This window comes from Mariniphaga sediminis (assembly GCF_003573545.1).
Classification (GTDB): Bacteria; Bacteroidota; Bacteroidia; order Bacteroidales; family Prolixibacteraceae; genus Mariniphaga; species Mariniphaga sediminis.
The window spans coordinates 1-40,621 of record NZ_QWET01000030.1; the positions used below are offsets into that span (position 1 = coordinate 1).

Here is a 40,621-nt window from a genome sequence, read left to right on the forward strand (position 1 = left end):
AAAACAACACGAATGCCAAAATCATAAAACACTCACAAACAAAACCTTAACACAAAGTCAATAATTGGAATGCGACCCAAATAGGGATAGAAATATTCAAAAAGGGACACTGCCCCGATTTTAGACAACATCTCTCAAAGATATACCCGGGTAAAAAATACCCGGGCAACACAAGCAAAAACAAAAAAAAGGAGCCTTGCAGCCCCTTTTTATACTTTAGTCTTAAGACCAAAACAACAAACTTACAGCTATATCAAAATCTTTTTGAAGTTCAAAATCATTAATTTAAAGTTGCCTGACCAGGCACCCAATCACAGGGAGTCAATTCGCCGGTCTGGAAAGCATCCAGCAAACGGAGTATTTCTTTTACATTTCTACCCACATCTAAACTATTAACCGAAACATGCTGTATGACTCCCTCGGGATCAATAATATAGGTTGCCCGGTAAGCTATCTTGTTGATTTTTTCCAAAATTCCTAATTCTTCTGATAGTGATTTGGAAGTATCGGCCACCATGGGAAACTTCAAGCCCTTCAACTCCGGATGACTATTCCTCCAGGCAAGGTGCACAAACTCCGAATCAATGGAGGCGCCCACCAGGTTGGCCCCACGCTTTTCAAACTCCTCAAAATAAGCATTAAATGATGAAATCTCAGTAGGACAAACAAAAGTAAAGTCAAGTGGCCACCAAAAAAATATGGTCCACTTTCCGTTTTTCAAATCGTCCAATTTCATTGTTTTAAACTCTTTCCCCGGTTCAAGTGAAACAACTGCTTTTTTTTCAAACTCCGGGAATTTATCTCCAACTGTCAACATAATTTTTGCTTTTTATTTAGTAAATAAATCTGATGTAAAACTTGCGGCAAAAATAAGCCGGATAATCCCCCAAATCAAATTGATTTTTTTTAACAAAAATAGAGCTGCCCTATGAGCGCACCCATTAAATCGCTGACTATAAACAAATTTAACTGAAAAACAGAATTGTTTTTGCCCCTTACACACCTATTCTTTTTTATTTGAGTCATCTTAAATCGGAAAACGATGTTTGAGGAAATCCTGAATATGGTTATATTTAACAGTTTTTTTGTAAAAAAAATAGGAATATAGTACCTATCCAATTAAAACTTTTATTTGTTATGGAAAAGAATTCAAACAAAAAGTCGGTAACAAGGAGAACATTCCTTGGAACGACAGCAGCAGCAGCAGCAGGTTTTACCATTGTACCACGGCACGTAGTTGCCGGGTTGGGACACAAAGCACCGAGCGACAAGCTTAATATTGTTGGCGTGGGTGTTGGCGGTATGGGTTTTGCTAACCTCAAAAACCTGGAATCTGAAAACATCATTGGCTTATGTGATGTAGACTGGAAATATACTGGCGGAAACGGCGTTTTCGATCGCTTTCCAAAAGCGAAAAAGTACAAAGACTGGCGTAAAATGTACGATGAAATGGGGAAAGACTTTGATGCAGTTGTTGTTGCTACTGCAGACCATACCCATGCTATTGTTGCCGCCCATGCCATTACAATGGGCAAGCATGTTTACGTACAAAAACCTTTAACTCACTCTGTTTACGAGTCAAGGTTATTGACCAAACTGGCAAAAGAATATAAAGTGGCCACTTCAATGGGGAACCAGGGATCATCTGGAGAAGGTGTAAACCTCACCACTGAATGGCTTGCCAACGGTGAAATCGGGGAAGTTACCAAAGTAGAAGCTTTCACTGACCGTCCAATCTGGCCCCAGGGGCTGAATACTCCCGAACAAGGACACTGGGTTCCGGATACTCTTGACTGGGATTTATTTATAGGACCTGCTAAAATGCGTCCCTTCAATCAGATTTACCACCCATGGAACTGGCGTGGATGGTGGGACTACGGAACAGGTGCACTGGGTGATATGGCCTGCCATATCCTTCATCCCGTATTCGTAGGTCTTGAGCTGGGATATCCAATTCATGCCCAGGGGAATTCAAGTCTGCTACTGCAGGATTGCGCACCCGTTTCCCAATCGGTAAAACTGACATTCCCTGAAAGGAAAGCAGCGAAAAAACTTAAAATGAAACTTCCGCAGGTTGATGTTCACTGGTACGACGGAGGAATCAAGCCGATGCTTCCTGATGCATGGCCTGATGGCAAAAACCCGAATGATCGTGGTGGTGGTGTTATTTTCCACGGAACAAAAGATAAACTTATTTGCGGATGCTACGGCGTGAATCCATGGTTGATTTCAGGACGAGTTCCGGATGCTCCGAAGTTCCGTCGCAGAATCGAAACCAGCCATGAAATGGACTGGGTACGTGCCTGTAAAGAAAGCGCTGAGAACCGCGTTCCAACCGCTTCAGACTTTAGTGAAGCAGGACCATTCAACGAAATGGTAGTTATGGGCGTACTGGCGGTTCGGTTGCAGTCGCTGAACAAAGTACTCGACTGGGACGGTGAAAATATGCAATTCACCAACCTAACCGGTGACGAAACCATCAAAACAGTTATTAAAGATGGTTTTGAAATTCATGACGGGCATCCAACATTCAAGAAAACCTGGACTGACCCGATTCCGGCCAAAGATTTCGCCAATGAACTGATTAAGCACACCTACCGCAAGCCATGGAGTTTGCCTGACATGCCTGCATAATCAGATTACAATATTTAAAAAAATGGGTGCTCGTTTAGGAGTGCCCATTTTTTATTCATTCGGATATACTTCTGTTTTACCTTCCTAAAAAAGGTTAATTTGACATTGCAAACCAAAAAAATAGGATGAAACAGTTATTTTTTTCTAATTTGCATCCATCAGTTCCCTGTTGTTAATGTTTGAAAACAATGAATAAAAAAATGAATACTGTTTCCCGGCGCACATTTATTGGAAACGCAGCAACTACTGTTGCAGGATTCACCATTTTGCCGTCAAATGTTATTGCCGGACTGGGGCATCAATCTCCGGGCGACAAACTGAACATTGCCGGTATCGGAGTGGGAGGCCATGGCTATGTTAACCTGAGAAACATGGAAACAGAAAACATTGTAGCTTTATGCGATGTGGACTGGGACTATGCCGACAACTCTTTTAAACGTTGGCACAGCGCCAAACAATACAAGGATTACCGGGTGATGCTTGAGGAACAGAAAGACATTGACGCTGTAGTGATTGCAACACCTGACCATTCCCATGCACTTCCGGCAATTTTGGCGATGCGAGAAGGAAAACATGTTTTTCTGCAAAGTCCGCTGACCCACTCAATTTACGAATCGAGGTTATTAAGCGAAACCGCCCAACGGTTTAATGTTGCTACCCAAATGGGCAACCAGGGAAACTCTGATGAAGGTATTCGCCGCATTTGCGAATGGATTTGGGCAGGTGTTATCGGGGAGATAACACATGTTGATGCCTGGACAAACCGCCCCACATGGCCGCAGTTTCTACAGCTTCCGGAAAGAGGAAAACGGGTTCCCCGAAACCTCGACTGGGATTTGTTTCTCGGACCTGCCAAACAACGGGAGTATAACCCGGTTTATCACCCATGGAGTTGGCGCGGATGGTGGGATTTTGGCACAGGGGCCCTGGGTAGTATGGGTACCCACATCCTCGACCCGGTTTTCAAAGCTTTAATGCTCCATTTCCCCCGTTCGGTGGAAGCGAGTTCATCCATGTTCAATACAGATTCTCCTCCAAATTCCGAATTCATCCGATACGAGTTTCCCCGGCGCGACAATTTGCCCAAAGTGGCCATGCCTGAAGTCTCTGTTCACTGGTACGACGGCGGATGGATGCCTCCCCGTCCCGACGAGCTAAATGATGGGGAACCAATGGGAGATGAAAACGGAGGCTGTATTTTTCATGGGACGCGCGGCAAAATAATGTGCGGTGCGTATGCTCAAAACCCCACACTTTTACCTGTAAGCAAAATGGAAAGCTTTCAGGAACCATCCAAATCTATCCGCCGAATTTTCAATGCTTTGGAAGGAGGGCATGAACAAGACTGGATTCGCGCCTGCAAAGAGCCTGCTGAAAGAAGGCTTGAAGCCTCCTCTAACTTTGGCTATGCCGGCCCGTTGAATGAAATGGTACTGCTGGGTGTGTTGGCTGTCAGGTTGCAAAGCCTCCGCCGCAAACTGGTATGGGATGGCCCCAACATGCGGTTCAATAACATCGGCTCAAACGACATATTACGCATTCTCTCCCAATACAAATTTGAGGTGGTAAACGGAAATCCCAGAACTAATAACGAATATGCCACTCTGCCTGCTTTACAAACTGCAGAAGAGTGGATTCGGCACACCTACCGGCAGGGCTGGGAACAGATATAAAAAAACCGGTTCTCCCGAACCGGCTTTTGTTCTGCTTTCATTTAGCAGTTCATTTGCTGTTTAATTGTTCCCTGACTGGTCGTTTTCGCCAGCTTTTTCGCGTATAATCGTAATTTTTTCACGTCCGTTGCTCAATGTTTTTCTTTCGAAAGAAATGATTCCGGGATCGTTCAGGTCAATCTCATTCCTGCCCATTTTCTTACTTATATGAATCGCATGGGGAAGGTGAGGAGGAGGCGGTGGAGGTGGAGAGTCGAAAGCAAATTCGCTGAAATCTTCCCCTTCCGGCCCAATTACGTGAAACCGAATATTTTTTCGGATAGAATCGGGTTTAAGCCCCCGCATCCCTATCCACTTCATTTCATCCCCGGAGCAAATGGTATCACCATGCCACACAAAAACGCTTTCTTCTTCGACAACAGTATCCAATACCGTTGTTTTTCCATCCTCCACCGTCATCATTGTAAGGTGCGTTTTATATTTTTCTCCTTTGGGTGGGTCCTGCAATTTTTTTCCCGGGGAGAAGGAAGAAAAAAGAATAAAAGAGGCGATTAAGAACCCGATAATAAACATAAGCTGCTTCATGACTTTCAGTTTTAAAATTATTTTATTCTGCAAACAAAGATAGACTACAACCAAGTAATCAACCAGTTAAGAACCGGTTAAAATGAGTTAAGGAAAAGTTAAAATTTGAATACGCCTCTTTGAAAAGTGTATATTTGAAACATGAACAGGAAAATTTTTGCCGGCTTGGTTGTATTGATGGGAATTTCCATTGCAGGAATTTTTGTCGTTCAACTGGTTTGGATGAACAATGCCATCCGGGTTAAAAATGAACTGTTCAGCCGCAGTGTAAACGACGCCCTGAACAACACCATCAAAAAGCTGGAAGACCAGCATCATCTTAGCGTTGTCAGCCGCATGGTACTTAACGATTCTTTAAAATGGGATAGTCAGGACCTTGATGTTAAATTCCATTTTGAAACCATGCCTCCACCGCCCCCTTTGCCTGATACTTTCTTAAAACCCCGTCGCCCTGTTCGTATCATTCAAAGGCAGAAGACAAAAGGAAAGAATGAACACATTGAAGTGATAGTAGAACCTGTTCCCGAAAACCGGGACAGCATGTTTCGTTTGCACTCCCGCCTGCAAAGCAAAAAAGTTGTCAGCAATGTTATTTCGGAAAGCAAAAAATCAGTCTCTTCCGATTCAATTATTTTTATTCAGGATACCATTATTTATAATGTAGATTCATTCTACACACGTGGCATGGAAAAAATCGATTCCTTGTTACACCGTCTTGATACCGCCGCCACCATTTTACCCGGTATTTCAAACCGGGTAAAACAAAAAGCCGGAAACATGAAGCGCGTGGCCAGCCAGGCAATGACCGAGATTATTTCGTGGGATACCGAAGATGTGGACAAAGAACTGGTAAGTACAATCCTGACAGAAGAACTAAGAAACAGGGACATTCCCATTCGTTTTGATTTTGGAATTCTGCACGACAGCATTCTCGATTCGGGTTTGCCGTCTGCCGATTTGATGCAATTGATTTCATCAGAATACAAGGCAGATCTGTATCCGAATGCCATTTTCGACCGTGGCCTAAAACTGGCTGTTGTTTTCCCGGGCCGTGAAGGCTTTATTTTACGCTCCCTTAACTGGCTGCTGGTAGCTTCCCTCATTTTTTCACTTAGCATCCTGACTGCGTTTGCTTTAAGCATTTTCTACATTCTGCGACAAAAGAAAATTTCGGAAATGAAATCGGATTTCATCAACAATATGACCCATGAATTTAAAACCCCTATTGCTACTATTTCTGTGGCAGCCGATTCCATTAACAATGAAAAAGTGATTGCCAAAGCCGAAAAGGTGCGCTATTTTACTGACATGATCAAAAAAGAAAATGCCCGGATGAACCGGCAAGTAGAAGATATCCTGACCATCGCACGACTCGACAGGAAAGACTTTGAATTTAAATGGGAAACCATCGATATACATGACTTACTGAAAGAGGCTATCCAGGGCATTGCCCTTCAGGTAGAAAAACGCGGCGGGAAAATAGGTACACGATTTGGGGCATCCAACCCCTCAATCACTACGGACAAAAACCACTGCACCAATGTATTTTACAATCTTCTCGACAATGCAATGAAATATTCAGCAGGGGCACCTCAAATTGCCATCACCACCGCCAACAAAAACAAAGGAGTATTGATTTCGGTAGAAGATAAGGGAATTGGTATGACCAAAAGCGTTCAGAGCAAAATATTTGAACGGTTTTACCGGCAGCAAAGCGGAAACATTCATAATGTGAAAGGATTTGGGCTGGGGCTGAGTTACGCAAAAGCAGTGGTGGTAGCAAACCGGGGCACTATTTCGGTACAAAGCGAACCAGGACGGGGAAGTAAGTTTATTGTATTTTTACCATTTGTAAGAGAATGAATGAAAAACAACACATATTTCTCGTAGAAGACGACCTCAGTTTTGGGGCGGTATTAAAATCCTACCTCGAGCTGAACGATTTTGAAGTAACGTGGGTTGACAATGGGGAATTTGCTTTCGACCATTTTAAAAAGGGTACCTTTCATATTTGCATCCTTGATGTGATGTTACCGCACACTGACGGTTTTACCATTGCCGGTCAAATCAGAAAAAGCGATCAACATATTCCGCTGGTTTTTCTTACGGCCAAAACGCTAAAAGAAGACATCCTGAAAGGTTATAACGCAGGGGCCGATGATTACATTACCAAGCCGTTTGATACAGAAGTGCTGCTCTGCAAAATAAAAGCCATTCTCAACCGGCAATCAACGAAAGCAACACTTGAAAAAGAAATATTTAAAATAGGCTCCTATTTGTTCGATCCGAAACGCAGAGTTATTTCACGCGGAAAAGAACAGCAAAAACTATCACCCAAAGAGACCGAACTTCTTCAGTTGCTCTGCCAGAATCAGGATGAGCTATTGTCTCGGGAAACGGCCCTGCAAAAAATCTGGGGTGAAGACGGCTACTTTACCACCCGGAGCATGGATGTGTTCATCACCAAATTGCGTAAATATCTTGTCCATGATCCTTCCATCGAAATCAAAAATATCCACGGAAGCGGCTTTATCCTGGAAGTAAAAAATTCTGACTCAGATACACCTTCCTAATCCTTTAGGTTAAAAAAACTACCGACAGTGTACTCACGTTGTGACCAGGGGCCATAGAGCTTGGGAGGCATAAGATAATAAGATATAGCATGACGTTACTCAACGGGCTCCGGATGTACCGTGGAAACAAATCCAAACTCTTTCATAATAATATTTTCTACCTTGGTACAGATTTCATGTGCTTCTTCAAGAGACATCTGCGGAGGTAACTTTATATGGCAACTCAATTCGGTGTGATCGCCATAATTATGAATATGAATGTGGTGCAGGTGCAGCGGGCGTTTAAATTCATTTTGGGTAGATTTTTGAATGGAAAGCAGAAGCTCTTCCGAAGGGCTTTCCCCGAGCAGTGATTTTATTTCCGAAGACAGAATCTGATAACTAGCCCAGCCAATCATTACAGCTACCACAAAACTCAACACAGCATCGGTCCACCAAAAATTATTCCCCAGGGCAATACCCACCAAAATAACTACCGACGAAAGTGAGTCGGTCCGGTGATGCCAGCCATCGGCTTTCAATATAGAAGAGCCTGTCTTTTTTGCCGCCCAGAACGCATATTGCGCCATAACCTCTTTACTGAGAATTGAAAAAATGGTTACTCCCCACGCAATGGCTCCAAAGTTGGTTTGTTCGTGCGCACTAAATTTTTGGACAGCTGACACCGCAAAATCAAAGGCAACAATGGCAAGCAGCACACCGATTATAACAGAAGCAATATGTTCGGCGCGTCCGTGCCCGAAAGGATGATCATCGTCAGCCGGTTTGCGTGAAATTTTACCACCAATCAGAACGATCACAGAAGAAACAGAGTCGGAAAGGGTATGCCAGGCATCTGCAATCAATGCCAGTGAGCCGGTCATAATTCCAGCCCAATATTTCAGTCCAAACAGGAGAATGTTCCCGAATATTGAAAGCCATCCCTCACGGGCAATATATTTGCTTTTTTCCGGCATCGCTACAAAAATAATATTTCCGGCAATTATACAGTGGGTTTTATCTCAATGACTATCACAATTTTACTACAAAGAACACCAAGCATTTAATTATTAATACTATGCGCATCTCTGTTGTTAAGAATGTGCAATTTACATGTTCCTGACCCGCCTGAATAAATACCCACTGTTCAAAATTTCCACAGCACGCAGAGTATTCTGGCACAACATCCTACAGAAACAGAACACCTCCTATTTCATTTTTTCAGACACCTTCCTCAAAATGTCTTTTAACACAGGTATGTTTTCCATTTTTGAAAAAAGGCTGTTTTTACCGTAATGCAATAAAATATTGCGGATGTAAATGAACAAACCAAGACTATGAGCGGCAAACAAAACAGGGTCGAGGCGGTAAATGGCATACGTAAAAATCATGAGCGACCCAACAGTGCTGATAATCCAAAACCCTAATGGCAGGAAGGAATCATTTCGCTTTTCCGAATAAATCCACTGGTAAACAAACCGGAAAGTAAAGATAATTTGTCCGGCAGAGCCCCAAATCATTAGCATTGCGGAAACATCCTTGTTTTTGAGGATGGAATTAAAATTATACGTGTTGCCAAACAGGAGCCAGCCAACATAAAATAGTGGGATTACAATGGCCAGAATACGTGTCGCCAGGTGCATTTTATGCCAGGCCTTTTTCAATTGCAGGTTGCGAATGTATATGCAATAAACAATAAACTGCCCCAGTACGATGGCAAAGTCATTACGAAGTATTCCATAGGTGAGCATCAGGATGGAGGCCGCCAGGCTGATTTGCCAGTAAACAACCGGAGAAATAACCGTCCCTTCTTTTTCAGACAAAAACCACTGGGCAATGTTCCGGGCAAAAAAAAGAACCTGCGATAAAAAGCCTAATGCATAGATAAGTAAATCACTCATTTGTTAACTTTCTAACTTCTTCAGCGTTTCCCTGGCAGCATTTTGCTGTGCTTCTTTTTTGGAAGTACCAACACCCTTGCCCATCTCCTTGTTATCTACCTGGACCTTTGCCACAAACCGGGGTTGTTTTGATTTGTCCTTTGCCGGTTCCTCGATTGTTTCAAACCGAATATCTTTTTTGTTTTTTTGACTCCATTCTATCAACTGACTTTTGAAATTAGTGTCTTTCTGTTCAATTTCACTTAGGTTTACAAACTGCGAAAGAATCTTTTTCGTGACAAAATATTTGGTTGTCTGGTAATCTGTATCCAAATAAATGGCACCTATCAGTGCTTCGAGCGCATCACCGTATATGTGGCTTTTGTCAATATTTTTAGTAGTGTTTGAATCGATAAAAACATTCAAACCCATATCAAAAGTCAGTCGGGTCAAAAAAGGACGATTCACCAGTTTTGAACGGTTCTTCGTAAGAAATCCTTCATCCTGCTGGGGAAAACGATTATAAAGGAACTCAGCAATTATGGCCCCCAGAATGGCATCGCCTAAAAATTCGAGCCGTTCGTTGTTTACAAGATTTCCCTGCGAATCGTAAACCGATGCTGATTTATGAATAAATGCCAGGTCGTACAATTTCAGGTTTGCAGGGTAAAAACCAAGTAAATCTTTCAAAAACAAATAAAACTCCTTTCGAGGCGACGAAAAGAGTTTTATTCGTTGTGCTATTCTTCTCACCACAAATCCTAAAGTTTTTTGAAAACCAGGGTTGCATTGTGCCCGCCAAAACCAAAAGTATTGCTGATTGCAATATTTACATTCTTCTGTTTGGCCACATTGAATGTAAAGTCGAGCCTGTTGTCAATTTCGGGATCGTCTGTGAAGTGGTTTATTGTAGGCGGAATTAAACTATTTTTAATTGCCAGAACACTGGCCAGTCCTTCCACTGCGCCTGCAGCCCCTAATAAATGGCCTGTCATTGATTTGGTTGAACTGATACTTAATTTATAAGCATGTTCTCCAAACATTTTAATGATAGCTTTGGGCTCTGCAATATCACCCAGTGGAGTGGAAGTTCCGTGAACGTTGATGTAATCTACATCCTCCGGCTTTAACCCAGCGTCTTCAATGGCCCATTTCATTACTAATTCGGCTCCCCTTCCTTCCGGGTCAGGCGCTGTCATATGAAATGCATCAGATGACATGCCCCCGCCTACTATTTCAGCATAAATATGGGCCCCTCTTTTTTTGGCGCTTTCATATTCTTCCAATATGAAGGCCGCTGATCCTTCACCAATGACAAAACCATCGCGGTCCTTATCAAAGGGCCTTGAGGCAGTTTTCGGATCATCGTTCCGCGTCGAAATAGCACGCATGGAGTTAAACCCGGCCACTCCGGCTTCGTTTACTGCAGCTTCAGATCCGCCTGTAATCATGAGTTCAGCTCTTCCAAGCCGAATCATATTGAAGGCTTCAATGATTGCATGTGAAGCGGAAGCACAAGCAGTAACTGTTGTAAAATTTGGTCCTCTAAACCGATACCTAATAGAGATAAGTCCACCCGCCATATTGGCGATCATCTTTGGGATAAAAAACGGTGAAAAGCGTGGATTATCTTCCCTGAAACTCCTGGTTTCCTCAAAAAAAGTTTGAAGTCCACCTATTCCGGCTCCCCAAATTACGCCAGCCCTGTCATGATCAATTCGCTCCATATCGAGTCCCGAATCAGTCATAGCCTGAGTTGCAGTTGCCAGCGCATAATGGGTATACAAGTCGTATTTCCGCGCTTCCTTGCGCTCCATGTATTGCTCCACATCAAAATTTTTGACTTCGCAGGCAAACTGAGTTTTATACTTCGAAGCATCAAACTTCGAAATGGGTGTGGCACCGCTAACCCCCTTTTGAAGGTTATCCCAATACTCGTTAACTGAATTCCCTAAAGGGTTAACGGTACCCACTCCGGTAATTACTACCCGTTTTAATTCCATAAATGAATTTTCTGGTTTACTTAACAGCCTCTTCGATGTGTGCAATAGCCTCACCCACTGTCGAAATTTTTTCAGCCTGATCGTCCGGTATTGCCAAATCGAATTCTTTTTCAAATTCCATAATCAGCTCTACTGTATCAAGTGAATCGGCTCCCAGGTCATTAGTGAATGATGCTTCGTTGGTAACTTCACTTTCGTCAACCCCCAATTTATCAACGATAATTGCTTTAACTTTTGCTGCAACGTCAGACATAATTCTAAAATTTTAGTTAATACTAATTTGAGTTTTTTAAATAATTCGCTGCAAAGTAATACATTTACCATTTATATTTCAAAGAAAAAATATAAAAAAGATGATTCATGCCAGATATCTTAATCAAGTAATAATCTAAATTTGAACTAATTATTCAAATGTTCCAATGCCTAAAATCAAAATAAAATGAATGTTAAGAAAATAGCAGTGTTTGCCTCCGGTTCAGGCACTAATGCTCAAAATATTATCCGTTATTTTTCTGGTAGCAGGGATATTAAAGTGGACTCGTTGTGGAGTAATAAACCTGATGCCTACGCGCTGACACGGGCAGCCGCACTGGGAATCGACACCTTTGTATTTAGCCGGAAACAGTTTTATGAAACAAGCGAAGTGATTGATAAACTGAATGAGCGGGGCATTGATCTGATTGTTTTGGCCGGATTCCTTTGGCTCGTTCCCGAAAATCTGATCGATACCTTCACCATTATCAATATCCATCCGGCGCTTCTTCCGAATTATGGTGGAAAAGGGATGTACGGAATGAAGGTACACCGGTCAGTAGTAGAAAACAAGGAGGCCGAAACGGGTATTTCCATTCATTTTGTGAACCGGGTTTACGATGACGGAGAGGTAATTTTTCAGGCAAAATGCCCGGTTTTATCCAACGATTCACCTGAAGATGTAGCTCAAAAAGTACATCAGCTGGAATATAAATATTTCCCGACGGTGATTGAGCAGCTACTTCTCGAAAAAATAAAATGATACAAAGCGTCATATTTTTTTATTTTTGAATAGGCAGTTGTAAGCTGCGTGAGTTTGGCCCATTCAGGAAATACACCTCACATCAGGGTTAATAATGATTACAATACAGGCTTCTGTGTTAAATAATGTTAAGGCGATTTTCGCCGGCTTTTCTTTAAAATTATCTTTGCCGTATGAGCAGAAAAATGTTGTTGACATTAATCGTTTTAATGGCATTGGTGCTTTCGGGTTTAATTCTGATCCAAACCAATCTTATCAAAACCGCATCCGACATCCGCGAAGAGCAATTCGATCAGATGGTAAAAGGTGCGCTGAAAAGAGTGGTGGATCAACTGGAACTTCATGAGCAGCGCATTGCCCGTGAAAGCGCCCGCATTGCCCGTGAAAGTGCCCGAATTGGCCGGTTAAAGGGATTGAACAATACCCCTGGAAACCCAAATGTTTTTCCGCGTCAGGGGTCCGGCCCCATATCCGGAAGCTTCCGTTTCCATTATTCAGAACGTAATATTTTTGGGAATTTTGAGGAAAACTTTCAAATAATTATTACCGACTCTACCCATTCAGAACAGGGACAGGAATTGCCAAACCAGCCCAATGATGCTACATCATTCGAGCAACTCCATGAATTCAACCTTGATCTTGAACGCCGGCGAGAAGAATGGCTGAAGGATATGAGCTGGCGGAATTACAAAATTTCACTGGAAGACAGGATATTGAACGAACGGATAGATTCAGTCTTCCTGACAGATGCCATTGCTTCTGTTTTCGGAGAATCTGGAATTGACCTTGAGTATAAATATGCCGTAAGGAGTTCCAACCAGGGCCAGGATCGCTTTATTATGGGAAGCCCCGGGTACAACCCTTCACGGAAAAAGGAATATCCCAGCCTGCTGTTCCCTTACGATTTTGACGGACAGCAACCCAATTACCTTTATGTCTATTTCCCAAAACGATCAGGTTATTTACTCCGTACTACCGGATTTACAATTATTCCGACCATTATCCTCACCGGTTTACTGATTGCAATATTCATTTATACTATTATGGTAATCTTCAGACAGAAGAAACTCTCCATGATTAAGAATGATTTTATAAACAATATGACCCATGAACTGAAAACACCGATTTCAACTATTTCTCTGGCCAGCCAAATGCTTGAAGACGGCAGTGTTTCCAATACCCCAAAAACATTGGAACACATTTCAAGAGTGATTAACGAGGAGAGCAAACGGCTTAGCTTCCAGGTAGAGAAAGTGCTACAAATGGCTGTTTTCAATGAAGGTCGACTTAAACTGAAATTCAAGGAATTTGATTTGGATAATACCTTGCAGAGTGTGTTAAATAATTTCGAACTACGGATAAAAAATAAAAATGGAGTATTGCATTCTGAATTGAATGCCGGCAAAACAATGATAAAAGGGGATGAAGTACATATAACGAATGTGGTATTTAACCTGCTTGACAACGCAGTAAAATACAGCAACGGGGCACCCGAAGTTACTGTTACAAGCGAAAACAAAGGAGGCGATGTTATTATTTCGGTTCGCGATAACGGCATCGGCATTTCCAAAGAACACCACACACAGATTTTCGACCGCTTTTACCGTGTCCCCACCGGCAATGTACACAATGTCAAAGGATTCGGATTAGGACTTAGCTATGTAAAAAAAATTGTGGAACTCCACAATGGAAAAATTAAAGTAGACAGCGCTGTAAATAAGGGCACAAAGTTTAGTATATTGTTACCCAAAATAAAAAAATAATCATGGAACAAAAAACAAAACTGCTTCTGGCAGAAGACGACGAAAATCTGGGATTGCTGCTTAAAGAATACCTGGTCGCCAAGGGTTTTGAAGCTGACCTTTATCCTGATGGTGAAGCTGCCTACAAAGGCTTCATGAAAGAACACTACGACATTTGCATTCTCGACATTATGATGCCGAAAAAAGACGGATTCTCCCTGGCAAAAGACATCAGGGTGGTTAATACCGATATTCCAATAATTTTCCTCACAGCCAAAAACCTGAAAGATGATGTAATTGAAGGGTTTAAAATGGGGGCGGATGACTACATCACAAAACCCTTTAGCATGGAGGAACTGATATTCAGAATTGAAGCCATTCTGCGGAGGACATCTCAGGAATCGCAAGCTGCCTCTGAACCTGTTTTTACACTGGGGAAATACACATTTGATACGCGAAAACAGACATTAACAGACTCGGAACAGACTGTAAAACTCACTACTAAAGAATCCGACCTGTTAAAGCTGCTGTGCCAAAATGCCAATAAAGTTTTAGAGCGAAATTATGCGCTGAAGTCGATCTGGATTGACGACAATTATTTTAACGCCAGAAGCATGGATGTTTACATCACCAAATTACGCAAACATTTAAAAGACGAACCTTCTGTTGAAATTATCAATGTTCACGGAAAGGGGTATAAACTGATTGTGTGAACCTGCAAATCATCGGAAGCCGGACCTTAAAAGTCCGGCATACTTAATCAAGCTTTAAAACGGCCAAAAAGGCTTTTTGAGGCACTTCCACATTACCCACCTGTTTCATACGCTTTTTCCCTTTTTTCTGCTTTTCCAGCAGTTTTCGTTTTCGGGTAATGTCACCGCCATAACATTTGGCTGTCACATCTTTTCGCACGGCTTTTACAGTTTCGCGGGCAATAATTTTCGATCCGATGGCCGCCTGAATGGCAATATCGAACTGTTGACGAGGGATCAGTTCTTTCAGTTTTTCACACATACGCCGCCCAAAAGGGTAAGCGTTATCGAAGTGGGTGAGCGTAGAAAGAGCATCCACCATCTCTCCATTCAGTAAAATGTCGAGCCGCACCAGTTTGGCCGGCTTGTACCCACTTACATGATAATCAAACGATGCATAACCCCGGGAAATACTTTTCAGTTTGTCGTAGAAATCGAACACTATTTCACCAAGCGGTAAGTTGAAAACCAGTTCCGCACGTTCGGCAGTCAGGTAACTTTGGTTAACCAGCGCTCCCCTCTTTTCGAGACAGAGGTTCATCACCGGGCCAATAAATTCTGCGGCTGTAATAATACTGGCCCTGATGTATGGCTCTTCAATTTCATTGACCAAGGTAGAATTAGGCATTCCGGAAGGGTTATATACCCGCTGGGTGCTTCCATCGGTCAAATGAGCAAGATACGAAACGTTTGGAACTGTGGTAATTACATTCATATCATATTCACGTTCCAGTCGTTCCTGGATAATTTCCATGTGCAATAATCCCAGGAAGCCACAACGAAAGCCGAATCCCAGAGCAGCAGATGATTCAGGTTCGAATGTCAGCGATGCATCATTCAACTGTAATTTGTCCATCGCATTACGCAAGTCTTCGTAATCATCAGCATCCACCGGATAAATTCCGGCAAAAACCATGGGTTTCACCTCCTCGAAACCTGAAATAGCCTTGTCGCATGGCCGGTCTACATGGGTTATTGTATCGCCCACTTTAACCTCTTTCGCGGTTTTAATCCCCGAGATAATGTAGCCTACATCTCCCGCCGACAAAACGTCGCGTGGTACCATCCCGAGTTTCAAAACACCAATTTCATCTGCATCATATTGTTTTCGGGTCGCAACAAACTTCACCAAATCCTTTTTCCTGATTTGACCATTTACAATTTTGAAGTAAGCAATTACCCCCCGGAAAGAATTAAATACCGAATCAAAAATAAGTGCCTGTAGCGGAGCTTCAGGGTCGCCTAAGGGAGACGGCACTTTTTCTACAATCCGCTCCAGAATGGTTTCTACACCCATTCCGGTTTTTCCACTGGCGTGAATGATATCTTCCCGATCACAGCCAATTAAATCGATAATCTGGTCTTCCACCACTTCAGGTATCGCATTGGGTAGGTCCATTTTATTGAGTACCGGGATGATTTCCAAATCGTGTTCCAGAGCCAGATAAAGATTGGAAATAGTTTGGGCCTGAATGCCCTGCGTGGCATCAATGATTAAAAGAGCTCCTTCGCAGGCGGCAATCGACCGGGAAACTTCATACGAAAAATCAACATGCCCGGGCGTATCAATCAGGTTAAGCTTGTATGCCTGGCCATTGAGCTCATAATCCATTTGAATAGCATGACTTTTTATCGTAATGCCTCTTTCCTGCTCCAGGTCCATACTGTCGAGCACCTGATCCCGCATCTCCCGTTCCCCAACTGTCTTGGTATGCACCAGCATGCGGTCGGCCAATGTGCTCTTTCCATGATCAATGTGAGCTATAATACAAAAATTACGTATGCTATTCATAAAATTCTCTCCTTCTAATTGCATATAAATCTATGCCTTCGGCAAATTCACCGCAAAGATATTTATTTTTTAATATCGAAAATTATGCCTCTTCTTTTTTGCGAATCTCAATTTTAATATAAAAAATCATTCTTTGGCATATTATTTGTTTATTTCCTAACAGCAATGAAAACAATTAAAGAAAACAATTTAAACGTTCAAACGTTCTATTGGTAACAGTTTACGAAACGCAATTTGCTGTTTTTTCATAAGTTTGGTTTAGTTAGGTTTAGTTTTGATCCCGGAGCAGTGGCTCCGGGATTTTTCTTTTTGCACAAAAAAATCCGGCTTTTATCAAACCGGATCCATTTTTATCATTCTGATAATTTATATCAATTAAACATGACTCTGAGCCTTATTCTTCCGTTCTTTTGAGTTTATGCTTCGTTAAAAATATCGCCGCAGCTATGGCTATGTCTCAATTTTTTGCCTTGCCTAAACCCAAAATAATCAAAACAATTTAAGGCTCACCATCAAATTCAATTGATATTATACTTCGTCTCCCACTACATATGGTTTTCTGTAATTGCGCGTAAGCATCATATCTGCTTCCGGGTCGTTGGCAAATTTTTCATACTTTCCTTTGAAAGTAAGTTCCCTCTTCAGCTGGTAAGAAATATTGGCTAAAAGAGGAAGGACCGTTGAATAATAGCCTTCGCGGATATCGCAGTTCAGGTCATAATTATTCTGTGAACGAATAGCATCGACAAAATTGGCGTAATGCTCTGTACCTCCCGGCGCAGCACGGAAAGTAGGATCCTGCGGCACTTCCGAAGTTTCTTCTGCCGATCCGGCAAATGGTTCGGTCTCTCTTCCACGGAATGCTTTCCATGTAGTTCCGTTTATTTCCATGTAGCCTTCAGTACCATAAAACATATTCCCAATTTTGGTGTTCAGGCTTGACTCTCCGTGTGTATAACGCCCACGGGTTTCAAATTCCAGTACCTTTCCGTCTTCGTAGGTAAACAGTGAAGTTTGGGTATTGGGTGTTTCCTGCGAGCATTCTTTCGGACTGATCCCATAAATTCCACCTGTGGAGTAAACAGAAACAGGATGTTCATCCTTATTCAACCCCCACCTGGCAACATCAAACTGGTGTGGCCCCTGATTTCCAGTGTCACCGTTTCCGGTGTCCCAGTGCCAATGCCAGTTATAATGTCCCTTTTTTTCGTTATACGGACGCCATTGCACAGGTCCGAGCCACATATCATAATGAAGGGATTCGGGCGGCATGCCGTCAGGCGCAATTCCAAACGAGTCACGTGGCTTATAGCAAAGTCCTTTAGCCATATAAACATCACCAATACCGCCATCATGCAAAAATTTCATGGCTTCTATTATGTTGGCAATAGAGCGGTTCTGGAAACCTACCTGTACCCGGACGTTGTATTTACGTGCTGCTTCAATCATTTTGCGGCCTTCAAAAACATTGTGGCTGGCTGGCTTTTCCACATAAACATGTTTTCCGGCCTGACAAGCCCAAATGGTGCCTAATGCATGCCAATGATTGGGTGTGGCAAATGAAACTGCATCAATTTCCTTGTCCTCAAAAACCCGGCGCATATCCCACTCGGTAACTGGTCTGGTACCAATGGCTTTTTCCACATTTTTAGCCCGTTCGGCAAAAAGTGCTTCATCTACATCGCAAAGTGTTTTAAGAAAAACATTCCGGTTACTTTTTAATGAACACCATTTATCAATGTGTCCGTTCCCTTGTCCGCGGATTCCAATAACCGCCATAGTAACCCGTTCGTTGGCCCCCTTAATTGATGCATAGGATTTGGCACTAAAGCCCAATCCCCCTATAGCTATTCCCGCTGTACCAGCCAGCGTGTTTTTAATAAAATCCCTTCTTTGTGTCATAATTATCAAAATTTAGTCCGTTAAAAAAATGGGAGCTCAATTTAGTGAAATGAATTTTATCCGGAAAAAAAAACAGGAAGAGTTTACAGAAGCCGACCATAAAACCTCTGCAATTATTCCGGATTTATCTGATTTGGGATTCCAATATTGTTTTTCTTTCCGAAGAAGTGCAAAGAAAAAAAACAAAAAAGGTTGCCTTCACTAAGACAACCTGGGAACAACTTCAAAAAGGGATAAGAGAGAATTAAAACAAATCCGACGAAAAAGTAAACATTTCGGGACGAACAGCTTCAAACACCAAAAAATTCAATCACTCTTCTACCAACCCGGAACGACTGAGGTTACGGAAAAACATCTGAAAGAAGTTACACTTCACCAAAGCCGGGGTTGTCCTGAACTTTATTTGTTCCATTAAGAATGTATGAATAATTCATGTTAAAAAACTTCTTTCGTTAGGAAATCTTCCTTTTTCAATTCTTACTTCAAATAAACCCTCTTTTTATTTCATAGCCGTTAAAGAACCGTTAAGTAACAAATAAACATATCTTTTCAGGGATACAGGCCGGTAAAATACTCATTCCCTTTACGGGTATCCGGTGATACCAGCCTAATTATTACTTCAACCCGGCAATCCGCTCTTCCAGCACCTTTATTTTGGCTTCTGCATCTGCCTGCTTTGCTTTTTCTTTGGCAACTACAGCTTCAGGGGCATTATTTACGAACCGCTCATTATTTAGCTTTTTCATTACAGAATTCAGGAATCCCTTTGTATATCCCAGCTCTTCTTCCAGCTTTTTCAATTCCTCTTCCACATCGATAAAACCATCCAGGGGAATATAAAAGTTAGTGGATTTTACCCGGAAAGAAGCAGCCCCTTTCACCTCTTCAGAGACCAAATCAAGCGAAGTAAGATTGCCCAGTTTTTTCAAAACCGGCGCAAATCCGTCTTCATAACCTTTATCTCCCTGCTGAATTTTTAACTCAAGCGCATCTTTATTGGGAATATTTTTTTCTTTCCTGATATTTCTGATTCCTGAAATGGCCTCTTTCACATTTTCAAAAGCTGCAAGCGATACAGCATCGTAACCTTCTGCTACCGGCATCTGGCTAATCATGATACTTTCCCCCTCTTTTCGCTCTTTTAAAAGCTGCCAGATTTCTTCCGTAACAAACGGCATAAACGGGTGCATCAACCTCAGCAACTGATCGAAAATATCCACCACTTCCCTAAAGGTTTTGGCATCAACCGGCTGCTGATATGGTGGTTTTACAATCTCCAGCAACCAGCCCGAAAACTCATCGCGAACCGTGGTATAAACGGTCATCAACGCTTCTGAAATCCGGAATTGGCTGAACTGCGAATCAAGTGTCGAAACCACCTCATTCAATTTATTTCTGAACCATTCAACAGCCAGTTTCGAATGTTCGGGTTGTTCCTTTTCTTTCGACACTTCCCAGTTTTTTACCAGCCGGAAGGCGTTCCAGATTTTAGTCACAAATCCGGCTCCCTGTTGTGGCAAGCTCTCGTCGAACAGCAAATCGCCACCGGCAGGGGAACAAAGCAACATACCCACGCGAACCCCGTCGGCTCCATATTTGGCAATCAGATCCAGTGGATCGGGTGAGTTCCCCAACGACTTCGACATTTTCCGGCGCTGTGCATCGCGCACCATCCCGGTAAAATAAACATTTTTATACGGGTACTCCTGCCTGTATTCATACCCGGCAATGATCATACGCGCAACCCAAAAGAAAATAATGTCGGGTGCGGTAACCAGATCAGAGGTTGGGTAATAATAATTCACATCATCGTTCTCCGGATGCCGGATGCCATCGAATACAGAAATGGGCCACAACCAACTCGAAAACCAGGTATCAAGGACATCCTCATCCTGCGTTAGATCAGTAAGAACAAGGTCTTTATTGCCGGTTTTTTCCTTTGCCTTCTGCAAAGCCTTTTCAGCAGTTTCGGCACAAACGAAATCACCACCGGGCAAGTAGTAAACAGGAATTTGATGCCCCCACCACAACTGACGACTGATACACCAGTCCTTGATGTTGCCCATCCAGTGCCGGTAAATGTTTTTGAATTTCGACGGATAAAATTTAATGGTATCGTTCATCACATTTTCCAGCGCCGGCTTTACGAGATCTTCCATTCTCAGAAACCACTGTGCTGAAAGTTTTGGCTCGATAACCACATCGGTACGTTCCGAAAAGCCTACTTTGTTGGTGTAGTCTTCGATGCGTGCCATGTTCCCTGCCTTTTCCAATTCGGGAACAATTTTTTCGCGCACTTCAAAACGATCTTCTCCAACAAAAATTTCGGCTGCTTTACTCAGTGTTCCATCATCGTTAAAAATATCGACAGTAGGCAAATTGTGCCGTAATCCTATTTCGTAGTCGTTTATATCATGCGCCGGCGTAATCTTCAGACAGCCCGTACCAAATTCCATATCTACATAATCGTCCTCAATAATAGGAATTGAACGGTTAATAAGCGGAACCAGCACCCGTTTTCCTTTCAGGTGAAAAAACCTTTTGTCGGCAGGGTTCACACATACGGCAGTATCCCCCAGAATGGTTTCGGGCCGTGTAGTGGCAATTGTGACGTACCCATCTTCCCCGTCGATTTTATATTTCAGATAATACAGTTTTGACTTGACTTCTTTGTAAATCACTTCTTCATCTGAAAGAGCAGTTTTGGCTGCCGGATCCCAGTTCACCATCCGCACACCGCGGTAAATAAGCCCTTTGTCGAATAAATCCACAAAAACGTTGATGACCGATTCACTCCGGGTCTCGTCCATGGTAAAAGCAGTGCGGTCCCAGTCGCACGAAGCACCCAGCTTTTTTAATTGCTCCAGAATAATTCCCCCGTGTTTACGGGTCCAGTCCCAGGCATGTTCAAGAAATTCTTCACGGGTAAGATCGTACTTGTCGACTCCTTCCTCGCGGAGCTTATTCACCACTTTAGCCTCTGTGGCAATGGAAGCATGGTCTGTCCCGGGCACCCAGCAGGCATTTCTCCCGGTCATACGCGCACGGCGTACCAGAATATCCTGGATAGTATTGTTCAGCATGTGCCCCATATGAAGCACGCCAGTTACATTTGGTGGTGGGATTACAATTGTATAAGGTTCCCGGCCATCGGGTTCAGAGTGAAAAAAATTCTTGTCGGTCCAATACTGGTACCATTTCCCTTCTACTTTTGCCGGGTTGTATTTACTCGGTATTTCCATGCTTTTCTTTTTCAGAATGATAACGGTTAAAAAATGCGGCACAAAAATAGGAAAAACAGGGCAAAAGTTTAATGTTTAATGTCTAAAGTTTAAATAGGAAACTTAAAGCGAATAAAAGTAAAATCCCTTTTTGAATTTTCAGGCGGTCATACAAAATCGCAAGCTATGTATTCCTTCGCATCCGATGATCAGGCAATTGCCGAAGTATTTTTATAGTCAGTTCTTATATATGAATGAGCATGGGAAATATCAAATTCCAAAGATCCCAACACCAAACTGCAAACTCATTTTTGATTGCTTCTTGAAATCCGGGACAAGTCGGCAACTTCAATAAAAGTAAAAACGATATAAATTACAACCAGGCTTACCACAAAAGCAGCTACTTCTGTTGAATCGACAACCATATAAACAATGGCAAATATGGAATAAAGCATCAGTCGGAAAAGCGAAACCAGCATACTACTTCGGGTAAAACGAGCCACATCTTTTTTAGCCAATCTCAACTGATACCCATGCAACAATATCGTAATTAAGGCAAAAAAGCCCAGCATCCAGGGCAAAACCGGGAGGTAGTGTTGCGGAACAACAAAGGCAAAAATTCCCGCTCCGGCAGCCGCTAAAACAATAGAAGCAATAAATATTCTTGTAATAAACTGTCGTAATTCCCTGTTCATTTTTTTAAAAGTTTACGGGTAGCATAAATAATCGAACCGATTACCGAAAGAACCATCAACCCTAAGGTAAAACCCTTGAATTCGTTATCCATCCATTGATCTATTTTGTATCCGAGGAATGTCCCTGCAACAATCATAATCATCATTTCAAACCCCAGACTTGAATAACGAATAAAAGCATCATATTTATTTTTGTTGTTCTTTGGCGACTGGCGGTTTTTCATTTTTTATGATCGAATCTTTGGTGTCTCCTCCCATTGAACAGGTTCCGGTAAACAATGAACCCGGTTCAACCGATAACTTTCCGGCAATGATATCTCCGTAAATTTTAGCCGAAGCTTTCATGGTCAGCAACTCAGATACCACTACTTTACCTTTTATATATCCTGCTACTTCTATATTGTTACAATTCACTTCTCCGTCTACTTTCCCTTTCGGGCCGATTACCAGCCTTCCTTTTGAGTTAATGTTCCCAACCAGTTCGCCGTCGATGCGAATATCGCCGTTTGCTGCAATATCGCCTTTAATTAGTGTACCTTCGTTTATAATATTTATGGATTGGTTAAGGTTTTCGCTAAAGTTTGATGTTTGTTTTGCCATTTTTAATTTCATTTTAATATACTATAAATCAACCCTCTATACAATTCTGTTTAAGTGCGTTGAAATAATCCGCCTGAAATTACACATTTTTTATTTGCATAGCAAAACAAAAGTTATTTTCCAAAAACTGTTACTGTCCGTCATACGCCCATTTCAGAAAAACGCTCCCCCATGTGAACCCTGCCCCAAAAGCAGCCAGAATGATGTTGTCACCCTTCCGGAGTTGTTTTTCATAATCCCAAAGGCACAGCGGGATAGTAGCTGCCGTGGTATTCCCGTATCTCTGAATATTGATCATTACCTTGTCTTTGCTTAGTCCCATTCTGCGGGCAGTCGCTTCAATAATGCGCATGTTGGCCTGATGGGGCACCAACCATGTAATATCTTCTGAACTCAGGTTATGACGTTCCATAATTTCAACAGCCACATCAGCCATGCCTGTCACAGCATATTTAAAAACAATTTGTCCTTCCTGAAAAATATAATGTTCGTTGTTTTCCAACGTTTCCTGCGATGCCGGCCTCAATGAACCGCCGCCTTTCATGTGGAGATGGTGACGCCCCAGGCCATCAACATGATGAATATAATCGATTAACCCTACATCTTCGATTGTTGGTTCAAGCAATACGGCTGTCCCTGCATCACCAAAAAGCGGACAGGTAGTACGATCTTTATAATTGGTTATTGCAGACATTTTATCGGCGCCCACCACGATAACCTTCCGGTAGCGTCCCGACTCAATAAACTGTGCCGCCGTTGCCAATGTAAAAATGAACCCCGAACAGGCTGCATTCAAATCAAAACTCCATGCATTATGGATACCGGTTTTATGGGCAATGATATTTGCCGTTGCCGGGAAAGGCATGTCAGGGGTAATGGTGGCACAAATCAATAAATCGACTTCATCAGGAGATGTACCCGTTTTTTGCAACAAATTTTTTACTGCTTCGGCCCCCATATAACTGGTAGCCTTGTTTTTATCTTTTAAGATACGCCGCTCTTTAATACCAATACGCTGCATAATCCACTCGTCGGTGGTATCTACCATGGTACTCAATTCATCATTGGTCAACCGGTAATCCGGTAAAAAAGCGCCCACTCCCGTAATCGCTGCCCTGATTTTAGCCATTTACTTAAATTTTTCTTTTCAGGCTGCGAATATAAAATGAATAAAAGTTGAAAATGTACTTATTTCAGGAAAAGGTCGGGAGATGTTAAATAATACTTAATTTTTTGCAGAACAATAAATTAATAAGTTCAAAAAGTCTGGCTATAAGACAAAAAAAAGGGGGTGACTACCCCCTAAACTGCAATTTCTTTTTCAATTACCTGTTTTCCCCTGTAATATCCGCATTCCGGGCAAATATGGTGGTATTTTACCGTTGCACCGCAATTGGAACATGTAGCAAGAGTAGGAAGGGAAGCTTTGTAATGTGTCCGTCTTTTGTCCCTCCTCGTTTTCGATGTTTTGCTCTTTGGATGTGCCATGATATTTCAATTTTAATTATTATTCCAGTTTTTCAATGCCTCCCATCGCGGGTCGGCTTTTCTCTCTTCTTTATATTCAAGCTGCAACAACCTGTCAATCATCTCTTTGTCACAGCCACTCTCTCCGTTCTTTTTATCAGGATGTACATGTTTCATCGGAATACTCAACACAATGTATTCATAAAACAATTGAGCCAGGTTAATCCGGTGCTCTTCGGGTAAAACCCAAATAATTTCATCGTCTTCACAATCACTCTCTCCAAATTTTACAAAAAGCTCATTTTTATACTTCACTTTCTGCCTGTAGTTTTCGAGACAACGATCGCAGGTAAGCTCCACCCATCCATTCAGACGGAACCGCAGTTTCAAAAATAAACTTCGCTTTTCAAGCCGTACAGTCACCTTTAAACTACCAACACTCACCAACCCCTGATCAAAATGTTCAAAGAACTCATCCCGAATATCAAATTCGAATTCGTGCAGGCCTTCTTTAAGGCCTTTAAACTCCACATCATATTTTGTTCTCCAGCCCATTGTTCAAAAAAAGTGCTGCAAAAGTATAAATAATTTTACAAACGTACGAAAGGGAAGAAAGAAAATAAGTTACCTGAAGATTCCGTTAGTTTTCTGCTACAAATATAAAAGCTAATTATCGCTCCTTTCCACAATCAAATCAGGCACCGCAGAGGACATTAACAAACTATTCTTTCAAGTCTTTCCGATCAGCACCAAAATATTCAATATACCAAAATCCTGTTCCATTTTAATAGTGGTAACCAACCGGTCATCAATGACATCAAGTTCTTCCTAACCCCGGGCACCACGAATCGCTGCCTTCTCAATGGGTGCTTCTACTTATTTCAATGTACAATATAATGCCCTGCCAGTTCTGTAAATTCTTTAACCTGTCCTTGCTGCCACTCTTCACTGTAGTTTAATTCTTTTGCCATAATCCGGGCAACTTCGGGAGCCATCTCAATGGCCGCCCGGGCATCGAGAAACAGCGCCCTCAACCTCCGGGCAAGCACATCTTCCACTGTCTGAGCCATTTCTTCTTTTACAGCCCAAAGTACATGAGCTACATTAAACGTATAATTTTGGTGCAGAAGATCTCCGTTTTTCTTATCCTCCTGAATTAATTCAGCAATTCTTTCGGCATCACTTCCGTAAACATAATCCCAGGTCGAATCATCTACCTTTGCTGCATACCCATGTAATTTCAGGTTAGCTGTCACACATTTCTTCTGTTCGAGCGCTCCAATCCTCGTCGCCAAATTTACAACTTCCTCGGCCATCTCACGGTAAGTGGTCCATTTGCCGCCGGTAATGGTAAGCAATCCCGATTTCGTTTTGTAAATCTTATGACTACGCGAAATTTCCTTTGTTTTTTGGTTATCACCGGCATCTGAAGCAGCCAGCGGACGAAGACCTGCAAAAACAGAAAGCACGTCGGCACGAGTAGGCTGATCAGCAAGGTATTGACCTGCCTGATCTAAAATAAAATCAACTTCTTCTTCCAAAGCATGGGGTTCCAATTCAGGATTTTCCAGGGGGGTGTCTGTGGTTCCGAGCACCACTTTATTATGCCAGGGAACACCAAACAGAACACGGCCATCACTTGTTTTCGGAATCATCAGGGCCGATTTACCTCCCAAAAATTTCTGATCCACAACAAGATGGACACCCTGACTAGGCCGAACCATCTTCTTCGTTTCAGGAGAGTCCATACACCTGATTTCATCCACAAACACACCCGTCGCATTCACAACCACCTTGCTTTTAATACTATATTCTTTATCAGCAAGTAAATCGCTCGCTTTTACGCCGGTAATTTTCCCGTTTATATCTTTTTCCAGACCGGTCACCTTCATATAGTTTAAACAAATTCCGCCACTATCTGCCGCGGTTTGTGCCAGGGAAACCGCCATTCGCGCATCATCAAACTGACCATCATGATATACAACTCCGCCTTTCAACCCCATCCGCTTTAATCCCGGAATTTCTTTCATCACCTTTTTTACAGACATGGGCAACGAACGTCCCAGCCCCATTTTCCCAGCCAGTATATCATATAAAGTGAGGCCCACTGAATAAAACGGACGCTCCCACCACTTATAGTTTCCGATAATAAACCGCATATCTTTAACCAGGTGAGGGGCATTTCTGCGCATCCTTCCCCTTTCCCGAAGCGCCTCTATCACCAACCGGACATTACCCTGAGCAAGATATCGTACCCCACCGTGAACAAGTTTTGTGCTCCGGCTTGAAGTCCCTTTGGCAAAATCACTCTGTTCTAAAAGAACTGTTTTAAATCCACGGGTGGCTGCATCTACAGCGACACCCAACCCTGTTGCGCCTCCGCCAATAACAAGAATATCACAAGCAAAGTTTCTCCCTGAAATCGCACTCAGAAAATTATTCCTATTCATTTATTTATCTTGCTTTTATCGTTATAAAAACTTCCAGTTTTTTTTATACACTTCACCTCTCAAAAAAAAAATCTTTCGATTCGTTTCCCAGTCTCGAATTTCAATTTATGCACAAGTCCCCGCTACAGGTTATTGGAAAGGATTTTGATAAATTCAATATCACACGCAGAAGATGCACTGTAATTGTTTTTATTCATTTTTTTCAAGACCATTAAAACGAAACCAAAATGTACATATTAATTTCGATTTAAGCCCTTACGCCACTAATTATAACAACAAATATAAAGAAAAAGAAACTTACCGAACAAACACTCGCTCTAAAAGTCATTTTTAGCACTAAAATTTCACATTCGTAATTTCACGAAAAACTATCGGGTATCAAAGAAAAAACAGGCCATCGAATTTCTAATACTGAAGTTGCTTAAAATGAATCCGCATCAGACACAGAATATACAGAACAAAATTAACCGAATATATAAATTCGGTAAGCTAACAAACAATCAAGAACATACACAACTATATTCTAACAAACAATAAATTAGCCACACGGAATAACTAACTCAGCCCCGCCCAAATAACGAACAAATGAATAAAAAATCAAACACATTCATGCTTCCATAAACCACCTTTAGACCTTCTTTCAAAGAAAACATCCACATCCAATCTGATTTCCTTCTGTCTTTTGAAATAATTATCTTTTATTTCGATTTTATTTCGAAATAATTGCTTCAAAAAACCACTTTACAATGTTTCGCTCCCAAGGTGAATATGAGTTCCACTGCATCAGCACCTACCTCCAAAGACTGGACTACAGAAATAAAATCATTTTCAGTTGTGGGCGACTATGCAACAAAATTGTTCAATGATATTACCTGTTCCAAACTGTTTATCGGAGTAGATAGGATGGAATCACCAACTCGAACATTGAGGAAGCTTTATAAAACAAAAGAATGATGGAGACCGCCCACCGGACGATTATGCTCTCCGACTCATCAAAATTTAGAAGAAAAGGATTTGGCAAAATATGTAACCTGGAGCAAATCGATGTAATTATCACAGACTCAGGAATCCCTCAGAAAACAGCTAACGAAGTGGAAGAACTCGGTATAGAACTTATTATCGTGTAAACGATGATACTAAATCAATTTCCGTCCTTTCAAAAGTTTTTCCATGTCCTCCTGCACTTTGCAAGCTGCTTCTCCCGCTTTTTCAGCATAATCTTCCCCCGCTGAGGCATAAATAATCCCTCGGGAAGAATTAACTAGCAAACCACATTGGCTGTTCATGCCATTTTCAGCAACTGCCTCCAGGCTGCCGCCCTGGGCTCCTACACCGGGAACCAAAAGAAAATGATGTGGCACTATTTCCCGAATTTCACTCAGCTTTTCTGCTTTTGTGGCACCAACCACATACATCAGATTTTCGGGAGTACCCCAGTTCTGCGAAGTTTTTAAAACCGATTCAAAAAGCGGATCCCCCGTTTCTTCATTTTGCAAAAACTGAAAGTCAGAAGCACCTTTATTGGAGGTAAGCGCCAGCAAAATCACCCACTTTTCAGGATAAGTCATAAATGGTTTTACTGAATCTTCACCCATATAAGGAGCTACAGTTATGGCATCAAAATCAAGCTTTTCAAAAAATGCGCGGGCATATAAATTCGATGTATTCCCAATATCACCACGTTTGGCATCGGCAATCAGAAAAATTTCAGGATAGTTTTCCCTGACATATTCTACTGTTTTCTCAAGGCTCTCCCACCCCTGCCAACCCAGGCTTTCATAAAATGCCAGGTTAGGCTTGTACGCAACGGTGTATTGCGCTGTGGCATCAATAATTTCCTTATTAAAGAAAAATACCGGATCGGGTTTGTCCAGTAAATGTTTTGGTATTTTCAGTATATCTGTATCAAGCCCGACACAAAGGAAGCTTCGCTTTTTTTGTATTTGTTGAAAAAGTTGATTTCTATCCATTTTTGAAAAGTGTTATGTCAATGATTCAATTCTGTCAGGAAATACATTAATGAGCTTATTATTTTTCAACTCTTCCTGTATGGAAGGCCATATTCTATTCAGAAAAGCATGTAATTCGCTCATTCTTTTGTTTCCAATCTTTAAATGAATAACCTTAGGCGGTGGAGTTTTGTAAAGGATTTTATTCGAAAAATCAGCGTCCTTAGTAATGATTACCATATTATTTTCTTCTGAATATTTCCAAATATCTTCATCGGATGAAATATTGGGTAAATCATTTACATGAATAAAATTTTCATTATTCCAAAGCTCGAAATAGTAAGGCAAGTTTTCATCAATAAGAAATTTAAACATCAGGCAACTGGTTTTATAGAATAATTTCTTCCCAACAGAGATGCCGCAAATTTGAGCGATGCCTGAATATCTTCTAATTCGAGGGATGGGTATTGTTTTAAAATATCATCCGGAGAGTCGCCCGCCGAAAGAAATTCCAATAAAGTCTGAACAGTTATTCTCGAACCACGAATGGTTGGCTTACCGTTACAAATTTTTTCGTCAATCGTTATTCTATCCGATATATATTCCATCGTATTTTTTTTCAAAAATAAAGAATCAAATTGAAACTATTTCAGAATACTTTTTAAATATCCTACATAACAACAGAGAATACCGATAGTTTAAATCTCCGCCTCCTTCAGTTTTTGTGCATTTTCTTCAATCATCAGTTTTTCGATAATTTCATCGATTTCTCCATTGATGATTGCCTGCAAATTATACATTGTCAGGTTAATCCGATGATCGGTAACACGTCCCTGCGGCCAGTTATAAGTCCGTATTTTTGCCGAGCGATCTCCGGTAGAAACCATGGTTTTCCTTTTCGATGAAATTTCGTCGATGTACTTTTGATACTCCATGTTGTAAATCCGCGTACGCAACTCGTTCATTGCTTTGGCCAGGTTTTTTAACTGCGACTTTTCATCCTGACAGGTTACTACAATGCCAGTAGGAATATGTGTCAACCGGATGGCAGAATAAGTGGTGTTTACCGACTGGCCTCCCGGACCGGAAGAACAGTAGGTATCCTTTTTAATATCGGATTCTTTCAGCTCCACATCAAACTCTTCTGCTTCAGGCAAAACAGCCACCGTAGCAGCCGATGTGTGAACACGTCCCTGCGTTTCAGTTTGTGGCACCCGCTGAACACGGTGTACACCCGACTCATACTTCAAAATACCGTAAACCCCATCGCCTGTTACATTGGCCACAATCTCCTTGTAACCTCCGGCAGTGCCTTCGTTTACATTGGTCACTTCCAGACGCCAGCCTTTTTTCTCACAAAATTTGGAGTACATACGAAACAGGTCACCGGCAAAAATACTGGCCTCGTCTCCGCCAGTTCCGGCGCGTATTTCCAGGATGGCATTTTTGCCGTCTTCCGGATCGGCAGGCACCAGCAGCATCTTTACCTCTTTTTCCTTTCCCGGTATCTTTTCTTCAGCCAACTCCATCTCTTCGCGAGCCATTTCCCGCAATTCTTCGTCACTCTCTTCTGCCAGGATCTCTTTTCCCGACTGAATATTGTCGACCAGATTTTTGTATTCTTTAAATGCAGTAAGTAATTTTTCCAGGCTTTTATACTCCTGGTTCAACTTCACATACCGTTTCATATCCGCAATCACTGCCGGATCGGTAATCTGCTGTTGCACCTCCTCAAACCTGTGTTTTATCGACTCATATTTTTCAAGTAATGCGTATTCTGCCATCGATTCTTTTTTCTATCTTTTAACTTTTCTCCAAGTAATTTTTAACCTCTTCTTTTAAAACAGGAAGATGGTTAATTATTATACCCCATAATTGGGAATTTTCAATTTCATCGTAGCCATGAATAATTTTATTTCTTGCATCAACTATCCTTCTTGAGTTGGAAATTTCAATTTCGGGCTCAATAGCCAATAATTTTTTCATTGCTTCTCCGATAATTTCAAGATTTCTTTCCACTGCATCCTGAAGCATGGGATTATTGTCGTAATCCTCAAAATATTTCTTCTCACCAATATATTTATCAATATTATCGATTGCTGTGTATATATCGAAAAGAAGTTTTTTAATCCTGTTTTTCATAAATCAATTCTTTTGTTTCGTTCAACTCCTCAATGAAATAAGGATTTTTTAAAGAATTTTCTGTAACGATATCTATTTCACGATTAAAAAAATCCCGCAGTTTATCGTGTAAATTCCACCACAATTCCCCTTTTTCTAATGGGTCTAAATCAGGCTGAAACCGAACCAAAAAATCCAAATCGCTTTCTTCATTAAATTCTCCGGTCACAGCAGAACCGAAAATAAAAGCTCTTTCAATTTTATGCATTTCAAAAAAAAGCCTGATTTTTTCAATATTTGACGAGATAATATTATTCATTGCGAATTGAAATATGGTTAAAACCTAATAAACAAATTCTCCCTTTTCAGAGTTTATCGTAAGTTTTTTCCCTTCACAAGGCTCTACTTTTCCAATAATCTGAGCATCAATACCAAACGACTTCGAGATGGAAATAATCTCCTCTGCCGCTTCCTGACTGGTGTAAATCTCGAACCGATGCCCCATGTTAAACACCTTGTACATTTCTTTCCAAGCTGTTCCTGACTGTTCCTGAATAATCTTAAACAGCGGTGGAACCGGAAACATATTATCTTTTATTACATGCACATTCTCCACAAAATGAAGCACTTTTGTCTGCGCCCCACCCGAGCAATGAACCATTCCTGAAATATCTTTCCGAAACTTTTCCAACACTTTCTGAATAACCGGAGCATAGGTACGTGTGGGTGAAAGCACCAATTGACCGGCATTCACGCCCAACCCTTCTATTTCATCCGTTAGCTTGTATTTTCCAGAATAAACCAGTTCTGACGGCACTTCCGGGTCAAAACTTTCGGGAAATTTTTCTGCCAGGTAATTGGCAAAAACATCGTGCCTGGCCGAGGTGAGACCGTTGCTCCCCATTCCGCCGTTGTATCTTTCTTCGTAAGTTGCCTGCCCGGAAGAAGACAATCCAACGATAACATTACCTGCTGAAATATTCCCTGCTGAAACAACATCGCTGCGTTTCATGCGGCAAACCACGGTAGAATCGACAATGATAGTGCGTACCAAATCACCTACATCAGCTGTTTCGCCCCCAGTTGACCAGGCGCTGATTCCCATACCCCGCAAGTCCTGCAGCAGCTCTTCGGTACCGTTGATGATGGCTGCAATCACTTCACCGGGAATTTTATTCTTGTTCCGGCCAATGGTCGAAGAAACCAGAATATTGTCGGTAGCACCCACACATAACAAGTCGTCGATATTCATAATCAGCGCATCCTGTGCAATGCCCTTCCAAACCGAAAGGTCACCGGTTTCTTTCCAGTACATATAAGCCAGCGACGATTTGGTGCCGGCGCCATCGGCATGCATAATGTTACACCACGCTGAATCACCCCCTAAAACATCAGGCACAATTTTGCAGAATGCTTTGGGAAACAATCCTTTGTCGATGTTCTTTATGGCGTTGTGCACATCGTCTTTTGCAGCCGATACCCCACGGGCGTTATATCTTGATTCAGTAACCATTCATTTGATTTTAAGGTCACAAAATTAATAATTTCGGGGCACTTTGAAGGGTGACGACCAAAGTTTCTCCGGGTTTGTTATTTTATTATACAAAAACAACAGGAAGCCGGTTGCAATTATCAGGCGTACAGAAACCGTTTGATCTTTTTTGTCGGGGTTTTTTCAAAAGGCGTAGGATGTAAGACAATAACCTGAAGTTTTGAAAATTTGTTTAACTCCGCATTTACCTTTTTATGGATTTCCTTTAAAATTTCTTCCGACTTATCGGAAATAAACTGATGTGCCTCAGCTTTCAGCGATTTGAAATGCTGTTCAATTTCTTCGATATTTAAATGGACCATTGCCACCAGTTTCCCTTTTTTCTCTACCACAAGCGACTCAAGGACAAAACGCATTTTGTTAATCACCGATTCAATTTCTTCGGGATAAATATTTTCCCCACTGGCTCCCACAATCATGGTTTTAATGCGCCCTTTGATGTACAGATAATTGTTTTTATCAAAAAATCCACGGTCGCCGGTTTTAAACCAGCCATCTTCGGTAAAAACTTCGCGGGTCAGTTCCGGAGCTTTATAGTATCCCTTCATTACGTTTGGCCCCTTCGCCTGAATTTCGCCCTCATTTGTTACCGGATCAACATTGCCAAGACGAAGTTCTACTCCCCGGATAGCAGGCCCAGTGGATCCCAGCCGGGTATGGTTCACCACGGCACCGGCAAGCAGAGGCGATGTTTCCGTCAGTCCATAACCAATGGCATACGGAAATTTCCCTTCTTTCAGAAACTGTTCAGTACTGGGATCGAGCTTGGCGCCTCCAATACCAAAAAAGTGTAATTTTCCGCCAAAAGTTTGGTACAATTTACGGGCGGCGATGCGATTTAAAATTTTTCTGGAAGGCGGCATCGAATAAAGAAAACGGGTTACCCGGTTTTTTTGAAACTTCGGCAATATTTTACTTCTGAAAACTTTTTCGATAATCAGAGGAACCACCAACATCAACGTAGGTTTTACAGTTTGGAGCGCTGGTAAAAGCACTGACGCTACCGGCGGTTTACGCAGATAGTGTACCGAAGCGCCGAACTTCACCGGCAGCAAAAAGCTGATAGTATTTTCGAAGGTGTGCGACAGGGGCAATACCGAAAGAAACCGATCTTCGGGTTCTATCTTTTGAAGGCTATTACACTGCTCCACTGTCCAGGTAATATTTTTATGGGTAAGCATAACCCCTTTTGAACTGCCTGTAGTTCCCGAGGTATAAATAACAGAGGCCAAATCCTCTTCATCCACATCGGCCGGTTCAGATTCTTCCCCCAAAACCGGAAGTGAATTCTCCAGAACTCCAAGGCGATCGGCCGGAGTTCCTTTGGGAATTACGGCAAAGTTTTCAATCAGGATCACATGTTCCAACAAGTCGGTCGTTTCCCGATCCAGATTTTTATACAGCGCCTTGGAAACAAACAAAACTTTTGCCTCCGAATGTTCAATAATGGACTTAATTTCATTCAGATGAAAATCGGGCAATACCGGCACTGCCGTAGCTCCTGCCCAGGAAACAGAAAAATAAGCCACACCCCAATTAGGCATGTTGGTACTCAAAATAGCTACTTTATCACCTTTTGAAATACCCAGTTCTTTTAACAACCCGGCAACACGGGCTACATCGTTGCCTAATTGCCTGTATGTGTAGTTGTTTTCTCCGGCAAAAACCAGAGAAGTATTTTCGCCGAATTTACGAACCGATTCCTGAAGCATTGCAGGAATAGTGTATTTTATACCGTTTGTCATCTTTTTCCAACTTAATTATCCTCAAAAAAATCAATCTTTTCTTAAAGGATTTGACCGACAAAAGTAGTAATAAACCCGGCTTTATTTTCTTCTTCCTTCATTTTAAACTATTTTTAACATACAAAAAATAAAACAATCTCCCTGACTGTCAACAGGAAACCTAAATTCAATTTTTGTCGTAAATTTACATCAGTAATCTTAGAATTATGCGAATCAGTCATGTTGCCATCTGGACCTACAACCTCGAAGGACTACGAAATTTCTACATGCATTATTTCGATGCCTCTTCTTCTGAGATATATTATAACCACTCCAAAGAATTCAGTTCCTACTTTTTACTGTTTGATGGTGATTGCAGCCTGGAAATTATGGAGATGCCCAAACTTTCCAAATCGAAAAACGACCCGATGAAACACTACACCGGCCTGGCCCACTTTGCCATAAAAGTGGGAACAAAAACCGAAGTGGACCGGCTGACCAAACTGATTCGCAACGACGGATTCAAAATAATGACCGAACCCCGCACCACCGGCGACGGATTTTACGAAAGCACTGTGCTTGATCCTGACGGCAACCGAGTGGAAATTGTTGCGTGAACAAACTCCAAAGTAATAGAAAAGGAGAATATTTAATTCCCTTTTGTGGCAGGCTTACAAAATCAGTTCCCAACCATCGCGGGGTTTTCTTTTTATGAGGTTTTGGGCATATTCCAAAGCATCAACTTCTTCATATTCTGATTTGTACTTTGGTACGCCACTGTCATCGTCTAACTTAACAAATTTTGGCAACCCTATTTTTTCTCCCTTGTTAATATTTGTAAACTGCATATTTTTCCCATCCCATTCCAATATCCGCCTTAAACCTGATAGCCGGGCAGCAACAGTTCCCATAACTACTACTTCATTAAAAGGGCCGGCATATCCAAAATGGGATTTCGTTTTTACCCGGACGGTGGGATCTTCTTTACAGGCTCTAATCCAGTCTTTTTCGTGGCCTCCAATACCGCCGGGAACAATACGTTCATTTATTTCCGGGGCATATTCTTTAAACTGGTCGGTGGGCAAACGCTTGGGGTCTTTTCCGTAACACCCGCACATCATTTTGCCTTTGCTGCCAATAAACAGCACACCCCCATCGCGGTCACCCATCATTTCTCCGTCTTTTAGTTCGGCAGGCCGGTTAGGCATAAGGCCGCCATCGTACCAGGTTACTTCCACTGCCGGCATTTCCACATTCCGGTATTTTTCTCTTTCCGGAAAATAATAAGTTATTTTTTCCGACTCCGGCGGCGATTCGATGGTCCATTTGGATGAACTTGCCTGGATGCCTGTCGGATATTTTAAACGCAAACTACGCATTACCGGATCTAAAATGTGACAGGCCATGTCGCCTAAAGCACCGGTACCAAAATCGAACCACCCACGCCAGTTCCACGGATGGTACCATGGCGAATACGGACGCTGGGGGGCTGGCCCCAACCACAAATCCCAATCCAACTCAGAAGGTTTTCGTGGCGTGTCTTCCGGGCGGTTCAGGCATTGAGGCCAGATAGGACGGTTCGTCCATGCATGAACTTCCTTTATTTCACCAATGTCACCATTCCAAATGCTTTCACATATCCACGCTACCTGGTCTCCCGAGGCGCCCTGATTTCCCATTTGGGTAGCCACATTGTATTTTTCGGCTGCCTGCGTTAATATTCTCGATTCATATACAGAATGGGTCAACGGTTTTTGGCAATAAACATGTTTACCCAGTTTCATCGCATCCAGGGTAATTTTAGCGTGTGTGTGATCTGGTGTCGCTATAATTACGGCATCAATTTGATCTCCAATTTCAGCAAACATTTTTTTATAATCCTGATAATCATATGGAACTGTTTTATCCGGATAATTTTCTTTAAACTCATCCAACCGGCCTTTTGTTCTCCGCTCATCCACATCACAAAGTGCAACAATATTCTCTTCCATACAATTTCTCATGTTGCTATACCCCATGCCAAGCCCTACAACTGCAATGTTTAGTTTTCCTGCCGGCCATTGCTTTTTTTCAGCTTTATCTTCAGCGCATCCTGGCGTAAATAGCGCTGGAACAGTTAATGCTGAAGCAACAACGGCTGATGTTTTTATAAAATCTCTTCGGGGTATTTGCTTTTGTTCAGTCATAGTATTAAAACTTTTGATTTACATATTTTTAATGATGCCACCATAATCGGTTGGAAAATTCTCTTTTTTGACCAGATCATTTCAAAAGAAAGTACAATATTATATTTTATTTTTTTTCCTACCGGCCTGCCGCTGTATTTTTTTGAACAATATATTGTTTGCCATGCACAAATACAGCTTTCATGATACGGCCCTTCAATACTTTATTTGAAAATCTAAAGAATGGTATACTCATTTTAAATAATATCTCTTTTATCCGCTTCTAACCTTATATATAGTACATGCCTTAACTTTCATCCAAGAGACTAAGAACCGCAATTCATCTCCTGAATCATTAGCCTTTTAGTTATCCAACCTTGACCTCTGTGCTCCATACGCCCCATCCCAAATCAGAATTTGAGCCCCACCAACGATTGTAGTCAAAAGCATGGAACCAAAATGTAATTCCCTTGGTACTTTACCTAATATTTAGTTTGCTCTCTCTTTTTCTGAAAAACAGTTAAAGCGACAAGTCATATTTAGAATTAAATGATAATCCAGTAGGTAAGCTGTTAAACTACAGAAGGTAAAAAATTTTGAAGTGCTGGCTTTGATTATTGCAAATTTCAAAAGAGTGATGCGTTATTCAACAATAAACCTCTTTGGATTTTTAATCCATAGAGGTTTAAAAGTTAAATTATTCTATCCCAGCTAACATCTGCTTCTTCAAACCTGCGTAGTGCTGTTTAACTTTCGAATCGAGAGTCAAATCCCATATTGATGTATTCTGTTCCCTTAGAGCTAAAATGGAAACAATCCATCCCTGCGTCCAGCCACTTTCAATGGCCCAGGCTCCCCATCCGTGATCAGCATTCGAGCCCCAATGTTCATATCGACCATAATCAAAAGCTCTCATCCAACCCCCATCAATTTCAGGGTGCTTTTCAGAAACCACCTGGATACGGCATAAAAATTCAGTCAACTTGTCGACAGCCTTTTTTATTTTCGGGTCATTAGTTGCATAATAGGCTTCATGCAAACCTAAAAAAGCAAAGTTTGTTGTATACAGTAAATCACTCACTTTATCTCCGTTTTGAGCAATAAGCGGTGCCTCTGTTGTTCCGTATGCTTCATTATTTTGTGGAGGAGGATATTTTCCCATTTCTAAATTCCCCAGTTCCTCGCGAATTGCTCCACACGTATCTTGAAGTTTTAAAAGATCATCTACAATTCTGTAGAGCATATCCCTGCTTTCCGGAGTATCTTTTACCCGTACCAACCAGGCAATCGGCAGTAACATTCTGGCCTTTTCCTGCGCAATACCGTTTGTCCACTGCCATCCTTCCGGATATTTTTGCATGTTTTCTTTAATGGCTTTCTCAGTTCTTTCAAGAAATATCTGATCACCGGTTTTATGATAAGCCCACAACATACACGCCCAAACATAGGCTTCAAAATGTGGGGAATAGTGCTTTATATCTCTCTCGTAGTAATGCCTCCAACCATTCTCCTCAAAATCGGGAATATCGATGCGGCTGCCTCGAAAACCTGATTTCCCGGTTGTACGCAGCAGAGCAATCATCGATTTCATTAACAGACTGTCCCACCGCTCAGAGCCGGAAAGAGCCGAAGTAGTTAAAGCGCCAAGCAGGAAGCGAGCATTGTCATCGCCATAACTGGCACGATACCAAGAATAATTACTAATTCCCCAAGGTATTAAACCATAGGCTCCATGATTGGGATTACCGTATTCTCCTTTCATGGCATCCGATTCAATAAGATAAAAATCTAAAATATTTTCAGCAATTTTAGAATATTCCGGTTTCTTTAAAACCTTACCAGCACATGCCAAAGCCATGGCGGTTTCAGCATTACAGTCGCCACGCCTGACAATACCAATTGGCTGGCTGCCTTTTTCATTTATTCTTGAAAATACACATTCGAAAACTCCGTTTTTTCCATCGCCTTCTGGGATTGAAGCATTCCAATCAAGCATCCAATTTCCTGAAGCTTTCATTATCTCCAAAGTATCTTCAAGCGATTCATGAACCAACATTTTACTATTAAAAAACCAGGCAGCTCCTTTTTCAATACTTTTCTTTTGATAGTGTGCGGGCAACGCTTCTGTTTTTTCGAATGATGCTTGTATTTCAGGTTCCCACTCAAGTTCAAAAACCGAATTCCCGGGATACACATAGTCAAGAATAAATTTCCAAACTCCTGCCCATGCTTTTTGGGGAGTATAACGACCTTGAACCACATTACTGAGGTTAGTTGTTGAAACCAAAACCGGATAATCGGAGAGTTCGAACAGAATGGGCACAGTTTTTTCAGGCAATCCATAGACTGCCCTATCAAATCCGGCAACCTTTGCCGCAACAATATAACTTTTTACCACATTTGTGGAGATGTAGTTAAATCCATTTATACTTAACACATCTAAACTGTCGGGCATCCCCTTAAAAAAAGAGGAATTAACTACTGCACGCTCCAAATCGGCCACAACCGTTTCTTGCAAGTTAATACCGGGCAAAAATGATGGAAACTCCAAATATACCTTTAATCCCTTTTCTTTTACAATCTCAAAAAAATCGGAAGAAACCACTAACCTTTCAGCAGGATATTTATCTGCAAAAAGCATTAGTGCTTCACCGTTTTTAGCTTTTATTGCTGCTTTCATCGGAGAATCATGTAGCTCTGTTTCTATTTGATTATTCTGACTGAGAATTTTATAAAAATCGTTAGATTGATTACCTACCACATGAACAACGTTGTTTTTATGGGTACAACCATATGATGTTAATGCAATAAGAAGAAACACAATCAAATATAGATAATTGGGAATTTTTGTATGAGATTGAACAATATTAATACTATACATTTTCTGTTAAATTAGATTTCTGCATTTAAAAAAAAATCCACTTATTTTATTATTTTAGACCATCGACCCCGTCGATTGCTGCAATTAAGTTCACAAAATTGCCAATCTTGTCACCCAGCTCGGCAGGAACTATCTCACATACTTTCCATGTTGGTTCGAGAGCTTCTTTTTCGATAACACTAATGCATACGACATTGAAAAGATGTGGATTTCTGGAGTAAACACTACCAATTATAATACATTCAGGATTTAAAATATCAATTAAAATTGACAGTCCAATTCCTCGGTATTTAGCTGATTTATCAAACGCAACAATTGCTGCTTTATCTCCTTCTGCAGCGGCAATAGCAACATCTTTTTTAGTAATATTTTGTACGGCATCTAAGCTTTCACAGAAAGAAACGCGCGCTCCTTTTTCCATTTTTTCAACCGCCATTATCTGTGCCATTCGTATAATACCTGAACCGCTGCAAAAACCCTCAAAAGATCCTTTTTTTCTATATACTTCAGGGTCACCTTCGTCTAACCGAATATGCCCAATTTCACAATCCAAATCGTTGGTATCTGCATATAATTTTCCATTTAAAATCAAACCATTCCTCAATCCTATCCTCAAAGTCATGAATATCATGTTTTTAGATCTTTTTACAGCTCCAATTTTCCATTCGACCAAGACACACGCGTTTGCATCGTTTTGAAGAAATACAGGAACATTATATTTCTGTTGAAATAGTTTTGTGATAGAAATATTATCCCAGCCCGGAAGATTTGGAGGAGATTGGATTACTCCGATTTTACTGTCCAAAGAGCCACCACAATTAATACCAATTTCTAACAACTGACATTCTTTAACAGATTTGCGTAAAAATCCACTAAAACACTGACTGACAGAAATTTGAGTAAATTTCAGGTAAATTACATTGCTCATTTTCAGATAGTTATATACATTTTTAATGAAGTATTGATTTTTGTGATTCCATTTATATTAACCATTACACTAATAATCCGATTATTGTAAAAAATGTTAATGATGACTTACGCAAAATCACCTTGCTCATCAACTTTCTTTAGAGAAACGCCTTTACCAATATTAAAGCTGTATGGCTTCCAATATAAAGCGTAGAGGCAATTTTATAAAGCCCCGGCTGAGAAACGACTATCGTTCCCCCTTTATCGATTGCTTTTTGCAAAGCATTTACATTTTCTATTCCACTTGCGCCAGCAGAGAAGCCAAATGCATTAGCATCGGTAAAGCCGGCTGTTGAC

At 41.5% G+C, this 40,621-nt stretch carries 38 protein-coding genes; 9 read left to right on the forward strand and 29 right to left on the reverse strand.

Translation table 11 applies throughout. From position 1 onward, the window contains the following. Positions 1-280: 280 nt before the first annotated feature. Positions 281-817, reverse strand: coding sequence for a peroxiredoxin (locus D1164_RS22170; RefSeq protein WP_119352104.1), 537 nt, complete (start codon positions 815-817; stop codon positions 281-283). A 320-nt stretch (positions 818-1,137) separates the two neighbouring features. Here D1164_RS22170 and D1164_RS22175 point away from each other — a divergent pair, with 320 nt between their 5' ends. Continuing rightward, the gene (locus D1164_RS22175; protein ID WP_119352105.1) at positions 1,138-2,634 is read left to right on the forward strand and encodes a Gfo/Idh/MocA family protein; all 1,497 of its coding nucleotides are present in this window, start codon (positions 1,138-1,140) and stop codon (positions 2,632-2,634) included. Positions 2,635-2,822: 188 nt separating this feature from the next. Then, positions 2,823-4,307 carry a Gfo/Idh/MocA family protein gene (locus D1164_RS22180; protein WP_241558316.1) on the forward strand — a complete coding sequence of 495 codons (1,485 nt, stop codon included), beginning with the start codon at positions 2,823-2,825 and terminating at the stop codon, positions 4,305-4,307. 60 nt (positions 4,308-4,367) lie between these two features. On the opposite strand, the gene D1164_RS22185 is transcribed toward D1164_RS22180, so the two are convergent. Further along, positions 4,368-4,892, reverse strand: coding sequence for a hypothetical protein (locus tag D1164_RS22185; protein WP_119352106.1), 525 nt, complete (start codon positions 4,890-4,892; stop codon positions 4,368-4,370). A 141-nt stretch (positions 4,893-5,033) separates the two neighbouring features. Between D1164_RS22185 and D1164_RS22190 the strand changes: the two genes are divergently transcribed. Together D1164_RS22190 and D1164_RS22195 are read left to right on the forward strand one after the other, a co-directional pair. Beyond that, positions 5,034-6,755, forward strand: coding sequence for a sensor histidine kinase (locus D1164_RS22190; RefSeq protein WP_119352107.1), 1,722 nt, complete (start codon positions 5,034-5,036; stop codon positions 6,753-6,755). After that, positions 6,752-7,465 (forward strand): response regulator transcription factor, encoded by a 714-nt coding sequence (locus tag D1164_RS22195; RefSeq protein ID WP_119352108.1) that lies wholly within the window; start codon positions 6,752-6,754, stop codon positions 7,463-7,465. Before D1164_RS22190 ends, D1164_RS22195 begins: the two co-directional genes overlap by 4 nt. Positions 7,466-7,560: 95 nt before the next feature. On the opposite strand, the gene D1164_RS22200 is transcribed toward D1164_RS22195, so the two are convergent. The 5 genes from D1164_RS22200 to D1164_RS22220 all read right to left on the reverse strand — a co-directional run bounded on the left by D1164_RS22200 (position 7,561) and on the right by D1164_RS22220 (position 11,580). Beyond that, on the reverse strand, positions 7,561-8,421 hold the full coding sequence (locus tag D1164_RS22200) for a cation diffusion facilitator family transporter (protein ID WP_119352109.1): 861 nt from the start codon (positions 8,419-8,421) through the stop codon (positions 7,561-7,563). Positions 8,422-8,652: 231 nt separating this feature from the next. Further along, positions 8,653-9,345, reverse strand: coding sequence for a lipid-A-disaccharide synthase N-terminal domain-containing protein (locus D1164_RS22205; RefSeq protein ID WP_119352110.1), 693 nt, complete (start codon positions 9,343-9,345; stop codon positions 8,653-8,655). Between the two features lie 3 nt (positions 9,346-9,348). Then, the gene (rnc, locus tag D1164_RS22210) at positions 9,349-10,077 is read right to left on the reverse strand and encodes a ribonuclease III (protein WP_172594593.1); all 729 of its coding nucleotides are present in this window, start codon (positions 10,075-10,077) and stop codon (positions 9,349-9,351) included. Positions 10,078-10,085: 8 nt separating this feature from the next. Then, positions 10,086-11,327: a beta-ketoacyl-ACP synthase II gene (gene fabF, locus D1164_RS22215; protein WP_119352112.1), complete on the reverse strand. Its 1,242-nt coding sequence runs from the start codon at positions 11,325-11,327 to the stop codon at positions 10,086-10,088. Between the two features lie 16 nt (positions 11,328-11,343). Continuing rightward, a complete protein-coding gene (locus D1164_RS22220; RefSeq protein WP_119352113.1) occupies positions 11,344-11,580 on the reverse strand; it encodes an acyl carrier protein in 237 nt (78 codons plus the stop codon). 186 nt (positions 11,581-11,766) lie between these two features. Here D1164_RS22220 and purN point away from each other — a divergent pair, with 186 nt between their 5' ends. From purN to rprY, 3 genes are all read left to right on the forward strand, one after another. Continuing rightward, positions 11,767-12,342: a phosphoribosylglycinamide formyltransferase gene (gene purN, locus D1164_RS22225; protein ID WP_119352114.1), complete on the forward strand. Its 576-nt coding sequence runs from the start codon at positions 11,767-11,769 to the stop codon at positions 12,340-12,342. A gap of 173 nt (positions 12,343-12,515) precedes the next feature. Further along, on the forward strand, positions 12,516-14,105 hold the full coding sequence (locus D1164_RS22230; protein WP_119352115.1) for a sensor histidine kinase: 1,590 nt from the start codon (positions 12,516-12,518) through the stop codon (positions 14,103-14,105). Positions 14,106-14,107: 2 nt separating this feature from the next. Beyond that, entirely contained in the window at positions 14,108-14,797 is a 690-nt protein-coding gene (gene rprY, locus D1164_RS22235) for a response regulator transcription factor RprY (protein WP_119352116.1), read from the forward strand. A 43-nt stretch (positions 14,798-14,840) separates the two neighbouring features. Here rprY and lepA read toward each other — a convergent pair whose 3' ends face one another. The 10 genes from lepA to D1164_RS22285 all read right to left on the reverse strand — a co-directional run bounded on the left by lepA (position 14,841) and on the right by D1164_RS22285 (position 26,963). Next, entirely contained in the window at positions 14,841-16,628 is a 1,788-nt protein-coding gene (lepA, locus tag D1164_RS22240) for a translation elongation factor 4 (protein ID WP_119352139.1), read from the reverse strand. A 528-nt stretch (positions 16,629-17,156) separates the two neighbouring features. Further along, positions 17,157-18,530 (reverse strand): Gfo/Idh/MocA family protein, encoded by a 1,374-nt coding sequence (locus D1164_RS22245; RefSeq protein WP_119352117.1) that lies wholly within the window; start codon positions 18,528-18,530, stop codon positions 17,157-17,159. 614 nt (positions 18,531-19,144) lie between these two features. Continuing rightward, positions 19,145-21,772, reverse strand: a complete 2,628-nt coding sequence (locus D1164_RS22250) for a valine--tRNA ligase (RefSeq protein WP_119352118.1) — start codon at positions 21,770-21,772, stop codon at positions 19,145-19,147. A gap of 284 nt (positions 21,773-22,056) precedes the next feature. Continuing rightward, a complete protein-coding gene (locus tag D1164_RS22255; RefSeq protein WP_119352119.1) occupies positions 22,057-22,446 on the reverse strand; it encodes a hypothetical protein in 390 nt (129 codons plus the stop codon). Next, the gene (locus D1164_RS22260; RefSeq protein ID WP_119352120.1) at positions 22,443-22,670 is read right to left on the reverse strand and encodes an AtpZ/AtpI family protein; all 228 of its coding nucleotides are present in this window, start codon (positions 22,668-22,670) and stop codon (positions 22,443-22,445) included. Before D1164_RS22260 ends, D1164_RS22255 begins: the two co-directional genes overlap by 4 nt. Beyond that, positions 22,633-23,046 (reverse strand): bactofilin family protein, encoded by a 414-nt coding sequence (locus tag D1164_RS22265; RefSeq protein WP_241558317.1) that lies wholly within the window; start codon positions 23,044-23,046, stop codon positions 22,633-22,635. The genes D1164_RS22260 and D1164_RS22265 overlap by 38 nt, the downstream gene beginning before the upstream one ends. A gap of 130 nt (positions 23,047-23,176) precedes the next feature. After that, positions 23,177-24,175: a beta-ketoacyl-ACP synthase III gene (locus D1164_RS22270; protein WP_119352122.1), complete on the reverse strand. Its 999-nt coding sequence runs from the start codon at positions 24,173-24,175 to the stop codon at positions 23,177-23,179. Between the two features lie 173 nt (positions 24,176-24,348). Beyond that, entirely contained in the window at positions 24,349-24,534 is a 186-nt protein-coding gene (gene rpmF / locus D1164_RS22275; protein WP_119352123.1) for a 50S ribosomal protein L32, read from the reverse strand. Positions 24,535-24,546: 12 nt separating this feature from the next. Continuing rightward, the gene (locus D1164_RS22280; RefSeq protein ID WP_119352124.1) at positions 24,547-25,068 is read right to left on the reverse strand and encodes a YceD family protein; all 522 of its coding nucleotides are present in this window, start codon (positions 25,066-25,068) and stop codon (positions 24,547-24,549) included. A gap of 326 nt (positions 25,069-25,394) precedes the next feature. After that, positions 25,395-26,963 (reverse strand): glycerol-3-phosphate dehydrogenase/oxidase, encoded by a 1,569-nt coding sequence (locus D1164_RS22285; RefSeq protein ID WP_119352125.1) that lies wholly within the window; start codon positions 26,961-26,963, stop codon positions 25,395-25,397. A gap of 950 nt (positions 26,964-27,913) precedes the next feature. Between D1164_RS22285 and D1164_RS24000 the strand changes: the two genes are divergently transcribed. Beyond that, positions 27,914-28,090, forward strand: coding sequence for a DeoR/GlpR family DNA-binding transcription regulator (locus D1164_RS24000; protein ID WP_206611093.1), 177 nt, complete (start codon positions 27,914-27,916; stop codon positions 28,088-28,090). 9 nt (positions 28,091-28,099) lie between these two features. Here D1164_RS24000 and pyrF read toward each other — a convergent pair whose 3' ends face one another. The 8 genes from pyrF to D1164_RS22330 form a co-directional block, all read right to left on the reverse strand. Next, the gene (gene pyrF / locus D1164_RS22295) at positions 28,100-28,933 is read right to left on the reverse strand and encodes an orotidine-5'-phosphate decarboxylase (RefSeq protein ID WP_119352126.1); all 834 of its coding nucleotides are present in this window, start codon (positions 28,931-28,933) and stop codon (positions 28,100-28,102) included. Between the two features lie 12 nt (positions 28,934-28,945). Next, the gene (locus tag D1164_RS22300; RefSeq protein ID WP_119352127.1) at positions 28,946-29,287 is read right to left on the reverse strand and encodes a DUF5615 family PIN-like protein; all 342 of its coding nucleotides are present in this window, start codon (positions 29,285-29,287) and stop codon (positions 28,946-28,948) included. Continuing rightward, a complete protein-coding gene (locus tag D1164_RS22305; RefSeq protein WP_119352128.1) occupies positions 29,287-29,520 on the reverse strand; it encodes a DUF433 domain-containing protein in 234 nt (77 codons plus the stop codon). The genes D1164_RS22300 and D1164_RS22305 overlap by 1 nt, the downstream gene beginning before the upstream one ends. 90 nt (positions 29,521-29,610) lie before the next feature. Beyond that, on the reverse strand, positions 29,611-30,696 hold the full coding sequence (prfA, locus tag D1164_RS22310; protein WP_119352129.1) for a peptide chain release factor 1: 1,086 nt from the start codon (positions 30,694-30,696) through the stop codon (positions 29,611-29,613). A 19-nt stretch (positions 30,697-30,715) separates the two neighbouring features. After that, positions 30,716-31,054, reverse strand: a complete 339-nt coding sequence (locus D1164_RS22315; protein ID WP_119352130.1) for a HepT-like ribonuclease domain-containing protein — start codon at positions 31,052-31,054, stop codon at positions 30,716-30,718. Next, positions 31,038-31,352 (reverse strand): nucleotidyltransferase family protein, encoded by a 315-nt coding sequence (locus D1164_RS22320; protein WP_119352131.1) that lies wholly within the window; start codon positions 31,350-31,352, stop codon positions 31,038-31,040. Before D1164_RS22320 ends, D1164_RS22315 begins: the two co-directional genes overlap by 17 nt. Before the next feature lie 24 nt (positions 31,353-31,376). Further along, positions 31,377-32,546 carry an AIR synthase related protein gene (locus D1164_RS22325; protein WP_119352132.1) on the reverse strand — a complete coding sequence of 390 codons (1,170 nt, stop codon included), beginning with the start codon at positions 32,544-32,546 and terminating at the stop codon, positions 31,377-31,379. Between the two features lie 119 nt (positions 32,547-32,665). After that, positions 32,666-34,330: an AMP-binding protein gene (locus tag D1164_RS22330; RefSeq protein WP_119352133.1), complete on the reverse strand. Its 1,665-nt coding sequence runs from the start codon at positions 34,328-34,330 to the stop codon at positions 32,666-32,668. Positions 34,331-34,536: 206 nt separating this feature from the next. Between D1164_RS22330 and D1164_RS22335 the strand changes: the two genes are divergently transcribed. Beyond that, complete coding sequence (locus D1164_RS22335) at positions 34,537-34,926, forward strand: VOC family protein (protein ID WP_119352134.1); 390 nt, start codon at positions 34,537-34,539, stop codon at positions 34,924-34,926. Between the two features lie 54 nt (positions 34,927-34,980). Here the strand turns inward: D1164_RS22335 and D1164_RS22340 are convergent, their stop codons facing one another. The 4 genes from D1164_RS22340 to D1164_RS23865 form a co-directional block, all read right to left on the reverse strand. Beyond that, a complete protein-coding gene (locus D1164_RS22340) occupies positions 34,981-36,495 on the reverse strand; it encodes a Gfo/Idh/MocA family protein (protein WP_119352135.1) in 1,515 nt (504 codons plus the stop codon). 676 nt (positions 36,496-37,171) lie between these two features. Then, positions 37,172-39,355 (reverse strand): hypothetical protein, encoded by a 2,184-nt coding sequence (locus tag D1164_RS22345; RefSeq protein ID WP_119352136.1) that lies wholly within the window; start codon positions 39,353-39,355, stop codon positions 37,172-37,174. Positions 39,356-39,404: 49 nt separating this feature from the next. Then, positions 39,405-40,283, reverse strand: coding sequence for an ROK family protein (locus D1164_RS22350; RefSeq protein WP_119352137.1), 879 nt, complete (start codon positions 40,281-40,283; stop codon positions 39,405-39,407). 139 nt (positions 40,284-40,422) lie between these two features. After that, a partial coding sequence (locus D1164_RS23865) for a hypothetical protein (protein WP_172594594.1) occupies positions 40,423-40,621 on the reverse strand: 199 nt, incomplete at its 5' end.

Coding starts and splice junctions, on each gene's coding strand:
- fabF (WP_119352112.1), bottom strand. CDS start 11,327: ATGGAATTAAAACGGGTAGTAATTACCGGAGTGGGTACCGTTAACCCT.
- D1164_RS24000 (WP_206611093.1), top strand. CDS start 27,914: ATGATGGAGACCGCCCACCGGACGATTATGCTCTCCGACTCATCAAAA.
- D1164_RS22195 (WP_119352108.1), top strand. CDS start 6,752: ATGAATGAAAAACAACACATATTTCTCGTAGAAGACGACCTCAGTTTT.
- lepA (WP_119352139.1), bottom strand. CDS start 16,628: ATGAATAGCATACGTAATTTTTGTATTATAGCTCACATTGATCATGGA.
- D1164_RS22170 (WP_119352104.1), bottom strand. CDS start 817: ATGTTGACAGTTGGAGATAAATTCCCGGAGTTTGAAAAAAAAGCAGTT.
- D1164_RS22250 (WP_119352118.1), bottom strand. CDS start 21,772: ATGGAAATACCGAGTAAATACAACCCGGCAAAAGTAGAAGGGAAATGG.
- D1164_RS22175 (WP_119352105.1), top strand. CDS start 1,138: ATGGAAAAGAATTCAAACAAAAAGTCGGTAACAAGGAGAACATTCCTT.
- rpmF (WP_119352123.1), bottom strand. CDS start 24,534: ATGGCACATCCAAAGAGCAAAACATCGAAAACGAGGAGGGACAAAAGA.
- D1164_RS22270 (WP_119352122.1), bottom strand. CDS start 24,175: ATGGCTAAAATCAGGGCAGCGATTACGGGAGTGGGCGCTTTTTTACCG.
- D1164_RS22190 (WP_119352107.1), top strand. CDS start 5,034: ATGAACAGGAAAATTTTTGCCGGCTTGGTTGTATTGATGGGAATTTCC.
- D1164_RS22220 (WP_119352113.1), bottom strand. CDS start 11,580: ATGTCTGACGTTGCAGCAAAAGTTAAAGCAATTATCGTTGATAAATTG.
- D1164_RS22265 (WP_241558317.1), bottom strand. CDS start 23,046: ATGGCAAAACAAACATCAAACTTTAGCGAAAACCTTAACCAATCCATA.
- pyrF (WP_119352126.1), bottom strand. CDS start 28,933: ATGGATAGAAATCAACTTTTTCAACAAATACAAAAAAAGCGAAGCTTC.
- D1164_RS22205 (WP_119352110.1), bottom strand. CDS start 9,345: ATGAGTGATTTACTTATCTATGCATTAGGCTTTTTATCGCAGGTTCTT.
- D1164_RS22255 (WP_119352119.1), bottom strand. CDS start 22,446: ATGAACAGGGAATTACGACAGTTTATTACAAGAATATTTATTGCTTCT.
- D1164_RS22330 (WP_119352133.1), bottom strand. CDS start 34,330: ATGACAAACGGTATAAAATACACTATTCCTGCAATGCTTCAGGAATCG.
- prfA (WP_119352129.1), bottom strand. CDS start 30,696: ATGGCAGAATACGCATTACTTGAAAAATATGAGTCGATAAAACACAGG.
- D1164_RS22335 (WP_119352134.1), top strand. CDS start 34,537: ATGCGAATCAGTCATGTTGCCATCTGGACCTACAACCTCGAAGGACTA.
- D1164_RS22300 (WP_119352127.1), bottom strand. CDS start 29,287: ATGTTTAAATTTCTTATTGATGAAAACTTGCCTTACTATTTCGAGCTT.
- D1164_RS22260 (WP_119352120.1), bottom strand. CDS start 22,670: ATGAAAAACCGCCAGTCGCCAAAGAACAACAAAAATAAATATGATGCT.
- rprY (WP_119352116.1), top strand. CDS start 14,108: ATGGAACAAAAAACAAAACTGCTTCTGGCAGAAGACGACGAAAATCTG.
- D1164_RS22345 (WP_119352136.1), bottom strand. CDS start 39,355: ATGTATAGTATTAATATTGTTCAATCTCATACAAAAATTCCCAATTAT.
- D1164_RS22200 (WP_119352109.1), bottom strand. CDS start 8,421: ATGCCGGAAAAAAGCAAATATATTGCCCGTGAGGGATGGCTTTCAATA.
- D1164_RS22325 (WP_119352132.1), bottom strand. CDS start 32,546: ATGGTTACTGAATCAAGATATAACGCCCGTGGGGTATCGGCTGCAAAA.
- D1164_RS22350 (WP_119352137.1), bottom strand. CDS start 40,283: ATGAGCAATGTAATTTACCTGAAATTTACTCAAATTTCTGTCAGTCAG.
- D1164_RS22320 (WP_119352131.1), bottom strand. CDS start 31,352: ATGAATAATATTATCTCGTCAAATATTGAAAAAATCAGGCTTTTTTTT.
- D1164_RS22280 (WP_119352124.1), bottom strand. CDS start 25,068: ATGGGCTGGAGAACAAAATATGATGTGGAGTTTAAAGGCCTTAAAGAA.
- purN (WP_119352114.1), top strand. CDS start 11,767: ATGAATGTTAAGAAAATAGCAGTGTTTGCCTCCGGTTCAGGCACTAAT.
- D1164_RS22185 (WP_119352106.1), bottom strand. CDS start 4,892: ATGAAGCAGCTTATGTTTATTATCGGGTTCTTAATCGCCTCTTTTATT.
- D1164_RS22305 (WP_119352128.1), bottom strand. CDS start 29,520: ATGGAATATATATCGGATAGAATAACGATTGACGAAAAAATTTGTAAC.
- D1164_RS22180 (WP_241558316.1), top strand. CDS start 2,823: ATGAATAAAAAAATGAATACTGTTTCCCGGCGCACATTTATTGGAAAC.
- D1164_RS22245 (WP_119352117.1), bottom strand. CDS start 18,530: ATGACACAAAGAAGGGATTTTATTAAAAACACGCTGGCTGGTACAGCG.
- D1164_RS22285 (WP_119352125.1), bottom strand. CDS start 26,963: ATGAATAGGAATAATTTTCTGAGTGCGATTTCAGGGAGAAACTTTGCT.
- D1164_RS22315 (WP_119352130.1), bottom strand. CDS start 31,054: ATGAAAAACAGGATTAAAAAACTTCTTTTCGATATATACACAGCAATC.
- D1164_RS22340 (WP_119352135.1), bottom strand. CDS start 36,495: ATGACTGAACAAAAGCAAATACCCCGAAGAGATTTTATAAAAACATCA.
- D1164_RS22230 (WP_119352115.1), top strand. CDS start 12,516: ATGAGCAGAAAAATGTTGTTGACATTAATCGTTTTAATGGCATTGGTG.